The following is a 54,521-nucleotide window of genomic DNA, read 5'->3' as shown; positions in this document are numbered from 1 at the left end:
AACAGGCCGTCGGCGACGGCTCGTTCGTCGAATCCCTGCGGGTCACCAGCAACCGCCCGGTGCCGACCACGATCCGGCTCGCGATCACCGCCGACGCCGACTTCACGGACCAGTTCGAGCTCCGCGCCGACCACCGCACCTACGCCAAGTCCGGCGCCGTCCGCTCCCGCCAGGTCCTCGACGACGGGCTGGAGTTCGGCTACCGCCGGGGCGAGTGGCGGTCCTGTACGACGATCACCGCCGAGCCGGCCCCGGACGGCGTGGAGGAGACCGGGACCGGAGCCCGGCGGATGGTGTGGACGCTGGAGCTGGCACCGCACGGCACCACCGAGCTGCTGGTCCGGGTGATGGCGCGCCCGCACGGCGACAAGCGGGCCCTGCGGGTGCCCCGCGACCCGGCCGCGCTGAACGAACAGCTCCTCGCGCTGGAGGGCGAGTTCGTGGAGGGCGTCGCCTTCCCGACCGGCTGGCCCGAGCTGGCGGCGGCCTGCGCCCGCGGCCTCTCCGACCTCGCCGCGCTCCAGGTGCCGGCCACCGGACCGGACGGCGAGGAGCTCAGGGTCCCGGCGGCCGGGGCCCCCTGGTTCCTCACCCTGCTCGGCCGCGACGCCCTCCTCACCTCCCTCTTCGCCCTGCCCTACCGCCCCCGCCTGGCCGCCGCCACCCTGCCCGCCCTCGCCGCCACCCAGGCCACCGAGACCGGCGCGCACTCGGTGGCCCAGCCCGGGAAGATCGTCCACGAGGTGCGCCACGGCGAACTGGCCCACTTCGGGCAGGTGCCGTACGGGCGTTACTACGGCTCGGTCGACGCGACCCCGCTGTTCCTGATCCTGCTCGGCGCGTACGTCGAGCAGACCGGGGACGCCGAGATGGCCCGGCGGCTCGAACGCCACGCCCGCGCGGCCGTCGGGTGGATGCTCGACCACGGCGGGCTGACCTCGCGCGGCTACCTGGTCTACCGCGCGGACAAGGGCGGCCTCGCCAACCAGAACTGGAAGGACTCCCCCGGCGCGATCTGCTCCGCCGACGGCAGCCGGCCGATGGGGACCGTGATGGCGGCCGGGGCACAGGGGTACGCGTACGACGCGCTGCGCCGGACGTCGTGGCTGGCGCGGACGGTGTGGGCCGACGAGACGTACGCGGCGCTCCTGGAGCAGGCCGCCGGTGATCTGCGGGACCGGTTCCAGCAGGACTTCTGGATGCGGGAGGCCGCTTTCCCCGCGCTGGCCCTCGACGGGGAGGGCCGGCAGGTCGACGCGCTCGCCTCGGACGCCGGGCATCTGCTGTGGTCCGGGCTGCTGGACAAGGAGTACGGGGAGGTGGTCGGTCGGCGGCTGCTGGAGCCGGACTTCTTCTCGGGGTGGGGGGTGCGGACGCTGGCCGCGGGGCAGGCGGCGTACCACCCGCTGTCGTACCACCGCGGGTCGGTGTGGCCGCACGACAACGCGCTGATCGCGCTGGGGCTGGCCCGGTACGGGCTGCACGACGAGGCCCGGACCGTGGCGCACGGGCTGGTGGACGCGGCGACGGCGGGCGGGCACCGGTTGCCGGAGGTGCTGGCCGGGTACGGGAGGGACTCGCATCCGGAGCCGGTGCCGTATCCGCACGCGTGCGTGCGGGAGTCCCGGTCGGCGGCGGCTCCGCTGGCGCTGCTGACTGCCGTGGGCGGGGCGTAGGGGGCTGGGGGCCGTCCGTCGGGTGCGGGTGGGTGGGGGCTGGTCGCGCAGTTCCTCCCCCAGCCTTCGGCCGGGGGCACCCCCAGCGCCCCTTCGGGGGCGCCTGCAGGCGCTGTGTTTGCCCGGTGTTTGCCGAATGGCCTGAACACGGGCCTAATGAGGGCCGTACGGACATGTGGCGGGTCCGGCCTCCGAGCGTTGGCCCGCTTCCGTTTCACGGGTCTCGCACGGAAGGACCTCCGGGTTGTCTCAGCACACGAGCATTCGCCAGCCATCGGACACTCCGTCCGGGCCGTCCGAACGCGAAACCCCGCCGGAGGAATCCGAGGCCCCGACGTCCGAGCCGGCGGCGGCCACGGCCGAGTCCGCGCCCGTCGCCGAGCCGGACGACACCACGCCCGAAAAGACCGCCGAGACCGAGACCGAAGCCGAAGCAGCCGAAGCCGGCACCGAACCGGAAGTCGCCGACGGGACCGAGACCGAGTCTGAAGCCGACGGGACCGGGCCCGAGTCCGAAGCCGCCGCCGTCGGCACCGAGACCGAAGCCGCCGCAGCCGTCGGCACCGAGGCCGGATCCGGGAGCGTCCCCGTCCCGGAAGACGGCCCTCGTCCCCGTCGGCGCGGGTGGGCCGCCTGGAGTGGGCGGGTCCGGGAGCGGCGGCAGGCCTGGCGGGACGCGCATCCCACCGCTTCCTCCGCGCTGTCGATCGGCGTCACCGTGCTCTGCGCGGTGCTCGTGATCGCGGCGCTGGTGATGCCGAACTCCCTCGTCGGGTTCGGGCCGGCGAAGTTCCTGCGGATACCGTCCGAGGGGGTCGTCGCCGCCGCCGTCGCGCTGGTGCTGCCCCGAAGGCCCCGGATCGTGCTGGCCGTGGTGTTCGGTGTCGTACTCGGCGCGCTGACCCTGATCAACTTCATGGACATGGGGTTCTACGAATACCTCGGCCGGAACTTCAACCCCGTCCTGGACTGGAGCCTGCTCAGCGACGCCGAGTCGTACCTGGAGGACACCCTGGGGCGGACCGCCACCGTCGCCGTCAGCGTCAGCGCCGTCGTCCTCCTGCTGCTGCTGTTCGTGCTGCTCGCCCTGGCGACGGTACGGCTGAGCAATCTGCTGGCCCGGCATCCGGGGCGGGCCACCCGGGGCACGCTGATCGCCGGGGTCGTCTGGATCACCTGCTCCTCCTTCGGCCTCCAGGGCTTCAACGGGGTGCCGCTGGCCTCCGACCGCACCGCCGTCGCGCTGAAGGTCAGGTCGCAGCAGGTGCGGGACACCCTGCGCGACGAGGCGGATTTCCGGAAGGTCGCCAAGGTGGACGCCTTCGGGAACACCCCGCCCGACCAGCTGCTGACCAGCCTGCGCGGCAAGGACGTCGTCTTCACGTTCATCGAGAGCTACGGCCGCAGCGCCATCGAGGACCCGATCGAGGCACCCGGCGTCGACAACACCCTCGCCGTCCGGACCCAGGCCCTCGCGAAGGCCGGCTACCACGCGAAGAGCGGCTGGCTGACGTCGGCGACCTACGGCGGCAGCAGCTGGCTCGGGCACTCCACCACCATGTCGGGCCTGTGGGTCAGCAACCAGCAGCGGTACCGGACCGTGATGGCCAGCGACCACATGAGCATCACCAAGGCGTTCCAGAAGACCGGTGACTTCGACACGGTCGGCGTGATGCCGGGGATCCAGAAGGGCTGGCCGGAGCAGAGCTACTACGGCCTCGACAAGGTCTACAACGCCTTCCAGCTCGGCTACAAGGGACCGAAGTTCAGCTGGTCGACGATGCCCGACCAGTACGCGCTCCAGCAGTTCCAGGACCGGGTGCACAGCAAGAAGCCGGCCGACGGCAAGTCCCGGATGTCGTTCCTGATCCTGACCTCCAGCCACCAGCCGTGGGCGCCGATCCCGAAGATGGTGCCGTGGGACCAGCTGGGCGACGGCTCGGTCTTCAACGCCATCCAGAAGGCCGGCAACAAGGCGTCCGACGTCATCGCCGACACCACCAAGTCCCGCCAGGAGTACGGCAAGTCGGTCCAGTACTCGGTGACCGCCCTCACCGAGTGGCTGGAGCGCTACGGCAACGACAACACGGTGCTCGTCTTCCTCGGCGACCACCAGCCGATCGCCCGGGTCAGCGGCAACCACGCCAGCCGTGACGTGCCGATCTCGATCGTCGCCAAGGACCCGAAGGTGCTTGACGCGATCGACTCCTGGAACTGGACCGACGGTCTGCGGCCGGCGCACAACGCCCCGGTGTGGAAGATGAGCGCGTTCCGCGACAAGTTCCTGGCGGCGTACGGCTCCACGCCGCACCCGAAGACCAACTGAGCGTGCGGTTCGCCCGGCGCGGCCCGGTGGGGACTGATCGCGCAGTTCCTCCCCCGGCCGAAGGCCGGGGGTACCCCCGGCGCCCCTGCGGGCGCGGCGCTCAGCCCCCCGAAGTGTCCAGTTCCGCGTCCTCGGTGATGCCCGCGCAGTCGTAGGGGTCCTTCAGCCAGCCGTCCGGCAGCACCACGCGGTTGTTGCCGGACGTACGGCCGCGGGGGCCGTCGGCGCCGGTGGGCCAGGACTGGTCGAGGTCCAGTTCGTCCAGGCCGGCGCGGAGGTCGGTCAGCGAGGACGTGACGGCGAGCTTCTTGCGCATCTCGCTGCCGACCGCGAAGCCCTTGAGGTACCAGGCGACGTGCTTGCGGAAGTCGACGACGCCCTTGGACTCGTCGCCGAGCCACTCGCCGAGCAGGGTGGCGTGCCGGACCATGACGTCGGCGACCTCGCGGAGCGACGGCTCGCGGACGTCCTCCGGGCGGCCCTCGAAGGCGGCGACGAGGTCCGCGAAGAGCCACGGCCGGCCCAGGCAGCCGCGGCCGACCACGACCCCGTCGCAGCCCGTCTCGCGGACCATCCTGAGCGCGTCCTGCGCCGACCAGATGTCGCCGTTGCCGAGCACGGGGATCTCCGGGACGTGCTCCTTCAGGCGGGCGATGGCCTCCCAGTCGGCGGTGCCGCCGTAGTGCTGGGCGGCGGTGCGGCCGTGCAGGGCGATGGAGGTGACGCCCTCCTCGACGGCGATCCGGCCGGCGTCGAGGTAGGTGATGTGGTCGTCGTCGATGCCCTTGCGCATCTTCATGGTGACGGGCAGGTCACCGGCGCCGGAGACGGCCTCGCGGAGGATGGCGCGGAGCAGGTTCCGCTTGTACGGGAGGGCCGACCCGCCGCCCTTCCTCGTCACCTTCGGGACCGGGCAGCCGAAGTTGAGGTCGATGTGGTCGGCCAGGTCCTCCTCCGCGATCATGCGGACGGCCTTGCCCACGGTGGCCGGGTCGACGCCGTACAGCTGGATGGACCGGGGCTTCTCGGTCTCGTCGAAGCGGATCAGCTGCATGGTCTTCTCGTTGCGCTCGACCAGCGCCCGGGTCGTGATCATCTCGCTGACGAACAGCCCCTTGCCGCCGCTGAACTCCCTGCACAGGGTGCGGAAGGGCGCGTTGGTGATCCCCGCCATGGGGGCGAGGACGACCGGCGGCCGGACGGTGTGCGGGCCGACCTTAAGGGGGGACGTGGACTCGGGCATTCCCCCATTGTCCCGTACGCCGGGCGGTGCTCGTCGGGCCCTGTGGACAACCGCCTCTCCGGCACGCCCCGTCACGATCATGTATCACTCATTAGTTAGACGCACTATCGAAATGGGCGTACGATGAGAGGCATGCCCGAGCTCAGCCCCCGCCGCCGCATGCTCGTCCTCGCGATCTGCTGTATGAGCCTGCTGATCGTCAGTCTCGACACGACCGCGCTCAATGTCGGCCTGCCGTCCATGCAGCGCGAACTGCACGCCTCGACGGCGGGCCTGCAGTGGACGATCGACGCGTACACCCTGGTCCTCGCCTCGCTGCTGATGCTCGCCGGTTCCACGGGCGACCGGGTCGGCCGCAAGAAGGTCTTCATGACCGGCCTGGTCGTCTTCTCGATCGGCTCCCTGCTCTGCTCCCTCGCGCCGAACCTCGACTCGCTGATCGCGTTCCGCATGATCCAGGCGGTGGGCGGCTCGATGCTCAACCCGGTCGCGATGTCGATCATCACCAACACCTTCACCGACCCGCGCGAGCGGGCCCGGGCGATCGGCGTGTGGGGTGCGGTGGTCGGCATATCCATGGCCGCCGGGCCACTGGTCGGCGGCCTGCTCGTGGAGTCGGTCGGCTGGCGGGCGATCTTCTGGGTCAACCTCCCGGTGGGCCTGGCGGCCGTCCTGCTGACGCTGCGCTTCGTGCCGGCGTCCCGGGCACCGAAGGCCCGCCGCCCCGACCCGGTCGGCCAGGTGCTGGTCATCGCCCTGTTCGGCTCGCTGACGTACGCGATCATCGAGGCGCCGACGGCGGGCACGGACACCGTCCTGCCCTTCGCCGCGGTGGCCCTCGCCGCCCTGCTGGGCCTCCTCTGGTACGAGCCGCGGCGCGACGAACCCCTGATCGACCTGCGGTTCTTCCGCTCGGCACCGTTCAGCGGCGCGACCGTGATCGCGATCAGCGCGTTCGCGTCCCTCGGCGGCTTCCTGTTCCTCTCCACGCTCTACCTGCAGAACGTGCGCGGCCTGGACGCCCTGCACGCGGGCCTGTGGATGCTGCCGATGGCGGTCCCGATGTTCCTGTGCGCCCCGCTGGCCGGCCGCCTCGTCGGCAGCCGGGGCCCGCGGCTGCCCCTGGTGATTGCCGGCGTCGCGATGACCGCGAGCGCGGTGCTGTTCGCCGCGTTCGAGGCGGAGACCTCGGACACCACCCTCTTCCTCGGCTACGTCCTGTTCGGCATCGGCTTCGGCTTCGTGAACGCCCCGATCACCAACACCGCGGTATCCGGCATGCCGAGGTCCCAGGCGGGCGTGGCGGCCGCGGTCGCCTCCACCAGCCGCCAGCTGGGCCAGACCCTGGGCGTCGCGGTGATCGGCGCGGTGCTTGCCTCCGGGATCGGCTCGTCGTCGTACGCCGACCGGTTCGTGGGTGCCGCCCGCCCCGGCTGGTGGATCCTGGCCGGCTGCGGCCTCGCGGTCCTGCTGCTGGGCGCCGTGACCAACGGCGGCTGGGCCCGTGCCACGGCGGAGCGGGCCGCGGAGCGGCTGGCGGCCCCGGAGATCCGCGCGGCCGTGGGCAGCGCGGAGCGCGTCTAGCCGGCCCGCCGCGTCACGAACAGCTGATCTCCGAGCGCCGGTGCCGGGCCAGGACGGCCTGCCGCAGGGCGCCCAGGGCCAGGGACTGCAGCAGTGCCGAGACGACGACGGTGCCGACGAAGAACCAGTCCGGGGTGTCCGTGCGCCAGGCCGTCCTGCCGAGCGCCGCGAGCAGCGGGAAGACCGGGAACGTGACCAGGGGCGGCCAGAGCCAGGCGTAGTCGGAGCCGTGCTCGTCCGCGTGCGCGGAGTCGACGACGGCCTTGGCGATGACGACGGCGACCAGGACCAGGTAGGCCACCGACAGGCGGTTGGTGAGCATCAGCCGGACAACGGTGCGGGCCGGGCCGGATTCCATCTTCTTCTCCCCCGTGGCCGGTCGTCGATTCGTCGTGCGTCGTGGCGTCGCTGCGTCGCTTCCTCTCCCCTCCAGCATGGTCCGTGGCGGACGGCACCCGGGTCCTGAGTACGCGTACTCAGTTGTGCGAACGAATTCCCGTGGCCCGGTCAGGAGTTCGGCTGCGCCGTACCCGTCAGCGCCAGGTCGTGCAGCCGCTCCAGGCGCTCCCGGGTGTCCCTGTCGGCCGGGACGTAGGTGACCATCCGCGCCCCGGACCCCGGGTTCAGGAACAGGTCCGTGTGTTCCAGGGTGAGGTGGCCGACGTACGGGTTGAGGAACTCCTTGGTCCTGGAGCCCGGGTTCACCACCTCGTAGCGCTCCCAGTTCTCGCGGAACTCCGCGGACTCCGCGGCCAGCCGCTTCACCAGCATCTTCCAGGCCGGCTCGGCGAGATGGCCGGCCATCGACGCGCGGAGTTTCGCGGCCATCAGGCGGCGGGTCTCCTCCAGGTGCACGATCGACCGGCACCACTCGGGGTTGGTGTAGACGAGGATCATGCAGTTGCGGTCCTCGGGCGGGACCGCGTCGAGGTCGCACAGCAGACGGGCGTAGGTGCGGTTGTAGGCGAGGATGTCGTAGCGGCTGTTCTGGACGGAGGCCGGCAGGGGCTCCAGGGCGCGGAGCATCTCCTGCAGGGCCGGGGTGACGCCCGTGCAGCTCGCGGCCGGGGTCGGGTCGACGGCCTCGGCCAGCCGGAAGAGGTGGGCGCGCTCGGTGGCGTCGAGCCGCAGGGTGCGGGCGAGGGCGTCCAGGACCTGGACGGACACCTGGATGTCCCGGGCCTGTTCGAGCCAGGTGTACCAGGTGACGCCGACCGCGGAGAGCTGGGCGACCTCCTCCCGGCGCAGGCCGGGCGTGCGGCGGCGGGTACCGCGCGGCAGGCCCACCTCCTCCGGGGTGATCCGCTCCCGCCGGTTGCGCAGGAACGCGGCCAGTTCGTGACGCCGGATGTCCGCACCCCGGCCCTGGGCGGCGGGCGTCTGCCGCGGGGCCGTCTTCTCCTGTGCCGTCGTCGTCATACCTCCAGCCTGCCCCGTCGCCGATCCTGTTGCCAGGTACTTCTACTACCAGGACAAGGAGACTCTGGTACCAGTCTGGGGCCGGCCGCAGGCTCGAGTGCATGACCGAAACCGTCACCACAGCGTCCGTGCGGTCCCCGTCCGCGCCACCGGCGCTCGGCGGCCCGGGGCTGTTCACCGTCCTGCTGGCCGCCGCGCTTCCGCTCATCGACTTCTTCATCGTCAACGTCGCCCTGCCCACCATCGGCGCCGACCTGCACGCGGGCGAGGCGGTCCTGGAACTCGTCGTCGCCGGGTACGGCGTCGCCTACGCCGTGCTGCTGGTGCTCGGCGGTCGGCTCGGCGACCTGTTCGGGCGCCGCCGGCTCTTCCTCGGCGGCATGGCCGCGTTCGGGCTGACCTCGCTGGCCTGCGGACTCGCGCCCAGTGCCTGGACGCTGGTGGCCGCCCGGGTCGCCCAGGGCGCCGCGTCCGCCGCGATGCTCCCGCAGGTCCTCGCCACCATCCAGGCCGCCACCCGCGGCGGCCGACGGGCGCGCGCCATGAGCCTGTACGGCGCCACCGCCGGCCTCTCCATGGTGGCCGGTCAGATACTCGGCGGGGTGCTGGTCGCCGCCGACATCGCGGGCACCGGCTGGCGGTCCGTGTTCCTGGTCAACGTGCCGGTCGTGGTCGTCGGGCTGGTGCTCGGCGCCCGGTTCGTGCCGGAGACCCGCTCGCAGCAGCCCGAGCCGGTCGACGGGCCCGGGACCGTACTCCTCGCGCTCTCCCTCCTCTCCCTCCTCGCCCCGCTCACCGAGGGCCGCGCGGCGGGCTGGCCGCTGTGGACGTGGCTGTCGCTGGCCGCGTTCCCGGGCGTGGCCGTCGCCTTCTACGCCGTGGAGCGCCGCGCCGACCGGGCGGGCCGTACGCCGCTGGTCCCGCCGAGCCTGTTCGAACTCGCCTCGCTGCGCCGGGGACTGGTGCTGATGCTGCCGTTCTCGATCGGGTTCAGCGGCTTCATGTTCGTGATCGCCGTGGCCCTGCAGAGCGGGGAGCACCTGGGTCCGGTCCCGGCCGGGATGGCGCTCGCCCCGATGGCGGTCGCCTTCCTGTTCGTCTCGCTCGCCGGGCCGCGGCTGATCGCCCGGTACGGCAGCCGGGTGGTGACCGCCGGGTCGGTGATCCAGGTGGCCGGCATCGTCCTCATCGTGCTCGCCGCCCGGCGGGACTGGCCGCACCTGGACTTCACCGGGCTGCTGCCCGGGGTCGCCGTCGCCGGTGCCGGTCAGGCCCTGCAACTGCCCAACGTGCTGCGGCTCGTGATGTCGGAGGTGCCGCCGGCACGGGCCGGGGTGGGCAGTGGCGTGATGGTCACCACCCAGCAGTCCGCGCTCGCCCTCGGCGTGGCCACCCTGGGCACCCTGTTCCTCTCCCTGGTCCCGCACCAGGGCATGCGGGACGCCCTGGTCACCACCCTGCTGGTCCAGCTGGGCCTGGCCGTGCTCACCGGCCTGCTGAGCCTGCGGCTGCCCCGCACGGTCAACTAACGGTCCCGTAAGGCGCCCCGTGCGGCAGCGCCCCGAAGGGGCGCTGGGGGTACCCCCGGCCGAAGGCTGGGGGAGGAACTGCGCGACCAGCCACGACGGCGCCGCACCCGCCGGACGGCACAGCGGGGCACTCTCAGCGGCGCACTCAGCACACTCAGCCGCCGGGACCGCCCAGTTCGAACCACACGATCTTGCCGGTGCCGAGCCGAGTGGTACCCCACCTCCGCGCCAACCGGTGCACCAGATAGAGACCCCGGCCGTGCTCGTCGGTGGCCTTGGCCTGCCGCAGCCGCGGCAGCTGCGGCACGTCGTCGCCCACCTCGCAGCGCAGCACGTCCGTCCGCAGCAGCCGCAGGCTGATCGGCCGGGAGGCGTGCCGTACGGCGTTGGTGACGATCTCGCTGACCAGCAGCTCGGCGGTGTCGCTGAGGTCCTCCAGGCCCCAGCCGGCCAGGGCCTGCCGGGTGAGCCGGCGGGCCCGGCCGGGGGCGCCGACCTCCGGCTCCAGAGTCCAGTACGCCACGTCGCTGGGCGCGATGCCGTCGAACCGGGCGGCGAGCAGCGCGATGTCGTCGTCCCGGTCGCCCGGGCCGAGCATGTCGAGCACCTCGTCGCACAGGGCCTCGAGGGGCGGCGGCCGGTCGGGCCCGGTCAGCTGGGCGGTGGCGGCCAGCTTCTCGCGCAGCTGCTCGATGCCGGTCCACACGTCGCGCAGCCGGGACTCGACCAGGCCGTCGGTGTAGAGGAGCAGGGTGGCTCCGGTGGGGGCGTCCAGCTCGACCGCCTCGAAGTCGATGCCGCCGACGCCGATCGGGGCGCCCGGCGGCACGGTGAGGACCTCCGCCTTGCCGCCCGGGTGCAGCAGGATCGGCGGCGGATGGCCGGCGTTGGCGACGGTGATGCGGTGCGAGACGGGGTCGTAGACGATGTACAGGCAGGTCGCCATGCGGTCGGTGCCGAGCCGCTGGGCCTGTTCGTCGAGGTGGTGCAGGACCTCCTGCGGGGGCAGGTCGAGGCCGGCCAGGGTCAGCGCGGTGGTGCGCAGCTGGCCCATGACCGCCGCCGAGGTCATGGAGTGGCCCATGACGTCGCCGACGACCAGCGCCACCCGGCTGCCGGGCAGCGGGATCGCGTCGTACCAGTCGCCGCCGACCCGCGCGGTCTCGGCGGCCGGCAGGTAGCGGGAGGCGAGCCGGACACCGGTGGGCCGGGGCAGCGTCTGCGGGAGCATGGCGCGCTGCAGCCGGTCGGCGATGAAGGCCTCCCTGCTGTACAGGACGGCCTTGTCGACGCCGAGCGCGGTGTGGGTGGCGAGCTGGGCGGCGACCAGCAGGTCGGCGGGTTCGAACGCCGGGCGCTCGGGCCGGCGCAGGAAGACGACGGCGCCGGTGACCCGGCGGCGGCCGCGCAACGGGGCGAGGATCGCGTGCGAGCCGACCCAGTCGTTCAGCGCGCTGTCCGCGCCGACGAGTTCGCCGAGCGCGTCGCGGGTCGGCGGGGTGTCGGCGAACACCGGCCGGACCCCGCGCAGCACCTCGGCGAGGGCGCCGCCGGGCACCACCTCGCTCCAGTCGGAGGCGTCCAGGTCGTCCTGCTCGTCGTCCACCGTCTCCACGGGCCAGACCAGCTCGGCGCCGGGGCCCTTGAGCCGGTCGGTGCGGCGCAGCCGCAGCACGGCCGGGCCGTTGGGGCGTTCGTCGCCGACCGGGAGCGGGTCGCGCAGGTAGACGAGGGCCGCGTCGGAGTACGTCGGTACGGCGGCCCGGCACAGGCCGAGCACGATCTCGTCGGTGTCGAAGCCGCGGGCGATCCGCCGGGTGGCGGCGCCGACGTAGCGCAGGCGGTCCTCGTCCGGGGCCTTCGGCGCGGCGGGCGGCGCCGCGGCGAGGGCGTCCTCGCGCACGCCGAGCGCGGTCTGCGCCGACAGCGCGTCGGCCAGGGCGATGTCGTCGTCCACGAAGTCCTCCCGGTCCGGGCGGCGCAGGAACACCGCGACGCCCACCACGGCGTCGGGGGCGCGCAGCGGGGCGAGCAGGACCCGGTTGCCCTGCGGGAGCCGGGGTGCCGTGCCCAGGAGTTCACGGAGGGCGTCGTCCACGTCGTCAGGACCGCGGCCGCGCGCCCTGCCGCAGCGCAGCAGCGCGGCGAGCGCGCCGTCGGGCGCCAGCGGTCGCGACCGCGGGGGCGATCCGCCCATGGCGCCGCCGAGTTCGGCGGGCACCCCGTCCAACTCCAGGCGCTCCGGCTCCGACCCGTCCGGGGGATGGTCGCCGAGATAGACGAACATGCCGTCCGCCAGGTCCGGGACCGTCACCCGGTACAGCTCACGGACGGCCTGGGCCGCGCCTTCGGCACGCGCGATCCGGCGGCCGGCAACGGCCAGGAAACGTTGAGGATCCGGCAGCATCGCCTCTCCGTGCCGGTGGCCGCTTCACAAGGTCGCTTTCATCTTGAGCCAGGGTCAATTCCCTGTCCAGGGTTTCCGCCGGTACACCAAGTCCGGTTCTTGATCGGGAGGTTGGGCCGGGGACGTCCGCGGGGGCACCCCCCGGGCCGCCCTGACCTCCTGCTCGGCCCGCGCGGCCGGGTCTCCGGCGCCGTGTGAACTCCGGGGACATCCTCGGCAAAACCCGGTGAAGAAATCCCCGTTGATGTTGGTCTTGCTGCACACTCCTTGCCGTCGACCGCCGTCGACACGTGCCGAAGAGCAGACCGGGCACCGACTCCGGAGGCGTCAATGCCGCAGATCGACGAGAGCAAGGTCAGCCGCTGGGACCAGCACGGCCGGGAGCACGTGGTCCGGGTGCAGCGCACGGGGGTGCAGCGCACGATCAAATGCGGCACCTGCGGCTGGCAGAAGGGCGCGCAGTTCCTGCCGTGGCTGAAGGCGGAGGAGCATCTGGCCGAGGCCCACCAGGCCACCGTGGACCCCGCGGGCACCCAGCCCTCGCGATGACGTTCAGCGGCTGGGCGGCCCTCGCGATGCCTTTCCGCGGGCGCGGGGGCCAGCCCTCGCGATGACTCTCCGCGGGCGTGCGGACCAGCCTTCGCGATGACTTTCCGCGGGCGCGGGAGTCGTACCTGGCGACACCGCGCCCACCGGAAGGACGACCGATGACCGCCTCCCCGCTGCATGCCACCCTGCGCCGCCACGTCGAGGCCGGCACCGTCCCGGGAGCCGTGGGTCTGGTGGCCCGCGGCGACGACGTCGAGGTGGTGGCCGTCGGGCACACCGATGTCGAGGGGTCCGCCCCGATGGCCCGGGACTCGGTGTTCCGGATCGCGTCGGTCACCAAGCCGATCACCGCCGCCGCGCTGCTGATGCTGGTGGACGAGGGCCGGATCGGGCTCGGCGACCCGGTGGCCGACTGGCTCCCGGAGCTGGTGAAACCGATGGTGGTGCGTACGCCCACGAGCCCCGTCGACGACGTGGTGCCGGCGGTCCGCCAGATCACCGTCGAGGACCTGCTCAGCTTCCGCGCCGGCTGGGGTCTGCCCGACGACTTCGCCCTGCCCGCCGCGCAGGCCCTGTTCAAGGTGCAGGACCACGGCATCCCCTTCCGGGACTGGCCGGACCCGGACACCTGGCTGGGCCTGCTCGCCCAGGTGCCGATGCTGCACCAGCCGGGCGAGGCCTGGCTGTACGGCACCGCGTCCGCCCTCCAGGGCATCCTGGTCGTCCGGGTGTCGGGCCGCACCCTGCCCGATTTCCTGGCGGAGCGGATCTTCGAGCCGCTGGGCATGCGGGACACGGCGTTCGAGGTGCCCGCGTCGAAACGGCACCGCTTCACCGCCGCCTACGCCCCCGCCGCGGACGGCACCCTGCGCCTGACGGACACCCCGGACGGCGCGTACAGCAGCCTGCCGCGCTTCCCCTCGGGCGGCGGCGGCCTCGTCTCCACGGCCGACGACTGGCTGGCCTTCGCCCGGCTGCTGCTGAACGCCGGCGCCGCCCCGGACGGCCGCCGGCTGCTGACCGCCACCTCGGTGAGCCGTATGACCACCAACCACCTGACGGCGGCCCAGCGCGAGCGCGCCGCCCTGTTCCTGGAGGGCCAGGGCTGGGGGTACGGCGGCTCGGTCGACGTCGCCCCGGCCGAGCCCTGGTCGGTGCCGGGCCGCTACGGCTGGGTCGGCGGCACCGGCACCACCGCGCACCTCGTCCCGGCCACCGGCACGGTCACGGTCCTGTTGACACAGACGGCGATGACGGGTCCGACGACGACCTCCTTCATGCGGGACTTCTGGCGGGCCACGGCCTAGCTCGCGCGTTACGCCGTTCGGGTGAGCTTCCGGGGAGGAGTCACAAGGTCAGGACACCCGTTGCCACCTGCGGTCTTTACCGAATCCGAGGGCGCGGCGCGCACCGCCTCCGAGGCCGCCCGGGTCGCCGCCCGGCGCGACCCGGCCAAGCCTTGAGACGTCCCCCCGTCCCTCGACAGGAGTACATCCATGCACACCACCCAGCGCCAGATCTCCCGGGCCCTCGCCGCCGGTGCGCTCTCCGTGGCCCTGCTGTCGGCCGGTTCCACCGGGGCGTTCGCCACCGAGGCCAAGCCGACCCCGTCGCCCACCATGAGCGCCAAGCCGAAGCCGAAGCCGAAGCCGAGCCCCAGCCCGACCACCACGGCCTCGATCTCGGCCAGGGCGAACACCACCTCGGTCAAGCCCGGTGAGCCGGTGACCGTGACCGGCCGCACCTCCGGCCTGAAGGTCGGCTGGCCGCTGGTGCTCCAGCACCAGAAGGGCGGCAAGTGGGTCCCGCTCAAGGCGACCGCGAAGGTCAAGAACGGCAGCTCCTACTCGCTGACCACGACGCTCAGCAACCCGGGCACCGAGCACCTGCGGGTCGCGGCGGTCGGCAAGAAGGTCTACTCGCCGACCGTGACGGTCAAGGTGAGCTGAGCCCTCGCACCAGCAGCTCCACCAGTGACCCGAAGTCCTCCTCGGCCTCCGGCCGCACCCACTCCCGCGCGTAGCCCGGGTCGTGGAAGCGGCCGGTGGCCTGGAAGACGGTGCGGGCCGCGGCGGCGGGGTCGGGCACGGTGAAGACACCGGTCCCGGCCCCGTCCGCGATGATCGCGGTCAGCTGGCCGGTCAGGTCGGCGATGTGCTCGGTGACCGCGGGGCCGCTCTCGCCGGCCAGCACCATGTAGGTGGCGAACAGCTCCGGGTCGGCACCCGCCTTGCGGCGCTTCGCGTCGAACAGGGCCCGCAGCCACTCGCGCAGCCGGACCTCCGGGTCACGGTCGCCGGCCGCGATGCCGGACAGCTGCTCCGAGGTCCGGTCCAGCCACCGCTTCGTCACCGCTTCGCGCAGCGCCGCCTTGGTCCGGAAGTGCCGGTAGACACTGCCGTGGCTGACGCCGAGCGCGCGGGCCACGTCCACCACGGTGGCCTTGGCCGGGCCGTGCCGGCGCAGCACCTCCTCGGTCGCCTCGAGGATGCGCTCGGCGGTCAGGGCCGGGGTCGGGGGCGGGGACGTCGCTGCCATGGCCTAGACGGTACCTGGCGCCGGGGTCAGTGCTCGGTGCCGAGATGGCTCATCTGCGCGGCCGGGTAGCGGGTGCCCGCCGCCGCGTCCGCCGGTACGGCCTCCTCGATCGCCGCCAGGTCGGCCGCGTCCAGGGTGACGTCCAGGGCGCCCAGCGACTCGGTGAGCCGCTCGCGGGTGCGGGCGCCGACGAGCGGCACGATGTCCTCGCCGCGGGAGAGCACCCAGGCGATGGCGATCTGCGCGACCGTCACGCCCTTCTCGTCGGCGATCTTGCGCAGCGCCTCGACGAGGTCGAGGTTGTGCTGGAGGTTGTCGCCCTGGAAGCGCGGCGAGAAGGCCCGGAAGTCGCCCGAGCCGAGCTGCCGGTCACGGGTGAAGTGGCCGGAGATCAGGCCTCGGGAGAGCACGCCGTACGCGGTGATGCCGATGCCCAGCTCACGGGTGGTCGGCAGGATCTCCCGCTCGATGTCGCGGGTGATGATCGCGTACTCGATCTGGAGGTCGGAGATGGGCGCGGTGGCGGCGGCCCGCCGGATGTTCGCCGCGCTCGCCTCGCTGAGGCCGATGTGCCGGACGTGCCCCTTCTCGACCAGTTCGGCGATGGCGCCGACCGTCTCCTCGATCGGCACGTCCGGGTCGACGCGGGCGATCCGGTAGACGTCGATGTGGTCGACGCCGAGGCGCTGCAGTGAGTAGGCGGCGAAGTTCTTCACGGCCGCCGGGCGGCCGTCGTAGGCGTTCCAGCCGCCGTCCGGGTCGCGCAGGGCGCCGAACTTGACGCTGGTCAGCGCCTTCTCCCGGAGTGCTGCGGGGGCGGTGCGCAGGGCCTCGCCGATCAGCATCTCGTTGTGGCCCATGGCGTAGAAGTCGCCGGTGTCGAGCAGGGTCACGCCGGCGTCGAGGGCCGCGTGGATCGTGGCGATCGACTCGGCGCGGTCGGCCTCGCCGTACAGCGCGGACATGCCCATGCAGCCGAGGCCGAGGGCGGATACCTGGGGGCCGGTGGAACCGAGGGAACGGGTGTGCTTCGTCATGGCTCCACTCTGACATGACAGATGACAGATTTCAATATCTGTCATTCCATACTCGTCACACCGGTCGGGATGGAAGTGGTCCAGACCTATTGACGGAAGGTCTGGACCAAGAGCACTGTCATGTCTACGACACTCGCGCCGCGCCCCGACCCCACCGGGAGGCCCCGCATGATCCGACGCACCCTCGCCCTGCTCGCCGCCGCGCTCGCGACCGGGGCGCTCACCCAGCTCCCCGCCGCCGCCCCCGCCTCGGCCGCCGACACCTGCGCGGTCAAGTCCCGTCCCGCGGGCAAGGTGCTGCAGGGGTACTGGGAGAACTGGGACGGCTCCGCCAACGGCGTCCACCCGCCGTTCGGCTGGACCCCGATCACCAACTCCGCCATCGCCGCCCACGGTTACAACGTGATCAACGCGGCCTTCCCGGTGATCCGTTCCGACGGGACGGCCCTCTGGGAGGACGGCATGGACGCCGGCGTGAAGGTGGCCACGCCCGCGGAGATGTGCGCGGCGAAGGCCTCCGGCCAGACCGTCCTGCTGTCCATCGGCGGGGCGGCGGCGGGCATCGACCTCAGCTCCGCCACCGTGGCCGACAGGTTCGTGTCGACGATCGTCCCGATCCTGAAGAAGTACAACTTCGACGGCATCGACATCGACATCGAGACGGGCCTGGTGGGCAGCGGCTCGATCACCCAACTGTCCACGTCCCAGGCCAACCTGGTCCGCATCATCGACGGCATCCTCGCCCAGATGCCGTCCAACTTCGGCCTCACGATGGCTCCGGAGACGGCGTACGTCACCGGAGGCAGCATCACCTACGGCTCGATCTGGGGCGCCTACCTGCCGATCGTCAAGAAGTACGCCGACAACGGCCGCCTGTGGTGGCTCAACATGCAGTACTACAACGGCAGCATGTACGGCTGCTCGGGCGACTCGTACTCGGCCGGCACGGTGGCCGGGTTCACCGCCCAGACCGACTGCCTCAACAAGGGGCTGGTCGTACAGGGCACCACGATCAAGGTGCCGTACGACAAACAGGTCCCCGGCCTGCCCGCCCAGTCCGGCGCGGGCGGCGGCTACATGTCCCCGTCCCTGGTCTCCCAGGCCTGGAACCACTACGGCACGTCCCTCAAGGGCCTCATGACCTGGTCGATCAACTGGGACGGCTCAAAGAACTGGACCTTCGGCGACAACGTGAAGTCCCTACAACACCGCTGACCGTTCCTACCGTCCCCCCTGCCCCCGGCCCGTTCCGTCCGGCTCCCCTGCCCCCACCGACCCACTCCGTCCGGTCGGCCACCCCATCCCGCCGGCACCGCTCCACCCCGCCGGGCCCGCTCCACCCCGCCGCAACGGCGATCAGCCGCCGCGGCGGATTTCGGCGGTGCCGGACCGGGCGGTGGATCTCCGCGGGACGGTGGGGGCCGGGCGCGCAGTTCCCCGGGCCCCTCAGGTCGGCCGGCAACCCCGGCACTCGCAAACACAGCGCCGCCACCCAAAACGCCCACCCCCCAGCCGAGCGAGTCGGGTGGAGGGTGGGCGGAGGGGGTGGCGTCGGGCTAGCAGCCCAGGAGGCGGCCCGCGAGGTAGGACTCGATCTGGTCGAGAGAGACCCGCTCCTGCTTCATGGAGTCGCGCTCGCGGACGGTGACCGCGTTGTCCTCGAGCGTGTCGAAGTCGACGGTCACGCAGTACGGCGTACCGATCTCGTCCTGGCGGCGGTAGCGCCGCCCGATCGCACCGGCGTCGTCGAACTCGATGTTCCAGTGCCCGCGCAGCGCCTGGGCGAGCCCCTTGGCCTTCGGGGACAGCTCGGCGTTGCGGGACAGCGGCAGGACCGCGACCTTGACGGGAGCGAGGCGGTGGTCGAGGCGCAGCACCGTGCGCTTCTCCAGCTTGCCCTTCGCGTTCGGCGCCTCGTCCTCGACGTACGCGTCCAGCAGGAAGGCCAGCATGGCCCGGCCGACACCCGCCGCCGGCTCGATGACGTACGGCGTCCAGCGCTCCTGGGCCTCCTGGTCGAAGTAGGAGAGGTCCTGGCCGGAGGCCTTGGAGTGGGCGTTCAGGTCGTAGTCGGTGCGGTTGGCGACGCCCTCCAGCTCGCCCCACTCGTTGCCGCCGAACTGGAAGCGGTACTCGATGTCAGCGGTGCGCTTGGAGTAGTGGGAGAGCTTCTCCTTCGGGTGCTCGTACCACCGCATGTTCTCCTCGCGCAGGCCCAGGCCGGTGTACCAGTTCCAGCGCTGCTCCATCCAGTACTCCTGCCACTTCTCGTCCTCGCCCGGCTTGACGAAGAACTCCATCTCCATCTGCTCGAACTCGCGGGTGCGGAAGATGAAGTTGCCGGGCGTGATCTCGTTGCGGAAGGACTTGCCCATCTGCGCGATGCCGAACGGCGGCTTCTTGCGCGAGGCGACGTGCACCTGGGCGAAGTTGGTGAAGATGCCCTGCGCGGTCTCCGGACGCAGGTAGGCGACGGAGCCGCTGTCCTGGGTCGGGCCGAGGTGGGTGGAGAGCAGGCCCGAGAACTGCTTGGGCTCGGTGAACTGGCCCTTGTTGCCGCAGTTCGGGCAGTTCACGTCCGCCAGGCCGTTCTCCGGGAGGCGGCCGTGCTTGGCCTCGTAGTGCTCCTCCAGGTGGTCCGCGCGGAACCGCTTGTGGCACGAGGTGCACTCGGTCAGCGGGTCCGTGAAGGTGGCGACGTGACCGGAGGCCACCCAGACCTCGGGAGCCAGGATGACGGACGAGTCGATACCGACCACGTCCTCGCGCGACGTCACCATGTAGCGCCACCACTGGCGCTTCAGGTTCTCCTTGAGCTCGACACCCAGCGGCCCGTAGTCCCAGGCGGCACGCTGGCCGCCGTAGATCTCACTGCACGGGAATACGAAGCCACGGCGCTTGCTCAGGCTGACGATGGTGTCGATCTTGTCGGCGGCCACGGTGCTCTCTTCATTACGACGACGGGCGACGAAGCGAGACGCTTCAGAGCGAATGCTTCAGGGTACCGGCGGGGCCTCCCCCTCAACCAAATCGGTTCCCCTCACCGGCCTCTCACCCGAGCTTGTTGACAACGGTTTCCATGTTTGTTGAAAATGACTCTCATGAACGTACGACGACGCCTCATACCCGCGGCCGCCGCGACCACCGTCACCGCACTCGGCATAGCCACCCTCACGGCCTGCGGCGGCGACGCCACGGCGGCCCAGACCGGGAAGTTCGACGTCGTCGCGTCGTTCTATCCGATGGCCTTCCTCGCCGATCGGATCGGCGGCAGCCACGTCCACGTCACCAGTCTCACCCAGCCCGGCCAGGAGCCGCACGACCTGGAGATCAGCCCCAAGCAGATCATCGGGATCGAGAAGTCCGACGCGGTCCTCTACCTGAAGAACCTCCAGCCCTCCGTCGACGACGCGGTCGCCCAGTCGTCCGTCGGGACGAAGATCGACGCGGCATCCCTGACCACGCTGGAGAAGCACGGCAACGAGGTCGGCGGGCACGCGGCCTCCCACGACACCTCCAAGAACGAGGAGCTGTCCGGCCTCGACCCGCACATCTGGCTCGACCCGGTGCGCTACGCCCAGGTCGCCGAGGGCGTCGGCAAGGCCTTCGAGAAGGCCGACCCGGACCACGCCGCCGACTACCGGAAGAACACCGCGGCCCTGGTGAAGAAGCTGGACGACCTGAACACGCAGTTCAAGAACGGCCTCGCGGACACGAGGTCCAAGGTCTTCATCACCACCCACGCCGCCTTCGGCTACCTCGCCGAGCGCTACGGCCTGACCGAGGAGGCCATCAACGGCCTCGACCCCGAGTCGGAGCCGAGCGCGGCCCGCGTCAGGGACCTGGAGACCATGGCGAAGGCCGACGGCGTCACCACCGTCTTCTACGAGACGCTCGTCAGCGACAAGACCGCCAAGACCATCGCCGCCGACTCCGGGCTCAAGACCGACGTCCTCGACCCGATCGAGGGCATCACCGCCAAGTCCCGCGGCCGGGACTACTTCGCGGTCCAGGAAGCCAACCTCAAGGCGCTCCAGCAGGCACTGGGCGCCAAGTGACACGCCACGGGACAGGAGACGACGACATGAGCGGCGAGCCCGTCATATCCCTGCGCGGCGTCACCGCCGAGCTGGGCGCACGCCCCGTCCTGCGCGGCATCGACCTCACCGTGCTCCGCGGCGAGGTCGTCGCGCTGCTCGGCGCGAACGGCTCCGGCAAGTCGACCGCGATCCGCACGATCGTCGGCCAGGTGCCGGCGAGCGGCGGCGAGGTCGAGCTGTTCGGCACCCCCCGCCGCGCCTTCCGGGACTGGTCCCGGGTCGGCTACGTCCCGCAGCGCACCACAGCGGCGGGCGGGGTCCCGGCGACGGTCACCGAGGTCGTCTCCGCCGGCCGCCTCTCCCGCACCCGCTTCGGCCTCTTCCGCAGGGCCGACCACGCGGCCGTACGGCACGCGCTCGGCCTGGTCGGCATGGCGGACCGGGCCAAGGACAACGTGGAGGCGCTCTCCGGCGGCCAGCACCAGCGGGTGCTGATCGCCCGGGCGCTGGTCGCCGAGCCCGAACTGCTGATCATGGACGAGCCGATGGCGGGCGTCGACCTGGCCAGCCAGGAGATCCTCGCGCGGACCCTGCGCGACCAGGTCGAACAGGGCACCACGGTCCTCCTCGTCCTGCACGAACTGGGCCCGCTGGAGCCCCTGATCGACCGGGCGGTCGTCCTCCGCGACGGCTGCGTGCTGCACGACGGGCCGCCGCCCCGCGCCGTCGGCCAGCACGCCCTCCCCGGCCACGACCACGTCCACCCCCACGACGAGCACACACCACTGCGCACGGGACTGCTGAGCTGATGGACTTCCTGAACTACGCCTTCATGCAGCGGGCCCTGCTCGCCGCCGTCCTGGTGGGCATCACCGCCCCCGCCGTCGGCATCTACCTGGTCCAGCGCCGCCAGGCCCTGATGGGCGACGGCATCGGCCACGTCGCGATGACCGGCGTCGGCCTCGGCTTCCTGCTCTCGACGTCCCCCGTCTGGATGGCGACGGCGGTGTCCGTCCTGGGCGCGATCGTGATGGAGCTGATCCGCTGGTACGGCCGCACCCGCGGCGACATCGCCCTCGCGATGCTCTTCTACGGCGGGATGGCCGGCGGCGTGATGCTGATCAACCTCGCGCCGGGCGGCTCCAACGCCAACCTGATGTCGTACCTCTTCGGCTCGCTGTCGACGGTGTCCGAGTCGGACGTGACCGCGATCTGCCTGCTGGCGGCCTTCGTCCTGCTGGTCACCCTCGGCCTGCGCCGGCAGCTGTTCGCGGTCAGCCAGGACGAGGAGTTCGCCCGGGTGACCGGCCTGCCGGTCCGGGCGCTGAACCTGCTGACGGCGATCACGGCGGCGGTGACCGTGACGGTCGCGATGCGGGTGGTGGGCCTGCTGCTGGTCTCCGCGCTCATGGTCGTCCCGGTGGCCGCGGCCCAGCAGCTGAGCCGCAGCTTCGCGGCCACGTTCGCGATCGCCGTGGCGATCGGTGTGACGGTGACGATCGGGGGCACGATCACGTCGTACTACCAGTACGTCCCGCCGGGCGCGATGATCGTCCTGCTGACCATCGCGGCGTTCGTCCTGCTGAGCGTGGTGGCCACCCCGCTGGCCCGCCGACGCGCCCGCGCGGCGGCCGCGCGGCGGCCCGCCGGGGATCCCGCGGAGTGCGCGATTCCGGCCACCAGGGGGGCTGCCGACGAGGTCGGCGTCTGAACGCCCTCGGCCGGGGCTGGCACAATGGCCCGGCAGAGGCAGTGACGTGAGGAGGCAACCGGTGACGACCGCTGGACAGCCCGTGAAGGGCCGCTCGACCCGTCAGCGGGCAGCCGTGGCGGCGGCCCTGGACGAGGTCGAGGAGTTCCGCAGCGCGCAGGAACTGCACGACATGCTCAAGCACAAGGGCGACTCGGTGGGCCTGACGACGGTCTACCGCACCCTCCAGAACCTCGCCGACGCCGGCGAGGTCGACGTCCTGCGCACGTCCGACGGCGAGTCGGTGTACCGCCGCTGCTCCACCGGGGAGCACCACCACCACCTGGTCTGCCGCGTGTGCGGCAAGGCGGTGGAGGTGGAGGGCCCGGCGGTGGAGAAGTGGGCCGAGGCCATCGCCGCCGAGCACGGGTACGTCAACGTCGCCCACACCGTCGAGATCTTCGGGACGTGCGCGGACTGCGCAGGGGCCGCGGGGAGCTGCTGAGCTACACGCGCGCGAGGTGCCGGTCGAGGATCGCGCGCAGCCGGTCGGCGTCGGCGGGGTCCTGGAGACCGCGCTTGGGCAGCACCGTGAAGCAGGAGACGTTCTTGTCGTCGCTGTAGGTGAAGAAGGCGTCCTCGGTCTCCCGGTAGCGGGGCTGCGCCGACCAGTTGAGCGACGTCGTGCTGTTGTCGTTGGCCAGCGTCAGCCCGGCGTCCGTCACGGTCGCGCGAAACGTGCCGTTGCGTGCGCCGAGCTTCTGGAACGCGCGGGCCTGGAGCCGGGGTGTGAAGAACACCAGGATCGCGGCCAAGGGCATCAGGACCAGCAGGAACCAGTTGGGCTTGTCGCGCCCCGCCAGGGAGAGCGAGGCGTTCAGCACAAAGGCGAGCGCCACGACCACGAAGGCCCAGCGCCGCGGCCGCACCCACCGCCGCCGCAGCCGCTCGCGTTCCCGCAGCGCCCCCGTGAAGTCCTCCATAGCCGGCTCGTAGACCAGCTCCACCACGCCTTGTTCGGCGTCCCGCCCCATGTCCATGACCATGGGGCGGATGGTACCGGCGCAGGTCAGTTCCGGTCGAAGCAGTTCTCCAGCTCGTTCAGGTCGTAGAACGTGCTGCGCTTCCAGATCGGCTCGCAGGCCGCCCTGAAGGCGATACAGGTGTAGTCGACGCCGGGGGTGGCCGCCTTCTCGCAGGCGCCGAGTGGCCGTCAGATGCCGGAGGGGTTCTCCTCGGTACGGCCCTCCATCGCCAGCAGCTCCTCGTTGGGGATGGCGCCGCCGAACCGCCGGTCACGGGAGGCGAATTCGACGCACGCCCGCCACAGGTCACGGCGGTCGAAGTCGGGCCACAGCACGTCCTGGAAGACCATCTCGGCGTAAGCGCTCTGCCAGATCAGGTAGTTGGAGGTGCGCTGCTCGCCGCTGGGCCGCAGGAACATGTCCACGTCCGGCATGTCGGCGTAGTACATGTGCTTCTGGATGGTCTTCTCGGTGATCTTCGACGGGTCGAGCCGGCCCGCCTTCACCTCCTCGGCGATCGCCTGCACCGCGTCGGTGATCTCGGCCCGGCCGCCGTAGTTCATGCAGAAGTACAGGGTGAGCAGGTCGTTGTCCTTGGTCTGCTCCTGGGCGACCTGGAGCTCCTTGGCGACCGACTTCCACAGCCGGGGCATCCGGCCCGCCCAGCGCACCCGGACCCCCAGTGAGTCGAGCTGGTCGCGGGACTTGCGGATGAAGTCGCGGTTGAAGTTCATCAGGAAGCGGACCTCTTCGGGCGAGCGCTTCCAGTTCTCGGTGGAGAAGGCGTACAGGGAGATGTTGCGCACGCCCATCTCGATCGCGCCCTGGAGCACGTCGAGGACCTGCTCGGCGCCGACCTTGTGGCCCTCGGTGCGCGGCAGCCCGCGCTCCTTCGCCCAGCGGCCGTTCCCGTCCATGACGATCGCCACGTGGTTCGGGACCAGCTCGCCCGGGAGCTTGGGCGGGCGGGCGCCGGACGGGTGCGGTTCCGGCGCCTTGTACTCGCGGCGCCGGCGTCCCAGGATCCCGCGTACGACCATGTGCTTCTCGTCTCCCTCTGGCTTTTCCCGCTAGCTCTTCCCGCTAGCTCTTCTCCACGTACCTGAGCGAGCGCAGCCCGCGCTCCAGATGCCAGTGCAGGTAGGCCGACACCAGCCCGCTGCCCTCCCGGACGTGCCGGGCCTCGGCCGCGTCCGCCGTCTCCCAGTCTCCCGTAAGCAGCGCGCCGAGCAGAACCAGGGTCTGCGGCGAGGGTACGACGCTGCCGGGCACCCGGCAGTCGACGCAGATGCTGCCGCCTGAGGCGACCGAGAAGAAGCGGTTCGGGCCGGGCATGCCGCACTTGGCGCAGGCCTCGAAGCTGGGCGCGTAGCCGTTGACGGCGAGGGAGCGCAGCAGGAAGGCGTCGAGGACGAGGTGCGGGGCGTGCTCGCCGCGGGCGAGGGTCCGCAGGCCGCCCACGAGCAGCAGGTACTGCTGCACGGCCGGCTCGCCCTCGTGGTCGGTGAACCGCTCGGCGGTCTCCAGCATGGCCGTCCCGGCCGTGTACCGCGCGTAGTCGGTGACGATCCCGCCGCCGTACGGCGCGATGGTCTCGCTCTGCGTGCACAGCGGCAGCCCGCGCCCCACCAGCTCGCTCCCCCGGGCGAAGAACTGCACGTCGACGTGGGAGAAGGGCTCAAGCCGGGCCCCGAACTTCGACTTCGTCCGCCGCACCCCACGAGCCACCGCCCGCACCCGGCCGTGCCCGCGGGTGAGCAGGGTGATGATCCGGTCCGCTTCACCCAGCTTCTGGGTGCGCAGCACGATGCCGTCGTCGCGGAACAGGCTCATGGGCCCATTCTGCCCTGCCGCCGGAAGGGGCCGTCGGGCGAGGCGGACTTCAGGAGGCCTCGCCGCGGCTGCGGGCGTGGGCGGTGGCCGCGCCGAGCCGTTCGGCCTGGGTGGCGACGCGTACGGCGTCCGGGGGCGCGTCCCACTCCCGGCCTCCCCCGTACGGCCGCAACTGCACGTAGGGGCCCTCGTGGCCCATGACGATGCCCAGCCGTCCGGTACGGGTGTCGACGGCACAGGAGCCGATGGGGAGGTTCATCGCGTTCACCTCACCTGGCTCCCCCGCCCCTGGCAATTTCACGCTTCGCATCACCGGTGTGGCGCTGCGTGCCTAGACTCGGCCGGAGTCTGTCCCGGGCTCCGGGGTGGCGTTCACATCAGGCCGGCGCCCGCGAGGTACTTCGCCACGCACTCGGTCTCCTCCTGGGACAGCGGCACCTGCGGCTCGGCGGTTGCGGGGCAGTCGATCACCCCGCGCAGGTGCAGCGCCGCCTTGAACGCCCCCAGCCCCGCCGAGCTGCCGCCCATCCGGACCGGGTCCCCGACGCCGGTCATCCGGAAGAGGCCGCACAGCCGCTCCTGCTCGGCCCGCGCCCGGTCCCAGTCGCCCGTGCGGCAGAGCCGGTCCAGGCGGACGTACCCGTCCGGGTCGACGTTGGCGAGCCCGGGGACCGCCCCGTCGGCGCCCAGCGCGAGGGCCGAGTCGACGGTCAGCTCGGACCCCGTCAGCGCGCTGAACCCGGTCAGGCCCCTGCTGCCGGTGACGACCTCGCGGAAGCCCGCCAGGTCGCCGCTGGAGTCCTTCAGCCCGGCCAGCACCCCGTCGGCGGCGAGTGCGAGTACCAGGTCGGCGGGGAGCTTGGTGTGGACCGCGACCGGGATGTCGTAGGCGATGACCGGGACCGGGGACCGCTCGGCGACCAGGCGGAAGTGGCGGGCGATCTCGGCGGGGTGGGTGCGGGTGTAGAAGGGGGCGGTGACGACGACCGCGTCCGCGCCGGCCGCCGTGACGGACGCGACGTGGTCCAGGACCCGGGGGGTGGTCATGTCGATGACGCCCGCCAGGACCGGGAGCCGGCCTGCCACGTGGCCGGCCACCGTCTCGGTGACCAGCCTGCGCTGCCCGTCCGTCAGGTACGCCGCCTCCGACGTCGACCCGAGCACGAACAGGCCGTCCACCCCGGCCGCCGTCAGATGGTCGACGAGCCTGCGCAGGGAGGCGACGTCCACCTCGCGGTCCGGTGTCAGGGGCGTGCAGACGGGCGGTACGACACCGGTGAGCGGGGTGGGCAGCGTCATCAGGTCTCCCTGGGCAGGCTGTGGCTCGGCTGGTCCTCCTCCACAGGATCCACGGGGTGGTGGCAGCGGTAGCGGTGACCGGGCCGTGACGCGGCCGAGAAGTCAGGCATGCGGACGGCACACTCGTCGTCCGCCCGCCAGCAGCGGGTGCGGAACGGGCACCCGGACGGCGGCCTGGTCGCCGACGGCACCGGCCCCGTGAGCGGGATCGGGTCGATCGGGTTCAGCAGGCCCGGGGTGGCCGAGAACAGGGCCCGGGTGTACGGGTGCCGGGCGTGGCCGGTGACGTCGGCGGCCGGGGTGTCCTCGACGATCCGGCCCAGGTACATGGTGATCACCCGGTCGCTCATCCGCCGTACCGTCTGGATGTCGTGGGAGACGAAGACCATGGCGAGGCCGAGGCGTTCACGCAGGTCGAGGAGGAGGTTGAGGATCTGGGCGCGGACCGAGACGTCCAGTGCGCTGGTCGGTTCGTCCGCCACCAGCAGGTCGGGGTCCAGGGCGAGGGCGCGGGCGATCGCGACGCGCTGCCGCTGGCCGCCGGAGAGCTGGCCGGGCAGCGCCTCGGCGAGCGCCCGGGGCAGGCCGACGAGGCTCATCAGCTCCCGCACCCTGGCCTCCCGTTCGGCCTTCGTGCCGCGCTCGTGGACGTCCAGCGGGTCACGCACGATGCGGCGGACCGGCAGGCGGCGGTTGAGGGCCGTCGACGGGTCCTGGAAGACCATGCCGGTGCTCGCACCGACCGTCGTCCGCCGTTCGCCCTGCGGCATCGCCCACAGGTCCCGGCCGTGGAAGGTGACCGTGCCGGCCGTCGGCCGCTGGATGCCGACCAGCACCTTCGCCAGCGTCGACTTCCCGCACCCCGACTCGCCGACCACGCCGACCGTCTCGCCGGGCGCCACGGTGAGGTCGGCGCCGGTCAGCGCGTACACCCGGTCCCGGCCGAACAGGCCCCCGCCGCGGGCCCGGTGGACCACGTCGACGCCGGTCAGCCGCACCGCGCTCATGTGACCGCCTCCGCGCTCGCCGCCAGGTCGACGGCCGGGTGGTGGCAGGCCGCGGTGTGGGTGGGGGTGCCGGTGAGGCCGGGTGGTGTCATGCGGCAGATGTCGCTCGCGGCCGGGCAGCGGTCGCTGAAGCGGCACCCCGCGGGGAAGCCGGCGGGCGACGGGACCACGCCCCTGATCTGGGTGAGCCGCTCGGCTCCGGACTCCAGCGACAGCACGCTGCCGAGCAGGCCGCGCGTGTAGTGGTGGGTGGGGGCGCCGACCAGTTCGGCGGTGACGCCGGTCTCGACGATCTGGCCGCCGTACATCACCACCACGCGGTCGGTGACGTCCGCGACCAGGGCGAGGTCGTGCGAGACGAGGATCAGCGCGAAGCCGAGTTCCTCGCGGAGGCGGAGGAGGAGTTCCATCACCTGGGCCTGGACGGTGACGTCGAGGGCGGTGGTGGGTTCGTCGGCGATGATCAGGCGGGGGTCCCGGGAGAGGGCCATGGCGATGAGGACGCGTTGGCGCTGGCCGCCGGAGAGTTCGTGGGGGTAGCTGCGGAGCGTGCGATCCGGATCCAGGCCGACGAGGGTGAGGAGTTCGGCGGGGGTGCGGTGGCCCCCGCGTCTCACCAGCTGTTTGAGCTGTGCGCTGACCGTCATGGAAGGGTTCAGGGAGGACAGGGCGTCCTGGTAGACCATCGCGATCTCGTGGCCGAGGAGGCGGCGGTGGGGGGTGGTCAGGTCCACCGGCGGCTGCGGGTGCGTCGTGGCTGGTCGCGCAGTTCCCCGCGCCCCTGACGGGGCGCTGCGGTCCCGTCGGTCGAAAAGGATCTGGCCCGTCACCCTGGTCGTCTTCGGTTGCAGGCCCATGACGGTCAGGGCCGTCAGGGACTTCCCGCAGCCCGATTCCCCTACCAGGCCCAGGACTTCGCCCGGATACACCTCGAAGCCGATGCCGTTGACGATGTTCACGCCGCGGTGGCGGTCCGGGAAGGCGATGGTGAGGTTCTGCACGGACAGGACCGGTGGGCCGTCATGGGAGGGGAGCGGGCGGGCACGGGCCCGGAGCCGTTCGGCGGCCTCGGTCAGTGAAGGCAGTTCCAGGGCCTCCCCCGGATCGGGTGCCTCTACGGGGTCCGGGGCCGGCTCGGTCTCCCTGCCCGCCGGTGATGCCCACGCGTCCGAGACGCCCTCGGAGAGCATGTTGAGGGAGAGGACCGTGAGGAGGATGAGCAGGCCGGGGAAGAGGGTGGCCCACCAGCCGCCGGTCAGGACCAGGTTCTTGCCGTCGGCGATGACGCTGCCCCAGGAGGGGTCGGGGGGCCGGACGCCCGCGCCGATGAAGGAGAGGGACGCCTCGAAGACGATGGCCTCGGCGACCTGGACGGTGCAGAAGACGAGGACGGGGGCGAGGCAGTTGACCGCCACGTGGCGGACGACGATGTGCGGGGTGCGAGCGCCGATGACGCGTTCCGCGGTGACGTAGTCCTCGCCGTACTGGTCGAGGACGTTGGCGCGCACGACCCGGGCCACCGGCGGGGTGAAGAGGAAGGCGATCGCGCAGATCAGGACCGTGATGCCGCCACCGAAGACGGCGACGAGGACGGCGGCGAGGGCGATGCCTGGGAACGCCATCACCACGTCCAGGCAGCGCATCAGGGTCTCGTCGACGGCCTTGCGGGAGGTGGCCGCGAGGGCGCCGAGCAGGGCGCCGGCCACCAGGGCGAGGCCGGTCGCACCGAGGCCGATGGCGAGGGACCAGCGGGCGCCGTACATCAGCCGGCTGAGGATGTCCCGGCCCAGGCTGTCCTGGCCCATCCAGTGGGCGCCGGAGGGGTGTCCGGTGCCGTCGACGGGGGCCTGCTGCGCAAGGGGGTCGTCGGGGGCGAGGAGGGGGGCGAACACGGCCACCAGGACGATCACGGTGAGGAAGGCGAGGGCCGCCTTGGACAGCGGTGACAGCCTGCGCAGCCGTACGCCGGGGCGGGCGAGGGCGGTGGTGAGGGCCGCGCGGGTGAACGTCGTCATGTGGCCTCCCTCAGGCGCGGGTTGACCAGCAGGTAGAGGACGTCGATGACGAGGTTGACGACGACGAAGCCGGTCGCGGTGGTGAGGACGACGCCCTGGACGACGGCGGGGTCGCCGTTCTGGACGGCGTCGATCATCAGCTTGCCCATGCCGGGCAGGGCGAAGATGGTCTCGATGACGACGGCGCCGCCGAGCAGGTAGCCGACCCGCAGGCCGAGCACGGTCAGCGGGTTGACCAGGGCGTTGCGCAGGACGTTGCGGCCGACCACGACGTGGGGTGGCAGGCCGCTGCCGATCGCGGTGCGGACGTAGTCCTTGTCGAGTTCCTCGACCACCGAGGTGCGGACGATCCGGGTGAGCTGGGCGGCCACCGGGAGGGAGAGCGCGAGGGCGGGCAGGGCCATGGTCCTCAGCCAGCCGGAGACGGAGTCCTCGGGGTTGATGTAGCCGCCGGACGGGAACCAGCCGCGGTCGACGGCCAGGTACTGGATCATCAGCAGCGCCAGCCAGAAGGCGGGGGCGGCGACGCCGACCAGGGAGAGGACGCGGATGGCCTGGTCCGGCCAGCGGTCGCGGTGGACGGCCGCGGTGACGCCGCCGGCGAGGGCCAGGACGACGGCGATGCCGAGGCCCAGGAAGGTCAGCTGGAGGGTGAGCGGCAGGGCGGTGAGCACCTGGTCGAGGACCGGGGTGCGGGTGAGGGCGCTGGTGCCGAGGTCGCCGTGGAGCAGGCCGCCGACGAAGTGGACGTAGCGCAGCGGGAGGGGGTCGAGGAGGCCGTTGCGTGCGCGGAAGTCGTGGAGTTGCTGCGGGGTGGGGTTGGCGCCCTGGAAGAACGCGGACGCCGGGTCGACGTCGGAGAACCGCATCACCAGGAACACGAACAGGGCGATGCCGAGCAGCAGCGGCACCAGCAGGGCGGTGCGGCGCAGCAGGATGCGCAGGACGGCGGTCATGCCGTCAGGCCCACTTTGCGGTGAGGACGTTGATGCCCGGGTAGGGCTGTGCCCTTATGCCGGTGAGTCTGCGCGGGTCCCAGGCGGTGATCAGCTCGTTGTGGACGACCGGGTAGAGGACGGCCTGTTCGGCGACGACGTCGATGTAGTCCTGGATCATCGTCTTCTTCTTGTCCGGGTCCGGTTCGCGGGTGGCCGCGTCCATGTCCTTGAAGAGCTGCCTGGCGACAGCGTTGCCGGCCCAGCGGGCGTAGCCCATCCACAGGTTCCGGGGGCCGTAGTTGTAGTGCATGATCAGGTCGGCGTCGAGGCCGAACTGGTTGGGGTTCGAGACGGCGGCGACGACCTGGTAGTCCTGTTTCTGGTCCATCTTGGTGAACACGGCCGTGGTCTCCTGCGGGGACAGGGTGGTGGCGACGCCGATCGCGTCCCAGGACGACTTGATGGTGGGCAGGCAGTCGACGAGCCAGCTCACGTTGGACGCGAGGATGTTCACGCGCAGGCCGCTGACTCCGGCCGCCCTCAGGAGCGCCTTCGCCCTGTCGGGGTCGTGGTCGTAGACCGTCTTCGCCCGGCGGTAGGCGGGGTTGGTCTCGTTCAGGAACGAACTCGCCGGCTTTCCGTGGCCCTTGAGGGCGACCTCGACGATCTTCGCCTTGTCGATGGCGTAGTGCAGGGCCTGGCGGACCCGGACGTCGTCGAAGGGTCTGTGCTGTGTGTTGAACATCAGGAACGCGTTGTTCATCCCGGCGCCGCCGCCGACCGAGAGGCCGCCCTGTTCCAGGCGGGGGATGTTGGCGTAGGGGATGTTGTCGGAGATCTGGGCGCCGGCGTCGGCCCCGGAGATCCGCGCCACGCGGGAGGCGGCGTCGACGATCGTCAGCCAGTTCATCTTCCGGAAGGCGGGCCTGCGGGGGCCGTTGTACCTGTCGTACGCGGCGAAGGTGGTGTTGGACTTCGGGTGGTGCCCGGTCTGCCGGTACGGTCCGGAGCCGACCGCAAGGCCCTTGATCGCGTCGTCCCAGGCGCCGGGCCGGGAGAAGACGTGCGCCGGCATGATCTTGGCGAGGGTGAGGCGGGCGACGCCGTCCGGGAAGGGGAACCTCAGCACCAGGTCGACGGTCCGGGCGTCGACCTTGCGGGCCTCCTTCAGCCAGCTCGCGAAGAAGCCCTGGGCGAGGGTCTGGGTGCCCGGGTCGAGGATCCGGTCGAAGACGAAGACGACGTCGTCGGCGGTGACCGGTCTCCCGTCGTGGAAGGTGGCCCCGGAGCGCAGGGTGAACCGCCAGGTGGTGGCGTTCGCGTCGGCGGGCAGCCGGGTCGCCAGCGCCGGGTAGGGGGCGCGGGTGATCGGGTCGGTGTCGGCCAGACCCTCGTAGATGTGGTTGTTGGCGGCCATCGCGAACGCGGACGCGGTCTGGGTGGGGTCCCAGCTGCCGTCGTTGCCGTAGCCGATCACCGCGGTGAGGGTGCGGTCGGAGCCGCTGCCGCCGAGGTCGATCGTGGACTTGGGGCCGCACGCCGTCAGCGTCGTCAGCGAGGCGGCCGCGCCCAGGGCCCCGGCGTGTTTCAGGAACGTCCTGCGGCCGTGGGTCGCCTCGTCGCGCACGGTGCCTCCAGCGTGGGGGAAAGGAGACGTCGGACGTCCGGTGTTAGCGCGACCATAAGAAAGGCTTCGTGGACGGTCAAGGCAAGGCGCGCGAATGGCGTAAACCGCCAGAGGTGGGACCAATGGCGCCGCAACGGCGGGACCATGCGGCCCCCTGCGCACGGAAGTCGGCGCCGCCCGCACGAGTGACGGCCGACGCCGGGTTGCTACTTCGCGAGGAGAAACCGAGGGCCGGGCGCCCCCGAAGCAGCGCCCTCGCTGCAGCGCCCCGAAGGGGCGCGGGGAACTGCGCGACCAGCCACGACGGCGCCGCGGCCGACAAACGGCCTACGGCACGTCACGTCCCCGATGACCCCCGAGACAATTAATGTACGCTGAGTCCATATAAGCGGGAACGCGGTCGGGAGGCAGCGCATGGAGCAGCGGGCGGAAGGCACGCCGGTGCGGCGGGGGCGCGGGCGGCGGCCCGCGGACGAGGTGCGGGCAGACGTGCTCGCCGCCGCGGGCGCGCTGCTCCTGCGCGACGGCCTGGCGGCCTTCACCTTCGAGCGGGTCGCCCAGGAGGCCGGGGTCAGCAAGACGACCCTGCACAAGTGGTGGCCCTCGCGCGGCACGCTCGCGCTCGACGGCTACTTCCACGCCGTCGAGTCCGCCCTCGCCTTCCCCGACACCGGCGACATCGGGGCCGATCTGACGTCTCAGGTCCGCGCGTTCGTCCGGCTGCTCACCGGGACGCCGGCCGGGCGGGTCATCGGCGGGCTCATCGGCCAGGCGCAGACCGACCCCGACCTGTCCGCCGCCCTGCTCCAGCGCTACACGGGGCCGCGCCGCGAACTGGCCGTGACGGCGATGCGGCGCGCCCAGGACCGCGGCCAGCTGCGCGCCGACGCCGACCCCCAGGTCCTGGTCGACCAGCTCTGGGGGGCCTGCTACCACCGCCTGCTGCTGCCCGACGAACCCCTCACCGAGGAGTTCGCGGACCGGCTGGTCGCCAACCTGCTGCACGGGGTCGGCACCGGCTGATCGACGCCACCGGCTACGGCAGCGTCTTCTCGTACGACGCGTCGTGGTCGGAGTCGTAGACGAGCTTGCCCGCCGCGTCGTAGCCCTTCAGGTGCGGGGCCGCGGTGACCTGCTTGTGCAGGGTGCCGGTGGCGACGAACCAGCCGTGGTCGAGGACCACCTCGCCCGCTCCGCCGCCGTAGGAGACCGTCATCGTGGCCACCGACGGGCGGTAGCCGCCGATGATCCCCCAGCGGAACGGCAGCTTCCAGGCGCCCTTGTCGAGGATCGTCTGCTGGTACAGCTTGCCGCTGTTCATGTCCGGGACCACGGGCGTCTTCGCGCCGCCGAAGGGGTCCCCGATGCTGGTGTTCAGACCGGAGGCCGCGCCGTCCTTGACGGTGCAGATGAGCCGGGCCGGCACCGGCTTCTCCCGTACCGCGACCACGAAGTAGCCGTCGCCGGGTGCGTTGGAGTCCCCGGTGCTGCGCATCGCCAGGACGATCCGGTAGTCGGCCGGCTTGCCGAGGTCGGTGTAGCTCGGATCCTTGGGGAGGCGCTGCGCCTTGTTGTAGTCGAGGCACTTGCCGAGTCCGGTGGCGGCCTGGTCGAAGGTGATCCCGTCCAGCAGCTGCCGCGCGGCGGACGCCGGGCGCCCCGGAGCCGTCGGGGCCGTGGACGGTGCCGAGGCCGTCGCGGGTGCCGACGGGGACCCGGACGATGCCGGGGCGGACGCGGTGGCCGGGCCCGTCGGACTCGTCGGCCCCGTAGGTGTCGGGGCCGGGCGCTCGCTGGCCAGCACCGTGGGGCTGGGCCCGGCCGGGCTCGTCGTGGTGGTACCGCCCAGCGCGTACGCCCCGACCGGCACCACCGCAAGCGCCGCCAGCGCCGCCCCGCCCACGGCCAGGCGCCGCCGCCGCTCCAGCACGCCCCGGCGCCGGATCTCCGGGTACGGCACCGGTGACGGCCGGACCAGGGACGCGTCCCCGGCCAGCAGCGCCCGCACCCGCGCCTCGAACTCCGGCTCGGCCGCCCCGCCCTGCTTCTCGCCGTTCACCTGCTGCCTCCCTGCACGGGCGCCGCGTGGCTCATGGCCTGCGCGAGCCCCGGAACCGTACGCAACTTCGCCAGACCCTTGGACGCCTGGCTCTTGACCGTGCCCGGGGAGCAGCCGAGCACCTCGGCGACCTCCCCCTCGGACAGGTCCTCCCAGTACCGCAGCACCACCACCGCGCGCTGCCGCGGCGGCAGGCCGGCCAGGGCCGCGAGCAGCGTGCCGCGCTCGTCGGCCCGGGACACGGCGTCGTCGTACCCCGCGCGCTCCGGCGGTGCGTCGGTCAGCGACTCGGCGACCCGGCGCTTGCGGAACCGGTCGCTGTTGCAGCTGACCAGCATGCGGCGGACGTACGCCTCCGGATGGTCGGTCCGGGACACGCGCCGCCAGGACCGGTAGGCCTTCGCCAGCGCGGTCTGCGTCAGGTCCTCCGCGTGGTGCGGGTCACCGGTGAGCAGATAGGCGGTCCGGACCAGCTGTGACCACCGTGCTCTGACGAATTCCTGGAACTGGGCCTCTAGTTCGGCCTGCATCAGCCACCCCCTCGCCCTCCAGACCGCCGGATCCGTGGATTCGGTTGCCCGGCGGACGAAGTCCGTTGCGCTCAGGGTGCCGCGATCCGCCGGAACTCGATCGTGTCGTACGCCGTCCTGGTGCCCGTCTCGTACAGCACCCCCACCGTGCGCCTGTCGACCTGGACCAGGTCCGAGTAGGCGGCCTTCAGGTCGGACAGGGTGAGGTGCTTCTCGAAGGTGATGCCCTGGTCCGTGCTGGTCCACAGGGCCATGGCCCGGCGGGCCGTGGGGACCGACGGGGCGGAGAAGAGCAGCGGGCCCTCGCCGCCCGGGAGCTGGAGGACGGAGCCCTCGACCACCGGGACCCTGGACAGGGTCGGCTGGACCGAGTAGGGGGCGTCCAGGGTCACGCCGCCGTCGCTCGACCAGGCCTCCAGGCGGTTGCCGGGGCTGGAGCCGTTCTGGTCGCGGGCGTTGAAGTAGAGGCGCCCGTCGGGGAGTTGGGCGGCGGTCGTCTCGTTGGCGTTGTCGTGGCCGGTGTAGGAGTCGTCGACGAAGCCGAGGTGCCAGCTGTGGCCGCCGTCGTCGCTGTAGATGGCGTGGCCGCCGTAGTACCTGGCCTCCCGGCCGGTGTCGGCGGAGCCGGCGCGCGGGGCGGCGGAGTGGTCGGCGGCGACGACCAGCCGGCCGCGGTGCGGTCCCCGGGTGAGCGCGACGGCGTGCCCGGGGCCGGTGGCGTACCAGCGCCAGCCTGAAGGTTTCACCTGGGCGGTGATCTCGTGCGGGCGGGTGAAGTGGCGGCCGTCGTCGCTGCTGCGCTGCACGTACACCCGGCGGCTCTGCGCCCCGGTGACCTGGCCGCGCATGATCTGGTCCTCGTTCACCGAGCCGTCGTTGTACGAGGTCACCAGGACGATCTGGCCGCTGCGCGGGTCCACCACCGGCGCCGGGTTGCCGCGGGTGTTCCCGTCGCCGGCGGCCACCACGTGGAGCGGGCCCCAGGTGCAGCCGCCGTCGGCCGAGCGTCTCAGCACGACGTCGATGTCGCCGCTGTCCCCGGTGGTGGAGTGCCGGCCCTCGGCGAACGCGAGCAGGGTGCCGCGCCCGCTGCGGACGACGGCCGGAATGCGGAACTGGACGTAGCCGCCCTCACCGGAGACGTACGGCACGGAGGACTCGCAGCCGGCCGCCGCCCAGGCCCTGGGTCCGGCCGTGAACGCCCCGAGCAGCAGAGCGGCGGCGAGCGAGAACCGGCCCGCACGGGTCACAGGAGACACATGACTCACGCTTCTCATGGTGCTCCGGCCGCCCGCACCGCACTCCTGCGACGTCCGGCCGGACGGACGGTCCGGCGTGCCGTCAGGCCGTGGAGCGGATCACGTCGGGCCGCCGCGCACCGGGCTGACGTCGTGCAATGCGACGCGGGGTGTCAACGGCGGCCGGGGCCCGGGCCGGTGACGATCCGCCAGGACTCGTACGGCCACCCGGGTGAACGGCCGCCCCGGTCGCAGCGCGCCGCACCCTCCGGCCTCACGACGGTGTGCGTGCCGCCGCCAGGAGCCGGCTCACGTCGTCCGCGCAGATGGTCAGGGCCGCGCCGACCGTGCCGAGGACCTCGCGTTCGGCGTTGGTGTAGGGGCCGTCGGCGAGCGCGATCCGGGCGCCCTGGAGGAGCAGTGCCTCCCGTCCGGCGGGGGCGAGGTGCGGGGCGAGCGGGTCCAGGGCCTCGTGCAGCTCTATCGCAAGGCTCGCCCGGTACGGCTGCTCGAAGACCCGCCCGGTGTCGGCGACGAGGGCCTCGACCAGCGCGCCCAGCTGGTCCTCCGTGGCCTCCTCGAAACCGGCCGCGCGGACCGCGCCCGCCGCCGCCTCCAGGGCCGTACGGGCGCAGGTGCCACCGGCCGCCAGGACGGCGAGGGCGACGGTGTGCACGGCGTCGCGGAGCATCGCCGAGAAGCGGGAGGTGGTGGGGTGGTCGAGGACGTCGGTGCCGTAGTGGTGGCGGCAGGCGGCGCACTCCACGACCGGACCGGTGGTGCCGCGCGGCAGCACGGGCACGCCGAGCAGGGTGAAGCGGCGCCGGCCGGTGAGCCGCTGGTAGTTGCGGTCACCGCCGCAGCCGGGGCAGAAGAACTCCCCGTCGCCGACGGGTGTCCAGGCGGTGCGGGTGCCCAGAATCCGGGCAGGCCTGGCGGTTCGGCAGTCTCGTCCCCGTACTGGCAGCACGTCGCACCTCCGTAACGCCGTGGCAACATCGCCACCGCTGGCGTGATGTTAGCCACATGGAGGAGCCGGAGTCAGTACCCCGTACGAGACCAGTCCGTGACCTGCACATCGAGATGGCCGGGAAACGACGGGGCCCCGATCGCCACGAGAGCTGATCAGGGCCCCGAAACCGCCGGTCAGAGGGGTTATCGCGTAGCGCGGTTGACGGCGGAGACGACCGCCTTCAGCGACGCACGCGTCGTGTTCGCGTCGATGCCGATACCCCACAGGATCTTGCCGTCGATCGCGCATTCGATGTAGGAGGCGGCCTGCGCGGAGGCGCCCTCGCTCATCGTGTGCTCCTGGTAGTCCAGGAGACGTACGTCGATGCCCAGGCCCTGCAGCGCGTCGAAGAACGCGGAGATCGGGCCGTTGCCGGAGCCGGTCAGCACGGTGTCCTCGCCGTCGACGGTGGCCTCGACGGTGAGGGTGTCCACGCCGTCGGTGTCGGTGGTCGACTGGCCCGTCTTCACCTGGACCCGGCCCCAGGGGTTCTCCGGGTTCGGCAGGTACTCGTCCTGGAAGACCGCCCAGATGTCGGCACCGGTGACCTCGCCGCCCTCGGCGTCCGTCTTGGCCTGGATGAGCTTGGAGAACTCGATCTGCATCCGGCGCGGCAGGTCCAGCTTGTGGTCGTTCTTCAGGACGTAGGCGATACCGCCCTTGCCGGACTGCGAGTTGACCCGGATGACCGCCTCGTAGGAGCGGCCGACGTCCTTCGGGTCGATCGGCAGGTACGGCACCGCCCACTCGATGTCGTCGACGGTGACACCCTGCGCGGCCGCGTCGGCCTCCATGGCGTCGAAGCCCTTCTTGATGGCGTCCTGGTGGGAGCCGGAGAAGGACGTGTAGACCAGGTCGCCCACGTACGGGTGGCGCGGGTGGACCTCCATCTGGTTGCAGTACTCCCACACGCGACGGATCTCGTCGATGTCGGAGAAGTCGATCTGCGGGTCGACGCCCTGCGAGAACAGGTTCATGCCGAGGGTGACCAGGTCGACGTTGCCGGTGCGCTCGCCCTGCCCGAACAGGCAGCCCTCGACGCGGTCGGCGCCGGCCATCAGCGCCAGCTCGGCGGCGGCGACGGCGGTACCGCGGTCGTTGTGCGGGTGGACCGACAGGACGACGTGCTCGCGGCGGGACAGGTTGAGGTGCATCCACTCGAAGCGGTCCGCGTGCGTGGACGGCGTGGAACGCTCCACGGTGGCCGGCAGGTTGAGGATGATCTCGCGCCCCGGACCCGGCTGGTAGACGTCCATCACCGCCTCGCAGACCTCCAGCGCGAAGTCCAGCTCGGTGTCGGTGAAGATCTCGGGGCTGTACTGGTAGCCGAACTCGGTCTCCGGGCCCAGCAGCTTCTCGGCGTACTCCATCACCAGCCGTGTGCCGTCGACGGCGATCTGCTTGATGTCGTCCCTGGAGCCGCGGAACACCACGCGCCGGAAGACGGGGGCGGTCGCGTTGTACAGGTGGACGGTGGCCCGCCTGGCGCCCTTCAGCGACTCGACGGTCCGCTCGATCAGGTCCTCGCGAGCCTGGGTCAGTACGGAGATCGTCACGTCGTCCGGGATCGCGCCCTCTTCCTCGATGATCGAGCGCACGAAGTCGAAGTCGGTCTGGCCGGAGGCGGGGAAGCCGACCTCGATCTCCTTGTAGCCCATCTTGACCAGCTGGTCGAACATCCGGCGCTTGCGCTCGGGCGACATCGGGTCGATCAGGGCCTGGTTGCCGTCGCGCAGGTCGGTGGAGAGCCAGCGGGGGGCTTCGGTGATCCGCTTCCCGGGCCAGGTGCGGTCGGGAATGTCGACCTGCTCGTATTTGCCGTACTTGTGGACCGGCATGGAACTGGGCTGCTGGCGGTTGGCCATGATTGCGGGGCTCCTGGTGGGTGTCCGGAAGGACGGCCGACGACGCAACGCGAAGCTCCGCGGGGAGGGAGTCGACCTGGACTACAGGCCCTCGCCGCGGCAGCTAAGAAGAAGCAGCCCGAAACGCATGATGCGACCACTGTAACGGAGCCCCCCGGAGCAAACGGTTCTGTATCAGCATGCGGGACCGCAGCGTCCCCGGGAGGGGCGCGGGGAACTGCGCGACCAGCCCCACGGCGCCGCACGGCATAACACAGCGCAACCATCCACGGCGAGAGCATCCCCATTTTTCACCAATCATGGTCGCCTCTAGTGACACGAAGCTCACGCAGTGCAATCGTGGAGCATGACGACCAACGGGGGCTCTGAGCCCGTCATCAACCGCACGCCCGTCTTCTGCACGATCGTGCCGCCGCACATCCTCGACCACCTCGCCGCCCACGAGGACCGGGCACTCGCCGACTCCGCGCTGCGCACCCTCCAGCACGACTCGGCCCAGCGCACCCGCCGCCGCGTGACCGCGGTCCGCACCGCGACCGCCGTGGCCGGCCCGGCGACCGCGACGGCGCAGCCCCGCCGCACGATCTACGACGCCGGGCACCGCACCGACCTGCCCGGCACCGAGGTCCGCGCGGAGGGGACCGAGGCCGGCCGCGACGCCACCGTCAACCGCGCCTACGCCGGCCTCGGCGCCACCTTCGACCTGTACCTGAAGGCGTACGAGCGCGACTCCATCGACGGCAACGGGCTGCCGCTGAACGCGAGCGTCCACTACGACGTCAACTACGACAACGCCTTCTGGAACGGCGACCAGATGGTGTTCGGGGACGGCGACGGCGAGATCTTCGTCGACTTCACCACCTCCGTCGACGTCATCGGCCACGAGCTCACGCACGGCGTCACCCAGTACACCGCCAATCTGGAGTACTACGGCCAGTCCGGCGCCCTGAACGAGTCGGTCTCCGACGTCTTCGGCTCGCTCATCAAGCAGTACTCCCTCGGCCAGACCGCCGACCAGGCCGACTGGCTGATCGGCGAGGGCCTGCTCGCCCCCGGCGTGCACGGCGTGGCGCTGCGCTCGATGAAGGCCCCGGGCACGGCGTACGACGACACCCGCCTCGGCAAGGACCCGCAGCCGGCGACCATGCAGCACTACGTGAAGACCAGCCGGGACAACGGCGGTGTGCACATCAACTCCGGCATCCCCAACCACGCCTTCTACCTGCTCGCCACCGCCCTCGGCGGCAACGCCTGGGAGCGGGCCGGGCAGATCTGGTACGACGTCCTGACCGGCGGCGAACTGCGGTCGGACGCCACGTTCGCGGACTTCGCGAAGCTCACGGTCGCCGCGGCCAGGGCCCGCTACCAGGCGGGCGAGGAGAGCGAGGCGGCCCTCAAGGCCTGGGCCCAGGTGGGCGTGCAGGCCTCCTGACCGCGCGGAGGCGGGGGTGCGCACCACCCGGTTCCGTACTACACAGGGACCCATGCGTATTCAGGTGAGGCGTACGGGCGGGTTCGCCGGCATCGAGCGCCGGGCCGAGGTGGACACCTCGGGCCGGCCCGACGCCCCCGAGTGGCAGGCCCTGGCCGAGCGCGCGCTCGCGGCCGGCCGGGGCGCCCCGCCACCCGGCGTGCCGGACGGGTTCGCGTACGAGATCACGGTGGACGGACGGACGGTGTACGCGGCCGACCCGCGGCTGTCGGAGGAGCAACGCGAACTGATCTCACGGGTGTTGAAGGAAGGGGCGTGACCGGGTCCCGTAACGGGTAGTTCACGCCGGGGCGTTGACTTACGTTACCGGGGGTAAGGATGATCCCGGCCATGGCGACAGACGCGGTCCATCCGATGCCCCCCTTCCCCCGGTTCCCCGACGGCTTCCTCTGGGGCGTCTCGACCTCGGCCCATCAGATCGAGGGCGCGGCCGACCTGCGCGAGCCGTCCGTGTGGGACGTGTTCGAGGCGGAGCCGGGCCGGATCAAGGACGGCTCGACGGCGGCGGTGGCCTGCGACCACTACCACCGCCACCGCGAGGACGTGGCGCTCCTGGCCGGCCTCGGCGTGGACGCGTACCGGTTCTCCGTCTCCTGGCCGCGGGTCCGCTCGGCGGGCGGCCTGGACTTCTACGACCGGCTGGTGGACGAGCTGTGCGCGGCGGGCATCCGCCCGGTCCCGACCCTCTTCCACTGGGACCTGCCGGCGGCGCTGCAGGAGAAGGGCGGCTGGCTGGACCGGGACACGGCGTCGCACTTCGCCGAACACGTCTCGTCCGTCGCCGACCGGCTCGGCGACCGGGTCAAGAAGTGGATCACCCTCAACGAGCCGGCCGAGCAGACCCTGTTCGGCTACGCCCTGGGCGCCCACGCCCCCGGCGAGCAGCTGATGTTCGACGCCCTCCCGGTCGCCCACCACCAGCTCCTCGCGCACGGTCTGGCGGTTCGGGCGCTGCGCGCGGCCGGTGCCGCCGACATCGGCATCGCCAACTCGCACGGCCCGACCTGGCCGGCCTCCCGGGAGCAGCCGGACCTGGAGGCGGCCGCCTTCTACGACCTGCTCCTCAACCGCCTGTTCGCCGAGCCGGTCCTGCTCGGCGAGTACCCGGACGGCATGGGCGACCTGATGCCCGGCGACGTCGCCGCCGACCTGAAGGTGATCGCCGAACCGCTCGACTGGTACGGGATCAACTACTACGCCCCGACGAAGGTCGGCGCCCCGCAGGGCACCGAGATCGAGTTCGGCGGGCTCACCCTCCCCGCCGAACTCCCCTTCTCCGTCCAGGACATCGAGGACGTCCCGGTGACGGACTTCGGCTGGCCGGTCGTCCCCGAGGGCCTCACCGAACTCCTCACCGGCTTCCGCGACCGCTACGGCGACCGCCTCCCGCCGGTCGTCATCACCGAGAACGGCTGCTCCTACGAGGGCCTCGACGACCAGGACCGCATCGCCTACCTCGACGGCCACGTCCGGGCGCTGCACCGGGCGGTCGAGGCCGGCGTGGACGTGCGCGGCTACTTCGTCTGGTCGCTCCTCGACAACTTCGAGTGGGCCGAGGGGTACGCGCGCCGCTTCGGCCTGGTCCACGTCGACTACGCGACGCAGGTGCGGACGCCGAAGTCGTCGTACGCCTGGTACCGGGACCTCCTGCGGGCCCAGAGATGACGACGCTCGGGGAACCCGCCGCCGCCCTGGCGGAGCCGGTCGAACGGGTCGGCCGGGGCTGGACGTCGGCGCTCTCGCTGGCCAACGGGGCGATCTGGGTGGGCTGGTACGGCCCGCTGCAGATCCTGCTCGCCTCCCAGGCCAAGGACTTCGCGCCCGGTTCGGGGATGTCGAAGGAGACGATGCTGGCGTGGGTGACCGGCGTCGGCGCGGTGGTGTCACTGGCCGCGAACCCCGTCTTCGGCGCGCTGTCGGACCGGACGACGTCCCGCTGGGGCCGCCGTACCCCGTGGATCGTCGCCGGTACGGCGGGCGGGGCGCTGTCCCTGCTGCTGCTCGCGGGCGCCGGCGGCATGGGGACGATGATGCTGGGCTGGTGCCTGGTCCAGCTCACCCTGAACGCGGCGTTCGCGGCGGTCACGGCGGCGGTCCCGGACCGGGTGCCGCGGCTGCAGCGGGGCTCGGTGGGCGGCTGGCTGGGGGCCGCGCAGATCCTGGGCGTGGTCGGCGGCACCGGGCTCGCGACGGCCGCCGGGGGCATCGGGGCGGGCTATGTCGCGTGCGCGGTGTTCACGGCGCTGGGGGTGCTGCCGTACGTGCTGCGCCACCCGGACCTGCGGCTGGCGGCCGAGGACCGGCCGCCCTGGTCCTGGCGGGGCTTCCTGGCCGGTTTCTGGCTGAGCCCGCGCGGCCACCCGGACCTGGGCTGGGCCTGGCTGACCCGCTTCCTGATCAACCTCAGCAACGCGCTGGTGCTGCTCTACCTGCTCTACTACCTGCGCGACCGCCTCCACTACTCCGACCCCGACCAGGGCGTGCTGGTCCTGACCGCCGTCAACGGGCTGACGCTGATGGCGACGGTCGTGGTCGGCGGGGTCTGGTCGGACCGGGTGGGCCGCCGCAAGCCGTTCGTCATCTGGTCGGGGATGCTGATGGCGGTGGCGACGGCCCTGCTGGCGGTGTGGCAGACCTGGCCCGGGGCGATCGTGGCCGCGGCGGTGCTGGGCGTCGGCTTCGGGGTGTTCACCTCCGTGGACTTCGCGCTGATGACCGACGTCCTGCCGACGGCCCTCGACCGCGGCAAGGACCTCGGCGTCATCAACGTCGCCAACGCCCTGCCCCAGGTCGCCGCCCCCGCCCTCGCCGCCCCGATCGTCACCTACCTCGGCGGCTACCGCGCCCTGTACCTGGTCTCGGCGCTGATCGGCCTGGCGGGGGCATGGCTGGTGGGACGGATCAGAGGGGTCGATTAGCGCCCCCGAAGGGGCGCGGGGAACTGCGCGACCAGCCACGACGACGCCCCAGACGGCAGACAACGCACCTGGCACCCCCGGCGCCGCACCTGGCCCGGCCCCCCCCTACAGCGCCCCGGCGTGCAGCGCCCCGTCAGGGGCGCGGGGAACTGCGCGACCAGCCAGGACGGCGCCCCAGACGGCAGACGACGCACCTGGCACCCCCGGCGCCGCACTTGGCCCGGCCCCCCCTACAGCGCCCCGGCGTCCCGGGCCGTCCAGACGCTCGGGTAGATCGGCCGGAAGCCGAGATCCCGGCGGATCTTCCCGGTTGACATGATCCCGAGCCAGGGGTCGGGGTCGCTGCGGGTGCCCATGTCCTCGGGCAGCTCGACGCCGTTGACCTGGTGCAGGTCCACGGCCGTGACGGGCGAGTCGTCGGCGATGTTGTACACCGGCCCGTTCACCGCCGGCGCGTACAGGAGGCGCAGCAGCCCCTGCCCGACGTCGGCGTGGTGCCCCATGTGCAGCCGCTGCACCGGTGCCCAGTGCGCGGCCCAGCGCATGGCGTTCGCGAGGTGCGGGTCGCCCTCGCCGTAGACGAAGGGCAGCCGCCCGACGCGCACCTCCATGCCGCCCTCCAGCGCGAGCAGCTCCCGCTCGGCGGCCGCTTTGGACTCGGGGTAGGCGCCCCACATCTCCCCGCCGGGCCGGCTCTCGTCGTCCTCGGTCAGCGGGCGGCCCCGCCCCGTGCCGTACACGAGCCCGGTGCTGACCTGCACGAACCGCCGTACTCCGGCCGAGACCGCGGCCCTGCCCAGGGCGACCGCCGCGTCCCGGTTGACGGCGCGGGCCTCGTCGTCCGGCACCCCGCGGAAGGCGGCGGCGACGTTCACGACGGCGTCCACCCCGGCGACGGCCTTGCCGAGCACCTCCTCGTCGCGCAGGTCGCCGACGACGACCTCGGCGCCCAGCTCCGCGAACGGCTCCCCACGGGCCGCGTCCCGCACCAGGACCCGTACCCGCTCACCGGCCCGGGCCTGCTGGATGAGGCGCGGCGCGAACCGCCGGCCGACCTGTCCGGTCGTACCGGTGACAAGAGTGATCATGACCTTCTCCTTCGCTCTGGTCCCCTCACCCTCGCCCCGGACCTGCACCGCCGGGAGAGACCTCCCGATCGGGGGACCGGCAGTCCCTGGATAAGCCGGGCGCCCGCGGCCACCCTGGAGGCATGGACCGCCCCGAACTCGCCGACTTCCTGCGCCACGCCCGCAGCCGCCTGGACCCCTCAGACGTGGGCCTGCCTCCCGGTGCCCGGCGGCGCACGCCGGGGCTGCGGCGTGAGGAGGTGGCGTCACTGGCCGGCATGTCCGCCGACTACTACACGCGCCTCGAACAGTCCCGGGGCCCGCACCCGTCCCGCCAGATGCTGACGGCACTGGCCCGTGCGCTGCGCCTGACGGACGACGAACGGGACCACCTGTTCCACCTGGCCGGCGAGGAACCCCCGCGCCGGGAGGCGACCGGCACCCACGTCGGCCCGGGGCTGCTGCTGGTCCTGGACCGGCTGCACGACACCCCGGCGCTGGTGACGACCGACTGCGGCGAGGTCCTCGCCCAGAACGCGCTGTCGCGGGCGCTGAGCGGTGACGTCCTGGCCCGCCCGGCGCGCGAACGCAACCTGCTCCGCCGCTACTTCCTGGACCCGACGGCCCGGGCCCTGTTCCCGCCCGAGGACCGCCCGGCCCGCGCCCGCGAACACGTCGCCAATCTCCGGGCGGTGGCCGCGGCCCGCCCCGCCGACCCGGTCCCGGCCGCGCTCGTCGCCGAACTACGCGCCGGCAGCGAGGAGTTCGCCCGGCTCTGGGCCGAACACGAGGTGGCGGTGCGCCGCGCGACGACCAAACGCTTCCTGCACCCCACGGTCGGCCTCCTGGAGCTGGACTGCGAGGTCCTCATCAACACCGAAACCCACCAGCACCTCGTCATCCACACGGCCCGCCCGGGCACGGAGTCCTACGAACGCCTGCAGCTGCTGCGGGTGGTGGGCCTGCAGGACATGGCCCCCAGCCGGTCCTGACCCCCCGGCCGCAGGGGGTCACCAGGTGTGCGCCACGTCCACCACGAGGTGGTTGGCGGTCTGGAAGACCCGGAACGGCAGCCGGGCCCGGACACCCAGGCCCGCCTGGGTGTAGCCCTCGGAACCGCCCGTGACCTTGAACTCCCGGAAGGTCCGGTACCCGGTGACGTCGACGGACGGCAGCGCCGGGTAGGGCTGTCCGGTCGCCGGGTCGTAGCGCGGGGCGAACAGCGAGATCTCCAGAATGGCGCCGCCCTTGATCGGAACGACGGCGTCGGACGGGTCCTGGTGCAGGGCGTCGACGTAGTGGACGTAGTAGCCGACCGGGTCGGCCGACGTGCCCTGGGCGTCGAAGACCAGCCGGTCGTAGCACTCGTGCTCGCCGGCCCGCACGTCGGTCAGCCGCCTGGAGGCAGCGGCGTCAGCGGTCTTGTCGAGGCTTCCCCACGTCACGGCACAGTCCACGGCCGTGGGCGCGGCCACCGCCACCGCCGGGCCGGCCAGCAGACCACCGCCCGCCAGCACCATCGCCGCCACTGCCGTACCTATGCGCCTTATGTGTCGCATGACTACCCCCCGGTAGTTCGCGCAGGTGTGTACCTGTTCAGACCGGTGGCCGTCCGGAAGGTTGTACGCAGGGGGCAGTCCATCGCGGCGCGGGGGCAACTCCCGGCACCGCCTCCTCAGAACCCCAGCCGCCGCAGCTGCTTCGGGTCCCGCTGCCAGTCCTTCGCGACCTTCACGTGCAGGTCCAGGAAGACAGGGGTGCCGAGCAGGGCCTCGATCTGCTTGCGGCTCTTGATGCCGACGTCCTTCAGGCGCTTGCCCTTGGGGCCGATGATGATGCCCTTCTGGCTGGGGCGCTCGATGAACAGGTTGGCGTGGATGTCCAGGAGGGGCTTGTCGGCGGGGCGGTCCTCGCGCGGGAGCATCTCCTCGACGACGACGGCGATGGAGTGCGGCAGCTCGTCGCGGACGCCCTCCAGGGCCGCCTCGCGGATCAGCTCGGCGATCATGACCTGTTCGGGCTCGTCGGTGAGGTCGCCCTCGGGGTAGAGCGCCGGGCCCTCGGGGAGGAGCGGGACGAGGAGGTCGGCCAGCAGGTTCACCTGCTTGTCGCCGACCGCCGAGACCGGCACGATCTCGGCCCACTCGAAGCCCAGTTCCCTGCCGAGCTGGTCGATGGCGATCAGCTGCTCGGCGAGGGTCTTGGAGTCGACCAGGTCGGTCTTGGTGACGATCGCGACCTTCGGGGTCTTGCGGATCCCGGCCAGCTCCTTGGCGATGAAGCGGTCGCCGGGGCCGATCTTCTCGTTCGCCGGGAGACAGAAGCCGATCACGTCCACCTCGGCCCAGGTGGTACGGACGACGTCGTTGAGGCGCTCGCCGAGCAGGGTGCGCGGCTTGTGCAGGCCGGGGGTGTCGACCAGGATCAGCTGGGCGTCCTCCCGGTGCACGATGCCGCGTACCGTGTGCCGCGTCGTCTGCGGCTGGTTCGCGGTGATCGCCACCTTCTGCCCGACCAGAGCGTTCGTGAGGGTGGACTTGCCCGCGTTGGGGCGGCCCACGAAACAGGCGAAGCCCGCCCGGTGGGCGGCCTCCGACGATTCCGACGGCTCGGTTGACTGGCTGCGAACGCTCATGGCCCCCATTCTCCCTGATCGTCGGGGCGCCGCCGCACCGTGAGATTTCGGTAACCCCGACGCAACGAAACGTCACGGAAACACAGCTGTACGCAACCGGAAACGGGGACCGGTGACCCTCTGACGAGCCCCGACCGACGTTGGAGACGCCCGTGTTCCTCTCCGCCGCGCACGCCGACACCGGTGACACCGCCTGGCTGCTCGCCGCGACCGCCCTGGTCCTGCTGATGACCCCGGGACTGGCCCTGTTCTACGGCGGTATGGTCCGCACGAAGAGCGTCCTCAACATGCTGATGATGAGCTTCGTGTCGATCGCCCTGGTGACGGTGGTGTGGCTGGCGGGCGGCTACTCGCTCGCCTTCGGCGACGACCTCGGGGCCGGGCTCCTCGGGGACCTCGCCCACGCGGGCATGAGCGGCCTCGGCCCGGACAGCGTCCAGGGCACCGTCCCCACCCTGCTCTTCGCCACCTTCCAGCTCACCTTCGCGATCATCACGGCCGCACTGATCAGCGGAGCCATCGCGGACCGGGCGAAATTCGGGGCCTGGCTGGTCTTCGTGCCGGTCTGGGCGCTGCTCGTATACGTTCCCGTCGCGCACTGGGTGTGGGGCCCTGGCGGCTGGATCGCGCACCGCCTCGGCGCCCTCGACTTCGCGGGCGGCCTGCCCGTCGAGATCACCTCCGGCGCCTCCGGTCTCGCCCTGTGCCTGGTCCTCGGCCCCCGGCTCGGCTTCAAGAAGGACGCCATGCGGCCGCACAACCTGCCGATGGTGATCCTCGGCGCCGGTCTGCTGTGGTTCGGCTGGTTCGGCTTCAACGCGGGCAGCGCGCTCGGCGCCAACGGCCTGGCCGCCGCCGTCTTCCTGAACACCCTCGCCGCAGGCTGCACCGGCCTGCTGGGCTGGCTCTTCGTCGAGCAGAAGCGCGACGGCCACCCGACCACCCTGGGCGCGGCCTCCGGCGCGGTCGCCGGCCTGGTCGCCATCACCCCGTCCTGCGGCTCGGTCTCCCTGCTCGGCGCCCTCGTCGTCGGCCTCGCCGCGGGCGTGGTCTGCTCGTACGCGGTGGGCTGGAAGTTCAGGCTGGACTACGACGACTCCCTCGACGTCGTCGGCGTTCACCTGGTCGGCGGAATCATCGGCACCCTGCTGATCGGCCTGTTCGCCGAGCAGGCCATGACCGGCGGCGCCGAGGGCCTCTTCTACGGCGGCGGCCCCGCCCAGCTCGGCAAGCAGGCGGTGGCGGTCGTGGCCGTCGCGGCGTACGCGTTCGCCGTGACGTACGGCATCGGCAAGCTACTCGACAAGGCGATGGGCTTCCGGGCGGCCGAGGACCAGGAGCACACCGGCCTGGACCTTACGGTGCACGCCGAGACCGCTTACGATCACGGGGTCCTGGGCCACGGCGCCCCGGTCGCCCACTCCGTCCTCCCCACCGCCCAGAAGGTCAAGAGCCAGCCATGAAGCTCATCACCGCGATCGTGAAGCCCTACCGCCTCGACGCGGTGAAGACCGCGCTCCAGGAGCTCGGCGTGCACGGCCTGACCGTGACCGAGGCCAGCGGCTACGGCAGGCAGCACGGCCACACCGAGGTCTACCGGGGCGCCGAGTACCGCGTCGACCTGGTCCCCAAGGTCCGGATCGAGGTCGTCGTCGAGGACGCCGACGCCGAGCCCGCGATCGAGGCGATCGTCAAGGCCGCGCAGACGGGGAAGATCGGGGACGGGAAGGTGTGGGCGCTGCCGGTCGAGACGGTCGTACGGGTGCGGACGGGCGAACGCGGCCCCGACGCCCTCTGAACCGTCCGGCGAACGGCCTGCGGCCCCTGCGGCGCGACCGGGCGAACAGCGCGCCGGCCGCCGCCCCGGCGGCGAACACCACCATCAGCACCAGCCACGGCAGGGCGAGGAACGACGCGCTCGCCGACTCCCTGGTGCCGGTCGCGCTGGCCGTCAGCGTCACCTTCCCCCAGTCGAGCTGGGGCGCGTCCCGCCAGCGCGCGGTGAGCGCGACCCGCTCCCCCGGCAGCAGTTCGGACGGGACCCCGGTGAGGTCGCGGCTGAGCAGCGTCCGGCCGAACAGGCCCTCCGCGCGAAGCCGCACCTTCGGGTCAAGCGTCACGTTCCCGGTGTTGTGCAGGGTGTAGGAGATCGTCGCCGTGCTGGCGCCGAGGCCGGGCACGAGCGGCTGGTGGTGGCTGATGTGCACGTTCTCGACGGCGAGGGCCGGGAGCGTCGGCCCGCTCACCCGCAGGTAGACCCGGGCGCCGACCGCCCGCTGCACGCCGAGCGCCAGGGACCCGGACCCCGGATCGACCTTCTCGTCCAGCGCGACGATCGCCCCGGGGTGGTCGCCCGGCTCGGCGCCCTTCGGTACGTGCAGGGTGAACGGCACGGTGACCGTCCGGTGCGGCGGGACGGTGACCCGCGCCTTCCCGATCCGGGCCCAGGCCCCCACCCCCCGCATCTTCTCCTTGACCGTCCGGACGGCGAAGCCGCCGTCCCGCGCGGTGTTGTAGGCGTCGGCCGCGTACAGCCGGAAGGTCAGCGGCTCGCCGGTCTTGTTCGCGACGGCCACCTTGTCGGTGATCGTCTGCCCTGGGTCGAGGGAGAGGTAGAAGTACGGCCGCGCCGCGATCTTCGAGGCGACCGGGTAGACGGACCAGCTTCCGTTGTCCGCGGCGCGCGCGGGACCCGCCGTGCACAAGGCGCCGAGGATCAGGCTCAGGAGGAGGACATACGGCTTGACGCGACGCATGGGTGCGGACCCCCGGTCGGAAGCGGGACGGACGGCGACCGGGTCTCTCGTCACTCGAAAGCCCGGTCGCCGCAAGGGAGGTGGCCGAGTCGGCTCAGGTGAGCGTCAGGGTCAGGACCCCGGAGTACGACCCCGGGGGCGTGAACGCCGGCACGTTCAGGGAGAGTCCGGCGTCGACCGTGAACTCGCCGCCGGTGAGCGTGGAGTCCGGCGTCGAGGCGAGGGTCGCCCCGGAGCTGCCGACGGTGCCCGCCGAACCGGCCGCGCAGGTGCTGGGGCTGCCCGCCTTGGTCGCGCAACTCGGCGTCCAGCTCAGCTTCCCGGCGTCGATCTTGGCGCCGGGACCGGTGAAGTCGGTGACCTTGCCGGTGAGCGACCAGCCGGCCGGCCCGCCGCGGAAGTCCTTGACGGTGACGGTCTGCAGGCTGCCCGTGGACGCCCCGCCCTGCCCGAAGTCGACGGCCGACAGCGCGACGGAGTCCCCGGCCTGGGACATGGACAGGGTCCCCGCCTTGACGGTGGTGGTCAGCTTCTGGCTGCCGGGCGGCACGGGCGTGGTGTCGTTGACGGTGTAGGCGGCCGGCCCGGCCCCCAGGTCGGCGCTCCACGCGCTCCCCTCGTACGCCACGATCCCGGTCGTCGTCTTGTCGTTGACGACGACGGGCGCGCTGAAGGAACCGTCCGAGCCCGCGGTCGCCGTGGCGGTGTCGGCGGTCTGGCTGCCGCCGGACCGCCCGGCCAGCGTCACGGTGGCCCCCGGCGTGAAGTTCTTCCCGGTGACGGTCACGCTGTCACCGGGGTTCCCGGAGGCCTTGTCCAGGCTGATGGCGCGGGTGTTGACCGGGGTGGTCGAGGTCGCCGTGACGGTCTCCGACACCGGGGCGGGCGGGTTGGTGACCGTGCACGGGGTGTCCAGCTCCAGGATGTAGCTGGTGTGGATGTTGTAGTCGCCGGGCGAGAGGGTGATGGCACCCGGCGAGGTCACGGTGAACGTGCCCGTCATGGAGAACGACGGGAAGGTCCCGTACCCCGGCACCGGATCGTTCTTCTTCGGCCCGGTCACCGTCACGTCCCCGGTCTGCGCGCCGCCCAGCGTCACCTTCCCGGTCGGCGTCATGATGTCGGCCGGCAGGGCGAGGGCGGTGGGGTTGTTGGCGGCCGGCGTGACCACGGTGTAGGTCACGGTGACCGTGTCGCCGACCTTGGGGCTGGTGTTGTCCACCGAGACGGCGGCGGTGGTGGTGCCGTCGATCGGCGGGAGGCCCGCGACGGCGGGCGGGATGCAGTGCGTGGCGAAGTCGACGTTCGTCCCGGCGGCACCGGCCGGACAGGCCAGCGCACCGCCCGCCGTGACCGCGAGCGCGGTCGCGCCGAACAGTGAGATCCAGCGCCACCGTCGGGATCTCCGTGATCTTGGGGGTGAACCCATGGAAGCCCCCTCCTGAGGGTTGCGGGCGCAGCGGCTCCTCTGCGCCGACAGGGGGCCATTGATGTGGAGGCCGCGTGAGAAGTCAATGGAGATGCCGCAGAAACCTGACGGTTCATCAGCTTCTGCGGCATCCGGAACGAACCCGTCAGCGGGCTCAGTCCATGACGAACGGTCCGGGCGACTGGGCGGCGCTCGACGTACAGGTGACGGTGATGCCGAAGATGACCATCTTCAGCGAGCCCTTGTAGAAGTCGAGGCTGTCACCGGCGGCCACGGTGCCCGGGAGCGGGCCGACGGTGACCGGGGAGCCGGCGGCCATGGCCGGGTTCACGGTGCCGCTGAAGACCCGGCTGGCGCCGGTCGAGTTGGCCATGGTCAGCGTGGAGGCGATGGAGTTCGCCGACAGCGCGAGCGGGGTGGTGATCGCGCTGGAGGTGAGCGTGAGGGTGGCGCTGGTGCCGCTCTGGGTCGCGGTGAGGGTGGCCGTGCCGCCGCCGAAGATGCCGCAGCTGGCGGTGACGGTGGCGGTGGTCGGGGTGACGGCGGCGGCCGAGGGCGCGAAGGCCAGCGCCGCGACGGCGAGGGTCCCCGCCGCGAGTGCCGCACCGGTGGCTATGCGTTTCATGGGATCGGTTCCCTTCCCGTTACGTGGGAATGCCATGTGGGACGGTGACCCCGGTCCGGGTGGGTGCGGACACACCGCGGGGCCGAATCTGACGGTCCGTCGGAACTTACGGTCCCCATTGATGCGCGAGCACCACAGACCTACAAGGTTGAAATTTGGCCGACCTGCCGGGACGACGACGCGTGACCGGGACACGGTCCGCCGCCTTCGCATCGGTCGCGTCCCGGTCCGGTCTCGGTACGGGGGCGGGGCGGACGGAGTCCGCGATTCCGGGGGAGGCTGCCGCGATGGGCGACAGAGGCAGCCGGTACGCGAGACGGGCCGGGGACGTGATCGCGGCGATGACCTTGGTCGCGTTCGAGGTGGTGGCGCTGTTCGGCGTCCTTGGCATGTCGCTGCTCCCCGCCTTGGGGGGAGTATCGGTCGACTGGGTCCTGCCGGCGTGTCTGGGGGGCCTGGCCCTGTGTGCCGGGATCCTCGCAGCGGCGACTTGGACCGTCCGGATGTGGGTCACGTCGGCGGTCCAGGGGCTGGTCAGCGGATGCTGCCTGGTCACGCTGCTGACCATTCTCATCGGCGGGCCCGCCTGACGCCCGGGAGCCCAACCGCCGCAAAGGGACGCCGGGGTACCCTCGGCCGAAGGCTGGGGGGCTGAACTGCGCGCCTGGCCACGGCGGCGCCGCACCCGCCCACCGCAGTCAACCCACCCCGCCCCTGGACCGACGGAGTCAGCCAACCCGCCGGCTCCGGCCGGCCGTGTACTAGGCCTGCGTTGTGAGCCGGACCTCGCCGTCGGGCCCCGCCAGCAGGACCCGCGTCCCCGGCCCGCCGAGATCCCGCACGGCGGCCAGGTCCCCGGCGTCGACCTCTTCCGCGCCGCTCACGATCGCCGCCGCCTCCAGCGACTCCGCCCCCGACGCCACCGCCATCGCCACCGCCGTCCGCAGCGCGCTCAGCTTCAGCGAGGCCAGCTCCACGGTCCCCGCCACATACGTCCGGCCCGTCGAGTCCCGTACGGCCGCCCCCTCGGGCACCCCGTTGCGGGCCCGGGCCGAGCGGGCCAGGGTGACGATCTTGCGGTCCTCGGCATCGAGCGCGTTGCTGTCGGTCATGCCCCGAGCATACGAACCCCACGCTTGACTCGGTCAACCCGGCTCACGGCCGGTCCAGCCGCAGCCGCTCCGCTCTCGGCAGGCCGGCGACGACGAGGTCGTACGAGTCCTCGATCAGCTCCTTCACGAGCCGCTCGGGGAGGTCGCCGTCCACGGTGACGGTGTTCCAGTGCCGCTTGTTCATGTGATAGCCGGGCGCGATCAGCCCCTCGTGCTCGCCGCGCAGCCGTACCGCGTCGTCGGGGTCGCACTTGAGGTTGACCTTGAGCGGCTTCGCGTCCATCCAGCTCAGCGCGAACATCTTGCCGAGCACCTTGAAGACCGAGATGTCCGGGTTGAAGGGGAAGTCCTCCTCGGCCGCGTTGAAGGAGAGGCAGAAGGCGCGGAGCCGGTCCGGTGTCACTCGGGGTCGTCCTCCACGGTGTCGGGTACCGGCACCGGCTCCACCAGCACCGTCACGATCTTGTTGCGGCGGCCGGCGGCCGATTCGGCGGTGAGCGCCAGCCTGCGGCCGTCGGGGAGTTCGACCTGGGCGGAGGCGCCGGCGATCGGCACCCTGCCGAGGGCCTTCGCGAGCAGGCCGCCGACCGTCTCCACGTCCTCGTCGTCGTACTCCTCCAGGCCGTACAGCTCGCCGAGGTCGGTGATGTCGAGGCGGGCGGTGACCCGGTAGCGGTCGTCGCCGAGGTCGGTGACGGGCGGGAGTTCACGGTCGTACTCGTCGGTGATCTCGCCGACGATCTCCTCCAGGATGTCCTCGATGGTGACGATCCCGGCCGTGCCGCCGTACTCGTCGATGACGACGGCGACGTGGTTGCGTTCCTTCTGCATCTCGCGCAGCAGGTCGCCGGCGTTCTTGGTGTCGGGCACGAAGAACGCGGGCCGCATCGCGGTGGAGACCAGGTCGGACTCGGACTCCCGGCTGATGTGCGTCTTGCGGACCAGGTCCTTGAGATACACGATGCCGACGATGTCGTCCTCGCTCTCCCCGGTGACCGGGATGCGCGAGAAACCCGAGCGCAGGGCGAGGGTCAGGGCCTGGCGGATGGTCTTGTACCGCTCGATGACGACGAGGTCGGTGCGCGGGACCATGACCTCCCGCACCAGGGTGTCGCCGAGCTCGAAGACCGAGTGCACCATGCGGCGCTCCTCGTCCTCGATCAGCGACTCCTTCTCGGCGAGGTCGACCAGCGCCCGCAGTTCGGCCTCGGAGGCGAACGGGCCGCGCCTGAAGCCCTTGCCGGGGGTGAGCGCGTTGCCGATGAGGATGAGGAGATACGGGATCGGGCCCATGATCCTGGCGAGCGGCAGCAGCACGTACGCGGCGGCCGTCGCCGTGTTCAGCGGGTGCTGGCGGCCGATGGTGCGCGGGGAGACGCCGACGGCGACGTACGACACGAGCACCATCACCCCGATCGCGGCGAGCAGCGCCTGCCAGGTGGCGGGGATCGCCTGGAGGCAGGCGTAGGTGACCAGGGCCGCGGCCGCCATCTCGCAGGCGACGCGGACCAGCAGCGCCACGTTGAGGTAGCGGGTGGGGTCGGCGGCGACCTGGGCGAGCTTGGCGCTGCCGCGCCGCCCGGACTTCACCGCCTCCTCGGCCCGGAAGCTGGAGACGCGGGCGATGCCGGCCTCGGCGCAGGCGGCCAGCCAGGCGACGACGACCAGCGCGACCGCGCCGAGGACGATCTGCGGACTCATACGGCGACGACCCGCCCGGCTACGAGACCGTCGGCGCCGGCGAGGGCCCGGTCAGGCCCCGCTCCCCGCGCCAGCCGTCCACGATGGCCGCCTGCAGGCCGAACATCTCGGCCTTCTCGTCGGGCTCCTCGTGGTCGTAGCCGAGCAGGTGCAGCACGCCATGGACGGTGAGCAGCTGGAGCTCCTCGTCCATGGAGTGCTGGGTCTCGGCCTCGGCCCCCTGCTTGGCGGCGACCTCCGGGCAGAGCACGATGTCGCCGAGCAGCCCCTGCGGCGGCTCGTCCTCGTCCTTCGACGGCG

General features: G+C 72.0%; 52 protein-coding genes (2 of these 52 running past the window's edge). 21 read left to right on the top strand and 31 right to left on the bottom strand.

The genetic code is table 11. The features are described from left to right. Both ACFY0K_RS13730 and ACFY0K_RS13725 read left to right on the top strand, forming a co-directional pair. A protein-coding gene (locus tag ACFY0K_RS13730; protein WP_352353568.1) for a glycogen debranching N-terminal domain-containing protein crosses the window boundary here: on the top strand, positions 1-1,676 show its 3' portion. Its footprint begins 262 nt before the window's first position; 1,676 of the gene's 1,938 nt are visible here — the last part of the coding sequence; the start codon falls outside the window, past its left edge; it ends in the stop codon at positions 1,674-1,676. A gap of 754 nt (positions 1,677-2,430) precedes the next feature. Continuing rightward, entirely contained in the window at positions 2,431-4,002 is a 1,572-nt protein-coding gene (locus ACFY0K_RS13725; protein ID WP_390640013.1) for a sulfatase-like hydrolase/transferase, read from the top strand. A 100-nt stretch (positions 4,003-4,102) separates the two neighbouring features. Here the strand turns inward: ACFY0K_RS13725 and dusB are convergent, their stop codons facing one another. Continuing rightward, positions 4,103-5,245: a tRNA dihydrouridine synthase DusB gene (dusB, locus tag ACFY0K_RS13720; RefSeq protein ID WP_390639965.1), complete on the bottom strand. Its 1,143-nt coding sequence runs from the start codon at positions 5,243-5,245 to the stop codon at positions 4,103-4,105. 132 nt (positions 5,246-5,377) lie between these two features. Between dusB and ACFY0K_RS13715 the strand changes: the two genes are divergently transcribed. Then, positions 5,378-6,829 (top strand): MFS transporter, encoded by a 1,452-nt coding sequence (locus tag ACFY0K_RS13715; RefSeq protein WP_390639964.1) that lies wholly within the window; start codon positions 5,378-5,380, stop codon positions 6,827-6,829. A gap of 13 nt (positions 6,830-6,842) precedes the next feature. Here ACFY0K_RS13715 and ACFY0K_RS13710 read toward each other — a convergent pair whose 3' ends face one another. Next, complete coding sequence (locus ACFY0K_RS13710; protein ID WP_390639963.1) at positions 6,843-7,187, bottom strand: SCO4225 family membrane protein; 345 nt, start codon at positions 7,185-7,187, stop codon at positions 6,843-6,845. A gap of 149 nt (positions 7,188-7,336) precedes the next feature. Beyond that, positions 7,337-8,248 (bottom strand): helix-turn-helix transcriptional regulator, encoded by a 912-nt coding sequence (locus ACFY0K_RS13705; protein WP_390639962.1) that lies wholly within the window; start codon positions 8,246-8,248, stop codon positions 7,337-7,339. Positions 8,249-8,349: 101 nt separating this feature from the next. Here ACFY0K_RS13705 and ACFY0K_RS13700 point away from each other — a divergent pair, with 101 nt between their 5' ends. Then, a complete protein-coding gene (locus tag ACFY0K_RS13700) occupies positions 8,350-9,777 on the top strand; it encodes an MFS transporter (protein ID WP_390639961.1) in 1,428 nt (475 codons plus the stop codon). 154 nt (positions 9,778-9,931) lie between these two features. Here ACFY0K_RS13700 and ACFY0K_RS13695 read toward each other — a convergent pair whose 3' ends face one another. Next, positions 9,932-12,184: a SpoIIE family protein phosphatase gene (locus tag ACFY0K_RS13695; RefSeq protein WP_390639960.1), complete on the bottom strand. Its 2,253-nt coding sequence runs from the start codon at positions 12,182-12,184 to the stop codon at positions 9,932-9,934. A gap of 330 nt (positions 12,185-12,514) precedes the next feature. Between ACFY0K_RS13695 and ACFY0K_RS13690 the strand changes: the two genes are divergently transcribed. The 3 genes from ACFY0K_RS13690 (at position 12,515) to ACFY0K_RS13680 (ending at position 14,682) form a co-directional block, all read left to right on the top strand. Continuing rightward, positions 12,515-12,733, top strand: a complete 219-nt coding sequence (locus ACFY0K_RS13690; RefSeq protein WP_351954930.1) for a hypothetical protein — start codon at positions 12,515-12,517, stop codon at positions 12,731-12,733. A 158-nt stretch (positions 12,734-12,891) separates the two neighbouring features. Continuing rightward, a complete protein-coding gene (locus ACFY0K_RS13685) occupies positions 12,892-14,040 on the top strand; it encodes a serine hydrolase domain-containing protein (protein WP_390639959.1) in 1,149 nt (382 codons plus the stop codon). A gap of 189 nt (positions 14,041-14,229) precedes the next feature. Next, on the top strand, positions 14,230-14,682 hold the full coding sequence (locus ACFY0K_RS13680; RefSeq protein WP_390639958.1) for a hypothetical protein: 453 nt from the start codon (positions 14,230-14,232) through the stop codon (positions 14,680-14,682). Here ACFY0K_RS13680 and ACFY0K_RS13675 read toward each other — a convergent pair. Continuing rightward, entirely contained in the window at positions 14,669-15,271 is a 603-nt protein-coding gene (locus ACFY0K_RS13675) for a TetR family transcriptional regulator (RefSeq protein WP_390639957.1), read from the bottom strand. The genes ACFY0K_RS13680 and ACFY0K_RS13675 overlap by 14 nt on opposite strands. 26 nt (positions 15,272-15,297) lie before the next feature. Continuing rightward, positions 15,298-16,308 carry an aldo/keto reductase gene (locus ACFY0K_RS13670; RefSeq protein ID WP_390639956.1) on the bottom strand — a complete coding sequence of 337 codons (1,011 nt, stop codon included), beginning with the start codon at positions 16,306-16,308 and terminating at the stop codon, positions 15,298-15,300. 168 nt (positions 16,309-16,476) lie between these two features. Between ACFY0K_RS13670 and ACFY0K_RS13665 the strand changes: the two genes are divergently transcribed. Further along, complete coding sequence (locus ACFY0K_RS13665) at positions 16,477-17,523, top strand: chitinase (RefSeq protein ID WP_390639955.1); 1,047 nt, start codon at positions 16,477-16,479, stop codon at positions 17,521-17,523. Between the two features lie 341 nt (positions 17,524-17,864). On the opposite strand, the gene ACFY0K_RS13660 is transcribed toward ACFY0K_RS13665, so the two are convergent. After that, positions 17,865-19,247, bottom strand: coding sequence for a glycine--tRNA ligase (locus ACFY0K_RS13660; RefSeq protein WP_351954936.1), 1,383 nt, complete (start codon positions 19,245-19,247; stop codon positions 17,865-17,867). Between the two features lie 162 nt (positions 19,248-19,409). On the opposite strand from ACFY0K_RS13660, the gene ACFY0K_RS13655 reads away from it, so the two are divergent. The 4 genes from ACFY0K_RS13655 to ACFY0K_RS13640 all read left to right on the top strand — a co-directional run bounded on the left by ACFY0K_RS13655 (position 19,410) and on the right by ACFY0K_RS13640 (position 22,543). Continuing rightward, positions 19,410-20,366, top strand: coding sequence for a metal ABC transporter substrate-binding protein (locus ACFY0K_RS13655; protein WP_390639954.1), 957 nt, complete (start codon positions 19,410-19,412; stop codon positions 20,364-20,366). Positions 20,367-20,392: 26 nt separating this feature from the next. Further along, complete coding sequence (locus ACFY0K_RS13650) at positions 20,393-21,157, top strand: metal ABC transporter ATP-binding protein (protein ID WP_390639953.1); 765 nt, start codon at positions 20,393-20,395, stop codon at positions 21,155-21,157. Continuing rightward, entirely contained in the window at positions 21,157-22,059 is a 903-nt protein-coding gene (locus tag ACFY0K_RS13645) for a metal ABC transporter permease (RefSeq protein ID WP_390639952.1), read from the top strand. The genes ACFY0K_RS13650 and ACFY0K_RS13645 overlap by 1 nt, the downstream gene beginning before the upstream one ends. Positions 22,060-22,120: 61 nt before the next feature. After that, positions 22,121-22,543, top strand: a complete 423-nt coding sequence (locus tag ACFY0K_RS13640; protein WP_390639951.1) for a Fur family transcriptional regulator — start codon at positions 22,121-22,123, stop codon at positions 22,541-22,543. A gap of 1 nt (position 22,544) precedes the next feature. Here the strand turns inward: ACFY0K_RS13640 and ACFY0K_RS13635 are convergent, their stop codons facing one another. The 9 genes from ACFY0K_RS13635 to ACFY0K_RS13595 all read right to left on the bottom strand — a co-directional run bounded on the left by ACFY0K_RS13635 (position 22,545) and on the right by ACFY0K_RS13595 (position 31,782). Next, positions 22,545-23,084: a YcxB family protein gene (locus ACFY0K_RS13635; protein WP_390639950.1), complete on the bottom strand. Its 540-nt coding sequence runs from the start codon at positions 23,082-23,084 to the stop codon at positions 22,545-22,547. A gap of 167 nt (positions 23,085-23,251) precedes the next feature. After that, positions 23,252-24,103, bottom strand: coding sequence for an isoprenyl transferase (locus ACFY0K_RS13630; RefSeq protein WP_382723255.1), 852 nt, complete (start codon positions 24,101-24,103; stop codon positions 23,252-23,254). 43 nt (positions 24,104-24,146) lie between these two features. After that, positions 24,147-24,896, bottom strand: a complete 750-nt coding sequence (recO, locus tag ACFY0K_RS13625; RefSeq protein ID WP_351954943.1) for a DNA repair protein RecO — start codon at positions 24,894-24,896, stop codon at positions 24,147-24,149. 49 nt (positions 24,897-24,945) lie between these two features. Then, positions 24,946-25,155, bottom strand: coding sequence for a hypothetical protein (locus ACFY0K_RS13620; RefSeq protein WP_093508346.1), 210 nt, complete (start codon positions 25,153-25,155; stop codon positions 24,946-24,948). Between the two features lie 113 nt (positions 25,156-25,268). Next, positions 25,269-26,195 (bottom strand): dihydrodipicolinate synthase family protein, encoded by a 927-nt coding sequence (locus ACFY0K_RS13615; protein ID WP_351954945.1) that lies wholly within the window; start codon positions 26,193-26,195, stop codon positions 25,269-25,271. Continuing rightward, positions 26,195-27,202, bottom strand: coding sequence for an oligopeptide/dipeptide ABC transporter ATP-binding protein (locus tag ACFY0K_RS13610; RefSeq protein ID WP_390639949.1), 1,008 nt, complete (start codon positions 27,200-27,202; stop codon positions 26,195-26,197). The genes ACFY0K_RS13615 and ACFY0K_RS13610 overlap by 1 nt, the downstream gene beginning before the upstream one ends. Then, entirely contained in the window at positions 27,199-29,217 is a 2,019-nt protein-coding gene (locus ACFY0K_RS13605) for a dipeptide/oligopeptide/nickel ABC transporter permease/ATP-binding protein (RefSeq protein ID WP_390639948.1), read from the bottom strand. The genes ACFY0K_RS13610 and ACFY0K_RS13605 overlap by 4 nt, the downstream gene beginning before the upstream one ends. Further along, the gene (locus ACFY0K_RS13600) at positions 29,214-30,173 is read right to left on the bottom strand and encodes an ABC transporter permease (RefSeq protein WP_390639947.1); all 960 of its coding nucleotides are present in this window, start codon (positions 30,171-30,173) and stop codon (positions 29,214-29,216) included. The genes ACFY0K_RS13605 and ACFY0K_RS13600 overlap by 4 nt, the downstream gene beginning before the upstream one ends. Before the next feature lie 4 nt (positions 30,174-30,177). Beyond that, the gene (locus ACFY0K_RS13595; RefSeq protein ID WP_390639946.1) at positions 30,178-31,782 is read right to left on the bottom strand and encodes an ABC transporter substrate-binding protein; all 1,605 of its coding nucleotides are present in this window, start codon (positions 31,780-31,782) and stop codon (positions 30,178-30,180) included. Between the two features lie 414 nt (positions 31,783-32,196). On the opposite strand from ACFY0K_RS13595, the gene ACFY0K_RS13590 reads away from it, so the two are divergent. After that, entirely contained in the window at positions 32,197-32,805 is a 609-nt protein-coding gene (locus ACFY0K_RS13590) for a TetR/AcrR family transcriptional regulator C-terminal ligand-binding domain-containing protein (protein WP_390639945.1), read from the top strand. Between the two features lie 13 nt (positions 32,806-32,818). Here ACFY0K_RS13590 and ACFY0K_RS13585 read toward each other — a convergent pair whose 3' ends face one another. The 5 genes from ACFY0K_RS13585 to leuA form a co-directional block, all read right to left on the bottom strand. After that, on the bottom strand, positions 32,819-33,841 hold the full coding sequence (locus ACFY0K_RS13585; protein ID WP_390639944.1) for a hypothetical protein: 1,023 nt from the start codon (positions 33,839-33,841) through the stop codon (positions 32,819-32,821). After that, a complete protein-coding gene (locus tag ACFY0K_RS13580) occupies positions 33,838-34,371 on the bottom strand; it encodes a SigE family RNA polymerase sigma factor (RefSeq protein ID WP_351954952.1) in 534 nt (177 codons plus the stop codon). Before ACFY0K_RS13580 ends, ACFY0K_RS13585 begins: the two co-directional genes overlap by 4 nt. 71 nt (positions 34,372-34,442) lie before the next feature. Then, entirely contained in the window at positions 34,443-35,621 is a 1,179-nt protein-coding gene (locus tag ACFY0K_RS13575) for an exo-alpha-sialidase (RefSeq protein ID WP_390640012.1), read from the bottom strand. Positions 35,622-35,883: 262 nt separating this feature from the next. Then, positions 35,884-36,579, bottom strand: a complete 696-nt coding sequence (locus ACFY0K_RS13570; protein WP_382723239.1) for a TerB family tellurite resistance protein — start codon at positions 36,577-36,579, stop codon at positions 35,884-35,886. Between the two features lie 185 nt (positions 36,580-36,764). Next, positions 36,765-38,486, bottom strand: coding sequence for a 2-isopropylmalate synthase (gene leuA / locus ACFY0K_RS13565; RefSeq protein WP_390639943.1), 1,722 nt, complete (start codon positions 38,484-38,486; stop codon positions 36,765-36,767). Between the two features lie 346 nt (positions 38,487-38,832). Here leuA and ACFY0K_RS13560 point away from each other — a divergent pair, with 346 nt between their 5' ends. Genes ACFY0K_RS13560 through ACFY0K_RS13545 form a run of 4 tightly spaced genes read left to right on the top strand, consistent with a single transcriptional unit; the run spans position 38,833 to position 42,896 of the window. Next, entirely contained in the window at positions 38,833-39,918 is a 1,086-nt protein-coding gene (locus ACFY0K_RS13560; protein ID WP_390639942.1) for a M4 family metallopeptidase, read from the top strand. Between the two features lie 52 nt (positions 39,919-39,970). Continuing rightward, a complete protein-coding gene (locus ACFY0K_RS13555; protein ID WP_093503208.1) occupies positions 39,971-40,237 on the top strand; it encodes a protealysin inhibitor emfourin in 267 nt (88 codons plus the stop codon). Between the two features lie 59 nt (positions 40,238-40,296). Continuing rightward, positions 40,297-41,643, top strand: coding sequence for a GH1 family beta-glucosidase (locus ACFY0K_RS13550; protein ID WP_388596660.1), 1,347 nt, complete (start codon positions 40,297-40,299; stop codon positions 41,641-41,643). Then, complete coding sequence (locus ACFY0K_RS13545; RefSeq protein ID WP_390639941.1) at positions 41,640-42,896, top strand: MFS transporter; 1,257 nt, start codon at positions 41,640-41,642, stop codon at positions 42,894-42,896. The genes ACFY0K_RS13550 and ACFY0K_RS13545 overlap by 4 nt, the downstream gene beginning before the upstream one ends. Before the next feature lie 230 nt (positions 42,897-43,126). Here the strand turns inward: ACFY0K_RS13545 and ACFY0K_RS13540 are convergent, their stop codons facing one another. After that, positions 43,127-43,984 carry an NAD-dependent epimerase/dehydratase family protein gene (locus tag ACFY0K_RS13540; protein WP_388596656.1) on the bottom strand — a complete coding sequence of 286 codons (858 nt, stop codon included), beginning with the start codon at positions 43,982-43,984 and terminating at the stop codon, positions 43,127-43,129. 122 nt (positions 43,985-44,106) lie between these two features. On the opposite strand from ACFY0K_RS13540, the gene ACFY0K_RS13535 reads away from it, so the two are divergent. Beyond that, positions 44,107-44,955: a helix-turn-helix transcriptional regulator gene (locus ACFY0K_RS13535; RefSeq protein WP_390639940.1), complete on the top strand. Its 849-nt coding sequence runs from the start codon at positions 44,107-44,109 to the stop codon at positions 44,953-44,955. A gap of 18 nt (positions 44,956-44,973) precedes the next feature. Here ACFY0K_RS13535 and ACFY0K_RS13530 read toward each other — a convergent pair whose 3' ends face one another. After that, positions 44,974-45,522: a hypothetical protein gene (locus ACFY0K_RS13530; protein WP_390639939.1), complete on the bottom strand. Its 549-nt coding sequence runs from the start codon at positions 45,520-45,522 to the stop codon at positions 44,974-44,976. Between the two features lie 116 nt (positions 45,523-45,638). Next, positions 45,639-46,607 (bottom strand): GTPase Era, encoded by a 969-nt coding sequence (gene era / locus ACFY0K_RS13525; RefSeq protein ID WP_390639938.1) that lies wholly within the window; start codon positions 46,605-46,607, stop codon positions 45,639-45,641. Positions 46,608-46,750: 143 nt separating this feature from the next. Here era and ACFY0K_RS13520 point away from each other — a divergent pair, with 143 nt between their 5' ends. Further along, complete coding sequence (locus ACFY0K_RS13520; RefSeq protein ID WP_390639937.1) at positions 46,751-48,061, top strand: ammonium transporter; 1,311 nt, start codon at positions 46,751-46,753, stop codon at positions 48,059-48,061. Next, complete coding sequence (locus tag ACFY0K_RS13515; RefSeq protein WP_093503192.1) at positions 48,058-48,396, top strand: P-II family nitrogen regulator; 339 nt, start codon at positions 48,058-48,060, stop codon at positions 48,394-48,396. Before ACFY0K_RS13520 ends, ACFY0K_RS13515 begins: the two co-directional genes overlap by 4 nt. Here ACFY0K_RS13515 and ACFY0K_RS13510 read toward each other — a convergent pair. From ACFY0K_RS13510 to ACFY0K_RS13500, 3 genes are all read right to left on the bottom strand, one after another. Then, positions 48,290-49,354, bottom strand: coding sequence for a WxL protein peptidoglycan domain-containing protein (locus ACFY0K_RS13510; protein ID WP_390639936.1), 1,065 nt, complete (start codon positions 49,352-49,354; stop codon positions 48,290-48,292). The two genes, ACFY0K_RS13515 and ACFY0K_RS13510, sit on opposite strands and share 107 nt — an antisense overlap. Before the next feature lie 94 nt (positions 49,355-49,448). Next, positions 49,449-50,783: a beta-xylosidase gene (locus ACFY0K_RS13505; protein ID WP_390639935.1), complete on the bottom strand. Its 1,335-nt coding sequence runs from the start codon at positions 50,781-50,783 to the stop codon at positions 49,449-49,451. A gap of 154 nt (positions 50,784-50,937) precedes the next feature. Next, complete coding sequence (locus ACFY0K_RS13500; protein WP_390639934.1) at positions 50,938-51,408, bottom strand: hypothetical protein; 471 nt, start codon at positions 51,406-51,408, stop codon at positions 50,938-50,940. 287 nt (positions 51,409-51,695) lie between these two features. Between ACFY0K_RS13500 and ACFY0K_RS13495 the strand changes: the two genes are divergently transcribed. Then, complete coding sequence (locus tag ACFY0K_RS13495; RefSeq protein ID WP_390639933.1) at positions 51,696-51,998, top strand: hypothetical protein; 303 nt, start codon at positions 51,696-51,698, stop codon at positions 51,996-51,998. Between the two features lie 171 nt (positions 51,999-52,169). Here ACFY0K_RS13495 and ACFY0K_RS13490 read toward each other — a convergent pair whose 3' ends face one another. The 4 genes in view from ACFY0K_RS13490 to ybeY are tightly spaced (at most 43 nt apart) and all read right to left on the bottom strand, a layout consistent with a single transcriptional unit that may run on beyond the window. Beyond that, the gene (locus tag ACFY0K_RS13490; protein WP_390639932.1) at positions 52,170-52,520 is read right to left on the bottom strand and encodes a cytidine deaminase; all 351 of its coding nucleotides are present in this window, start codon (positions 52,518-52,520) and stop codon (positions 52,170-52,172) included. Between the two features lie 43 nt (positions 52,521-52,563). Beyond that, entirely contained in the window at positions 52,564-52,923 is a 360-nt protein-coding gene (locus ACFY0K_RS13485; protein ID WP_390639931.1) for an MmcQ/YjbR family DNA-binding protein, read from the bottom strand. After that, entirely contained in the window at positions 52,920-54,221 is a 1,302-nt protein-coding gene (locus ACFY0K_RS13480) for a hemolysin family protein (RefSeq protein WP_390639930.1), read from the bottom strand. The genes ACFY0K_RS13485 and ACFY0K_RS13480 overlap by 4 nt, the downstream gene beginning before the upstream one ends. 19 nt (positions 54,222-54,240) lie before the next feature. Next, on the bottom strand, positions 54,241-54,521 hold the 3' portion of the coding sequence (gene ybeY, locus ACFY0K_RS13475; protein WP_351954969.1) for an rRNA maturation RNase YbeY. 217 nt of this gene lie beyond the right edge of the window; only the last 281 of its 498 coding nucleotides appear in the window; the start codon falls outside the window, past its right edge — the gene reads right to left on this strand; the stop codon is at positions 54,241-54,243.

Source organism: Streptomyces sp. NPDC001507 (assembly GCF_042894765.1).
Classification (GTDB): Bacteria; Actinomycetota; Actinomycetes; order Streptomycetales; family Streptomycetaceae; genus Streptomyces.
This window is presented reverse-complemented; position numbering and strand designations above follow the sequence as displayed.

Excerpts from the sequence above, each read along its gene's own strand:
- ACFY0K_RS13725 (WP_390640013.1), top strand. The coding sequence starts at position 2,431 with ATGCCGAACTCCCTCGTCGGGTTCGGGCCGGCGAAGTTCCTGCGGATA.
- dusB (WP_390639965.1), bottom strand. The coding sequence starts at position 5,245 with ATGCCCGAGTCCACGTCCCCCCTTAAGGTCGGCCCGCACACCGTCCGG.
- ACFY0K_RS13715 (WP_390639964.1), top strand. The coding sequence starts at position 5,378 with ATGCCCGAGCTCAGCCCCCGCCGCCGCATGCTCGTCCTCGCGATCTGC.
- ACFY0K_RS13710 (WP_390639963.1), bottom strand. The coding sequence starts at position 7,187 with ATGGAATCCGGCCCGGCCCGCACCGTTGTCCGGCTGATGCTCACCAAC.
- ACFY0K_RS13705 (WP_390639962.1), bottom strand. The coding sequence starts at position 8,248 with ATGACGACGACGGCACAGGAGAAGACGGCCCCGCGGCAGACGCCCGCC.
- ACFY0K_RS13700 (WP_390639961.1), top strand. The coding sequence starts at position 8,350 with ATGACCGAAACCGTCACCACAGCGTCCGTGCGGTCCCCGTCCGCGCCA.
- ACFY0K_RS13695 (WP_390639960.1), bottom strand. The coding sequence starts at position 12,184 with ATGCTGCCGGATCCTCAACGTTTCCTGGCCGTTGCCGGCCGCCGGATC.
- ACFY0K_RS13690 (WP_351954930.1), top strand. The coding sequence starts at position 12,515 with ATGCCGCAGATCGACGAGAGCAAGGTCAGCCGCTGGGACCAGCACGGC.
- ACFY0K_RS13685 (WP_390639959.1), top strand. The coding sequence starts at position 12,892 with ATGACCGCCTCCCCGCTGCATGCCACCCTGCGCCGCCACGTCGAGGCC.
- ACFY0K_RS13680 (WP_390639958.1), top strand. The coding sequence starts at position 14,230 with ATGCACACCACCCAGCGCCAGATCTCCCGGGCCCTCGCCGCCGGTGCG.
- ACFY0K_RS13675 (WP_390639957.1), bottom strand. The coding sequence starts at position 15,271 with ATGGCAGCGACGTCCCCGCCCCCGACCCCGGCCCTGACCGCCGAGCGC.
- ACFY0K_RS13670 (WP_390639956.1), bottom strand. The coding sequence starts at position 16,308 with ATGACGAAGCACACCCGTTCCCTCGGTTCCACCGGCCCCCAGGTATCC.
- ACFY0K_RS13665 (WP_390639955.1), top strand. The coding sequence starts at position 16,477 with ATGATCCGACGCACCCTCGCCCTGCTCGCCGCCGCGCTCGCGACCGGG.
- ACFY0K_RS13655 (WP_390639954.1), top strand. The coding sequence starts at position 19,410 with ATGAACGTACGACGACGCCTCATACCCGCGGCCGCCGCGACCACCGTC.
- ACFY0K_RS13650 (WP_390639953.1), top strand. The coding sequence starts at position 20,393 with ATGAGCGGCGAGCCCGTCATATCCCTGCGCGGCGTCACCGCCGAGCTG.
- ACFY0K_RS13645 (WP_390639952.1), top strand. The coding sequence starts at position 21,157 with ATGGACTTCCTGAACTACGCCTTCATGCAGCGGGCCCTGCTCGCCGCC.
- ACFY0K_RS13635 (WP_390639950.1), bottom strand. The coding sequence starts at position 23,084 with ATGGTCATGGACATGGGGCGGGACGCCGAACAAGGCGTGGTGGAGCTG.
- ACFY0K_RS13630 (WP_382723255.1), bottom strand. The coding sequence starts at position 24,103 with ATGGTCGTACGCGGGATCCTGGGACGCCGGCGCCGCGAGTACAAGGCG.
- recO (WP_351954943.1), bottom strand. The coding sequence starts at position 24,896 with ATGAGCCTGTTCCGCGACGACGGCATCGTGCTGCGCACCCAGAAGCTG.
- ACFY0K_RS13620 (WP_093508346.1), bottom strand. The coding sequence starts at position 25,155 with ATGAACCTCCCCATCGGCTCCTGTGCCGTCGACACCCGTACCGGACGG.
- ACFY0K_RS13615 (WP_351954945.1), bottom strand. The coding sequence starts at position 26,195 with ATGACGCTGCCCACCCCGCTCACCGGTGTCGTACCGCCCGTCTGCACG.
- ACFY0K_RS13610 (WP_390639949.1), bottom strand. The coding sequence starts at position 27,202 with ATGAGCGCGGTGCGGCTGACCGGCGTCGACGTGGTCCACCGGGCCCGC.
- ACFY0K_RS13605 (WP_390639948.1), bottom strand. The coding sequence starts at position 29,217 with ATGACGACGTTCACCCGCGCGGCCCTCACCACCGCCCTCGCCCGCCCC.
- ACFY0K_RS13600 (WP_390639947.1), bottom strand. The coding sequence starts at position 30,173 with ATGACCGCCGTCCTGCGCATCCTGCTGCGCCGCACCGCCCTGCTGGTG.
- ACFY0K_RS13590 (WP_390639945.1), top strand. The coding sequence starts at position 32,197 with ATGGAGCAGCGGGCGGAAGGCACGCCGGTGCGGCGGGGGCGCGGGCGG.
- ACFY0K_RS13580 (WP_351954952.1), bottom strand. The coding sequence starts at position 34,371 with ATGCAGGCCGAACTAGAGGCCCAGTTCCAGGAATTCGTCAGAGCACGG.
- leuA (WP_390639943.1), bottom strand. The coding sequence starts at position 38,486 with ATGGCCAACCGCCAGCAGCCCAGTTCCATGCCGGTCCACAAGTACGGC.
- ACFY0K_RS13560 (WP_390639942.1), top strand. The coding sequence starts at position 38,833 with ATGACGACCAACGGGGGCTCTGAGCCCGTCATCAACCGCACGCCCGTC.
- ACFY0K_RS13555 (WP_093503208.1), top strand. The coding sequence starts at position 39,971 with ATGCGTATTCAGGTGAGGCGTACGGGCGGGTTCGCCGGCATCGAGCGC.
- ACFY0K_RS13550 (WP_388596660.1), top strand. The coding sequence starts at position 40,297 with ATGATCCCGGCCATGGCGACAGACGCGGTCCATCCGATGCCCCCCTTC.
- ACFY0K_RS13545 (WP_390639941.1), top strand. The coding sequence starts at position 41,640 with ATGACGACGCTCGGGGAACCCGCCGCCGCCCTGGCGGAGCCGGTCGAA.
- ACFY0K_RS13540 (WP_388596656.1), bottom strand. The coding sequence starts at position 43,984 with ATGATCACTCTTGTCACCGGTACGACCGGACAGGTCGGCCGGCGGTTC.
- ACFY0K_RS13535 (WP_390639940.1), top strand. The coding sequence starts at position 44,107 with ATGGACCGCCCCGAACTCGCCGACTTCCTGCGCCACGCCCGCAGCCGC.
- ACFY0K_RS13530 (WP_390639939.1), bottom strand. The coding sequence starts at position 45,522 with ATGCGACACATAAGGCGCATAGGTACGGCAGTGGCGGCGATGGTGCTG.
- era (WP_390639938.1), bottom strand. The coding sequence starts at position 46,607 with ATGGGGGCCATGAGCGTTCGCAGCCAGTCAACCGAGCCGTCGGAATCG.
- ACFY0K_RS13515 (WP_093503192.1), top strand. The coding sequence starts at position 48,058 with ATGAAGCTCATCACCGCGATCGTGAAGCCCTACCGCCTCGACGCGGTG.
- ACFY0K_RS13510 (WP_390639936.1), bottom strand. The coding sequence starts at position 49,354 with ATGCGTCGCGTCAAGCCGTATGTCCTCCTCCTGAGCCTGATCCTCGGC.
- ACFY0K_RS13505 (WP_390639935.1), bottom strand. The coding sequence starts at position 50,783 with ATGGGTTCACCCCCAAGATCACGGAGATCCCGACGGTGGCGCTGGATC.
- ACFY0K_RS13500 (WP_390639934.1), bottom strand. The coding sequence starts at position 51,408 with ATGAAACGCATAGCCACCGGTGCGGCACTCGCGGCGGGGACCCTCGCC.
- ACFY0K_RS13495 (WP_390639933.1), top strand. The coding sequence starts at position 51,696 with ATGGGCGACAGAGGCAGCCGGTACGCGAGACGGGCCGGGGACGTGATC.
- ACFY0K_RS13490 (WP_390639932.1), bottom strand. The coding sequence starts at position 52,520 with ATGACCGACAGCAACGCGCTCGATGCCGAGGACCGCAAGATCGTCACC.
- ACFY0K_RS13480 (WP_390639930.1), bottom strand. The coding sequence starts at position 54,221 with ATGAGTCCGCAGATCGTCCTCGGCGCGGTCGCGCTGGTCGTCGTCGCC.